Source organism: Parabacteroides distasonis (assembly GCF_004793765.1).
In the GTDB taxonomy this organism is placed as follows: domain Bacteria; phylum Bacteroidota; class Bacteroidia; order Bacteroidales; family Tannerellaceae; genus Parabacteroides; species Parabacteroides distasonis_A.
Map to the genome: position 1 here is coordinate 1 of NZ_SRYM01000010.1, position 57,671 is coordinate 57,671.

A 57,671-nucleotide genomic window follows, 5' to 3' on the forward strand; every position below is an offset into this window, starting at 1 on the left:
TGGGCCAAATTTATTTAATGTTTAACTAGTCCCTATTTTTTATGGGACACTAATGATCGGAAATAACAACACAGAATTATACGACAGATTCCCAGATAGAACCCAGAAAAGAACCGGTAGAGATCTATCGGACAGATGTGGCCATCATCGGTGCCGGTCCCGCAGGATTAGCTTGTAGGGAAATCTTAAAAGAACTAGGCTTGAACAGCATCGTAATCGATAGTAATGATAAGATCGGTGGTCAATTCTTGATGCAGACCCATGCCTTTTTCTTTTTCGAGAAAGAGCGGCGCTTTGGCGGTATGCGTGGTTTTGATATAGCGAAATCTTTAGCCGGAGACGATCACTCTGGTATTTTCTTACATTCCACGGTCTGGGATATCCTACAAAATAAGCGTATCGCCGTAAAAGACATGCTTAACCATAAAAATTTCTATGTAGAAGCCCAAGCTTTGGTAATCGCTACCGGTGCGGTTCCTTTTATGCCAACCTTCGAGAATGATGATGTGCCCGGAGTTTATACGGCGGCAGTCGTACAGAAAATGATGAACGCCGAATTCACGCTACTTGGCAAAAACATATTGACGGTAGGTGCCGGTAATATAGGTTACCTGACCTCCTACCAATTGATGCAAGCCGGAGCGAAAGTCAAGGCTATTTTAGAGGCGATGCCCTGTGAAGGAGGATTTCCAGTACAAGCGAATCGCATTCGTCGCCTTGGCATACCGATTTATACCTCTCATATGCTTTTGAAAGCCATTCCAAACAAGGATCGGACAGGTATCACCGGTGCGGTTATTTGCGAATGCGAGAATTTCAAGCCAATCCCGGGAACAGAGAAAGTGATCGATGGTATTGATGTCATTAATATATGTACAGGATTGATTCCCGACAACCAATTGCTAACCAAAGGCCAATATACATTTGGAAAGCGTTGTGCCGGCGTAGGCGATGCCGTACGGATCGGAGAAGGTACTACCGCCGTACTAAGAGGAAAGCAAGCCGCCTATGAGATAGCCCAAGAGTTAGGTATACGTATCCACTACAACGATTACTTACAAATATCTAAAGAATACATTGACTCCCAACAACATCCGATTCGCATCAAGGAAGAGGCCCCAAAGCCTACTCCCGAGCGTCAAACCCAACGCCCATTCGTTCGCTTGGATTGCCTATACGGTTTTGCTTGTAACCCTTGTTCTTTCGCCTGTCCTCAAAAGGCGATCACCAAAAGTTCCACCAGCGTAACGCCCGAGATCGATTACGAGAAATGTACCGGTTGCATGCAATGCGTGTCCCATTGCCCGGGACTGGCTATTTTCGGCTACGATATCCGGAAGCAAAACTTGTTCTTACCAGTGGAATACAAGGTAGAAGAAGGTGCCGAGGTATGGCTCGTGGATGATAACGGGAAGAAACAAGGCGAAGGCATCATTGAGAAAGTATTAAAGAAACCGACGAAAACAAACGTAGTCCGTGTGAAAGCGGCAGGAATGGAGAATAATGCCTTACTGAATATCACAGGGTTCATCGTAAAAGAAAACTATCCGGAGGAGATCGACTTCAAGCAAGAGCCTGTGTGTGATTCGGAAACCTATGTTTGCCATTGCGAGGACGTATCTTTGGAAGAACTACTTTCCGCCATTGGTGATCGTAAATATATTTCCATCGATGAGGTAAAACATATCACCCGCCTAGGAATGGGGCCGTGCCGGGGAAAACGTTGCATACCCCGCCTACGTATGAAACTAAGGGAAAAAGGTATCGAATTGGTAGGCGACGCTACCCCCCGTGCTCCCTTATCTACCCGCTTCGTCCTAGGAGAAATGTATCCACAGCGTCAAATAGCGGATACCTATAAGATTGATTCCGGAAAGCAGGTTCGTAAAACGGAAGTCTTGATCGCCGGCGGAGGTATCGGAGGTAGCGCATTGTTCCGTTATTTTGCGGAAGCCGGTAAAAAGACCGTACTTATTAATGCGGACCGAGGATCATCATGGCGTAACATCGGTGGTGGCCGTCCGGCGTTCTCGGTCCCTGAATTAGCGGAGATCGCCCGTAATAACCAAACGATATTTGAGGAGACGCAAAAAGAATATGATATCCATTACCGTGAGATACGCTATATCACGTTTGCCCACGACGAGGTTACCTACAATGATCTGGAACGTTCTTGCGGTTGGTCCAACGCTTATTTGATCGACAAGAAAGACTTCCAGAAAGAGGTATCCCCTTACTTCAATATGAACCAAAACACCTATTTCGCCGCACAAATCTCCCAGCATTGTTGGCAAGCCACCCCTGGACGTGTGATAGACTTTATACGAAACAAGGGCAAGGAACGGCAATGTGAGGTTTTGGAAGACACACGCCTAGTGGAAGTCCACAAAAACGGTGGAAAATATCACGTCTTATTATATACGCATGATAAGCGATACATCGAATACGAATGCGATCATTTCGTGAATGCCCTCGGTTATAGCGCCGAGCGTTTTGCCCGTATGCTGGGCCTTTACACTGGACTCTATCCGGTCAAGCACCAAGCGTTGATTACCCATCGCCTGCCGAATCTGGGAAAAGACGGGGATATCCTCGATATGTTGATAGACCGCCGGAGACGTAACGACTTCTCCGCTGTCTACGGTCAGCAATTCGCCGAGACCGGACAGATTATCGCTTGTGCCTCTCCCGCTGTCGATGCTAAAGCGGAGATCAGTAACTTTGACGAGTTAAAGTTTAATACCCGTCGTTTCATGGAGATCATCTCTGAGGTATTCTGCGATTGGATTCCATCGTTAGCCACTGTACCTGTACAGGCCACATGGTCCGGTTATTATGTAGAGCCTCGTTACATTATCGATCCGGATAACGGGCTATTCGTCGGTTTGCAAGGTCACGGCTTCATGCTCGCTCAATACTTGGCTAAACTATATGTGGACAAAGCGTTAGGTCGCACCGTTCCGGATTATATGGAGCGATTGAGACTCGGTGGAGACGGAATTAGTGAGAAAGCTTTCAAATAAACTGAACCGCATCCCAAATAGTGAAATCAAGAAAAGACAGTATGCCAGCTTCATCAACCAAGGGAGTTAACTTATTTGGTTAATGAAGCTAGCTTACTTTAAAAGAGTGGATTTAAATGGGAAAAACTCATAACTACGAATGAAGAAAAACATAGTTATGATTTTTCTGTATCAAAATAGGCAAGTAATTCTTCTATCGTTTGGGTGATATAGGTACCGCCGGAAGTCTCATGGATGATAAAGTGAATACAATAAGCAAAACGTGTAATTTTCGCGAAGTTCACTTTGCAAAAAGTTTAATTTCAAGCCAATCAACTATCACAATCAAACAAAATACTCGTCATACATGTGCAAAAACATAAAAACAACACAATCTTATTATTCTATAAAGAGGAAAAACCTTGTTCCATATCATTTTGTTATTATAATAAATTAGATTTACTTTGTTCAAACTATATAAATTTACATAAAGCACATGAAATCGGACATTGAGATAGCAAGAGAAACAGACTTGCGTAAAATTAAGGAAGTTGCGACAACATTAGGTATCCCTCGTGAGGAAGTACAAAATTATGGCAGGTATATTGCCAAAGTCCCTATCCATTTGATCGATAAGAAGCAAATGGACCAACATAATTTAATTTTAGTGACCGCTATCACTCCCACTAAAGCGGGAATCGGAAAGACTACGGTTTCGATCGGTCTGGCTTTAGGACTGAATAAAATCGGAAAGAAAGCGGTGGTCGCTTTACGTGAGCCGTCTCTTGGCCCATGTTTCGGTATGAAAGGTGGCGCCGCCGGAGGTGGATATGCCCAAGTACTTCCCATGGAAAACATCAACTTGCATTTTACAGGAGATTTTCATGCGGTTACTTCTGCTCACAATATGATTACCGCTTTATTGGATAACTATATTTATCAGACCCGCAATACCTGCGAAGGTTTGAAAGAGATCAAATGGAAACGAGTTCTTGACGTAAACGACCGTAGCTTACGTAACATCGTATCGGGTTTAGGCGGCTCAGCAAATGGTGTCCCTACCGAGACTGGATTTGACATCACTCCCGCTTCCGAGATCATGGCGATCCTTTGTTTGGCTACGGATATCGAGGATTTGAAACGACGTGTAGGAAATATCTTATTGGGTTATACGAATGAAGATAAGCCTTTCACGGTAAACGATCTTGGTATAGCCGGGGCTATCACCGTATTGCTAAAAGACGCATTACTGCCAAACCTAGTACAAACAACGGAGAATACTCCCGCATTTGTACATGGAGGTCCTTTCGCTAATATCGCCCATGGATGTAATTCTATATTGGCTACCCAAATGGCTCTTACTTATGGGGACTATGCAATCACGGAGGCTGGTTTCGGTGCTGATCTGGGCGCGGAGAAGTTCTTTAATATCAAATGTAGAAAAGCGGGGCTTTCACCTAAACTGACAGTCATCGTAGCGACCGCCCAAAGCTTGAAACTTCACGGTGGCGTTCCTGAGAAAGAAATCAAGGAACCGAATATCGAAGGATTAAAGAACGGATTCGCTAACTTAGACAAGCACATTGAGAATATGAAGAGCTTCGGCCAGCAAGTAATCGTTACTTTCAATCGTTTCGCTACCGATACGGACGAGGAAATCGCTTTAGTGGCTGAGCATTGCAAGGAGAAAGGGGTTGGATTCGCCATGAATAACGTTTTCGCCGAAGGAGGTGAAGGGGGTGCGGAACTTGCCCGCCTAGTGGTTGATACGATCGAGAATCATCCTTCCGCTCCTTTGCGATATACCTATGATCTGGAGGATCCGATCCGTACGAAAGTGCAAAAAGTGGCCCAGAAGATTTACGGAACCTCCTCAATCGTTTATACGACTTTGGCCGATAAAAAATTACGTCAGATCGAAAACTTGGGTATTTCCCATTATCCGATTTGTATCGCCAAGACTCAATATTCATTCTCTTCCGATCCGAAAGCTTATGGAGTAGCTAAAGATTTCGAACTAAAAGTACGAGATGTAATCATCAATAATGGGGCCGAGATGATTGTTGTTGTCATGGGCGAGATCATGCGTATGCCGGGGCTCCCTAAAGAACCGCAAGCCCGAAAGATCGATATCGTGGATGGCATGATCGAGGGATTGAGTTAATAGACAGTAAAACGATTTAAATAAAAAAGGTACGCCTCACACATTCAGTAAGGCGTACCTTTTTTTAACCACTATCGGCCCCGAAAACGGGTGGACATTAATAAGCTCTGGCGAACAGTACCCGGCAAGCCGACGGTTTACCTGTCACCATACACTTACCCGGAGTCTTATCACCCGCTAAAGGAATACAGCGGATCGTAGCTTTCGTCTCGTTCTTGATCAATTCCTCTGTCTCCGGGGTTCCATCCCAGTGAGCCATGATGAAGACGCCATCCTCGATCTTCTCCTTAAATTCCTCATACGTGTCTACGTTTATGGTATTAGCCTCACGATGATCATACGCTTTCTTGAAGATATTCGTTTGGATTTCCTCCAACAGATTCTTCACGTATTCCTCAATGCCATCACAAGTGATCGTCTCTTTCTCCAAAGTATCACGGCGCATCACCTCGATCGTATTATTTTCCAAATCACGACCACCCATAGCCAAACGCACGGGAACACCTTTCAGCTCGTACTCTGCGAACTTCCAGCCCGGCTTCTTATTATCTGCGTCGTCATATTTCACGGAGATACCCAACGCCTTCAACTTAGCCACGATACCAGCGACCTTCTCGCTGATCTGCGCCAATTGCTCTGCGCTACGATAAATCGGGACGATCACAACCTGAATCGGAGCCAAATGAGGAGGCAATACCAAACCGTTATCATCGGAATGAGACATAATCAACGCACCGATCAAACGTGTGGAAACTCCCCAAGAAGTAGCCCAAGCATAATCGCTCTTACCGTTCTTGTCGATGAAAGTAACGTCGAAAGCCTTACCGAAGTTCTGCCCCAAGAAATGGGAAGTTCCAGCCTGCAAGGCTTTTCCATCCTGCATCATCGCCTCGATTGTATAGGTATCCAAAGCGCCGGCGAAACGCTCGCTCTCAGACTTCACGCCCTTTATTACCGGCATTGCCATATAATTCTCGGCGAAGTTCGCGTAAACCTCTTGCATCTTCTTAGCTTCTATCTCCGCTTCCTCACGGGTAGCGTGAGCGGTATGGCCTTCCTGCCACAAGAACTCAGCCGTACGAAGGAATAAGCGAGTACGCATCTCCCAGCGCATCACGTTCGCCCATTGGTTGCACAAGATAGGCAGGTCACGGTAAGACTGAATCCAGTTACGGTATGTATTCCATATGATGGTCTCCGAGGTCGGGCGAATGATCAATTCCTCTTCCAGTTTAGCCGCCGGATCTACGACAACCCCCGTACCGTCATGATTTGTCTTCAAACGGTAGTGAGTAACCACGGCACACTCCTTCGCGAATCCTTCCACGTGCTCAGCCTCTTTGCTTAAGAAAGACTTCGGGATCAGCAAAGGGAAATAAGCGTTCACATGACCGGTCTCCTTGAACATATCGTCTAGGATACGTTGCATCTTCTCCCAGATAGCGTATCCGTAAGGCTTGATCACCATACAACCACGTACGGCGGAATTCTCCGCCAAATCTGCCTTAATTACCAAATCTTGGTACCACTGCGAATAGTTTACACTTCTCGGTGTAAGTTCTTTCAGCTCTTTTGCCATTTCTTTATATTTCTAAATTATACTGTTTTCCTTAATCTGAATAAGTAATGGGTTGCAAAGGTAAGAAATAATCGTATATCTTTGTAAAAACAATATATAGATAATATCATGAATATGCACAAGATCACACGCTACTTACTTATGTTATGTGCATTCGCGTTCTTAACTCTCACAGCGAAAGAGCAAGATCTATGCGGACCTTCCCATGAATCCATAAGGACAAAAGCCGAAACAAACCGAAACAAATGTTTCTCGAGCCCTATGGGAAATTCCTCGCTGTCTAATATATACTTCATTCAGCGACAGCGAACGTTCGTTCGGCGGCAGTGAATGATCGTTCAGTGGCGGCGAATGGTCGTTCGGCGCCGACGAACGAAGAAGGTATACTTATCTTTCAGAGAATAAAACGATTACAATGCAAGAATACAAACAGAAACTTCCTAATATACTCGCTCTCCATCTGATCAAGCTATCCAAATGGTTCTCGCTCGTAATGCCTATCATTGTCCTTTTCTATGAGGATCATAGGTTAGGATTGCAAGACGTATTCATTTTGAAGAGTGTCTACTCGGTCGCCGCTGTCGCTTTGGAGATTCCCTCGGGCTATCTGGCGGACGTATGGGGACGTAAGAAATGCTTGATTCTAGGTTGTATACTTTTCTTTGGAGGGTACCTATGTTATTCTTTCACCTCCACTTTCACGGCATTTCTCTTCGCCGAGATTCTGTTGGGAACCGGGCAAACCTTGGTAAACGGAGCGGATTCAGCGTTGCTCTACGATACAACCGTACGATATAAAAAAGAAGAACTTTATTTGCGGTACGAGGGACGTATCACGATGATCGGTAATTTCGGCGAGGCCATCGCCGGGATATTCGGAGGATTGCTGGCTGCCTATTCCTTGCGATTGCCGTTTTACGCCCAAGCGTTTGTCGCCTTTATCGGCATTCCAGCGGCGTTCGCCTTGCAGGAACTCAATACTAAGAGCAAGGTACAGAACCCGGTTTCCGAGATTGTCCGCATCTTGAAATATTCCTTGGTCACGAACCGTAGGCTATGCTATAACATCATGTTCTCCGGTATCATCGGGGCCGCTACGTTAACAATGGCATGGTTCGTGCAACCCGTATTGATGAAGTTGGAAACCCCGACCTCCTATTACGGTGTCATTTGGACCGTGCTCAATCTGACGGTGGGACTGTCCGCCCTCTATTCTGATCAGGTAGAGCGGTATTTCGGTATGCGTAAATCAAGCACGCTCATACTACTTATAATCATCGGTGGATATATATCGCTCGCTTATAACCTTACTTATCGGGGATTAACGATCTTGCTCATTTTCTATATCGTCCGAGGCTTCGCTACACCGATTTTGAAAGGTTACATTAATCAAATGACCTTCTCGGAGATGCGGGCTACGGTCTTGTCGATCCGTAACTTTGTGATCCGCTTGATGTTCGCCGCCATCGCCCCATTTATAGGTTGGCTAAATGATTTCTATTCTTTGCGCACCGCCCTGTTAGTTTCCGCCGGAATTATTGCCATACCCGGAATTTTATTCTTAGTTTTGCAGTTTCGTAAAGCAGATTAAAAATATAATAGCATGAAAAGACAACTTATGACCGGACTGTTTGCCGCTTTGACTTTCACAGCGGTAGCCCAGTCGAATGAGTGGCGAAACCCCGAGGTCAACGCCGTAAACCGTGCCCCGATGCACGCCAATTTCTTCGCCTACGAGAACGCCGAGATGGCAGCGAAGGACGTCAAAGAACAATCCCGGAACTTCATGACCTTGAATGGCCCTTGGAAATTCTTTTGGGTAAAGAACGCCGATGCTCGTCCTACCGATTTCTGGAAGACCGACTACAACGACAAAGGATGGAACAATATGCCCGTGCCCGGTGTATGGGAACTAAACGGATATGGAGATCCTCTCTACGTAAACGTTGGTTACGCTTGGCGTGAGCAATTCAAGAACAACCCGCCCGAGGTCCCTACCGTTAACAACCATGTGGGTTCCTACCGTCGTGAGATCATGGTTCCTGCCGACTGGAACGGAAAAGAAATCATCGCTCATTTCGGCTCCGTTACCTCCAATATGTATTTGTGGGTAAACGGGAAGTACGTAGGTTATAGCGAAGATAGCAAGCTGGAAGCAGAGTTTAACTTAACTCCTTACCTGAAACCGGGACAAAAGAACCTGATCGCTTTCCAAGTATTCCGCTGGTGTGATGGTACTTATCTGGAAGACCAGGATTTCTTCCGTTACAGCGGTGTCGGACGTGATTGTTATTTATACGCCCGTAACCAAAAGCAACAGATCGCCGATATACGTGTGACTCCGGATCTGGACGCTCAATACCAAAATGGCTCGTTGGCTGTCAACCTGACCATGAAGGGTAAAGGTACGGTAGAGCTTGAGTTATTGGATGCCCAAAACAAAGCCGTCGCTACCCAATCCTTGAACGCTTCCGGAAAGATCAGCACGACGATCGAAGTTGCCTCTCCCTACAAATGGACCGCGGAGACTCCGTATCTATATACTTTGCGGGCTACTTTAAAAGAGGGCGGCAAAACAATCGAGGTAATCCCCGTAAAAGTAGGTTTCCGTAAGATCGAATTAAAGAACGCCCAGATACTCGTGAACGGGCAACCGGTTCTTTTCAAGGGTGCCGACCGTCACGAGATGGATCCCGATGGCGGTTATGTCGTTTCGCGCGAACGCATGATACAGGACATACAGATCATGAAAAAATTCAATTTGAACGCCGTTCGTACCTGCCACTACCCGGATGATAACTTCTGGTACGAGCTTTGTGATAAATACGGTATCTATGTCGTAGCCGAAGCCAATATAGAGTCTCACGGAATGGGATACGGTGAGGAGACGTTAGCCAAGAACCCATCTTATAAGAAAGCGCATCTGGAACGTAACCAACGTAACGTCCAACGTGGCTTCAACCATCCGAGTATCATCTTCTGGTCCTTGGGTAACGAGGCTGGATACGGTCCTAACTTCGAGGCCGCTTACGACTGGATCAAGAACGAAGACCCCAGCCGTGCCGTACAATACGAGCAGGCCGGAAAGAACGGAAAGACCGATATCTTCTGCCCGATGTATTACAACTACGAGGATTGCGCTAAATACAGCGAGGATAACTCCATGCAAAAGCCTTTGATACAATGTGAATACGCTCATGCCATGGGTAACTCTCAAGGAGGTTTCAAGGAATATTGGGATTTGATCCGTAAATACCCGAAATATCAAGGGGGCTTCATCTGGGACTTCGTGGATCAATCCGTGCGCTGGACCGGCAAGAACGGGAAAATGATTTATGCTTACGGCGGCGATTTCAATAAGTTCGACGCTAGCGATAATAACTTCTGCGATAACGGCTTGATCAGCCCAGATCGTGTTCCGAACCCGCATATGTACGAGGTGGGGTATTACTACCAAAATATCTGGACAACCCCCGGCGATCTGGCGAAGGGCGAAATCAAGGTCTACAACGAGAATTTCTTCCGTGACCTCTCCGCTTATTATCTGGAATGGGAAATGCTGAAAGGCGGCAAGGTTGTTCGTAGCGGACGTGTCGATGACCTGAAAATAGCTCCCCAGCAAACATCAACGATCCGATTGGATCTAGGCAAGACTTGCGCATGTGCGGAATGGTTGCTGAACGTATCTTATAAACTGAAGAACCGTGAGGGTTTATTACCCGCCGGACATACCGTAGCCAAGGATCAGCTGACGTTGAATCCGTACAAGGCGCCATCTATGGAATTGAAAAACGTGGAGACAACCAATATCGAGACCAAGGCTCCAGTCGTACAAGATAACGACGCCAATTACCTGATCGTGGAAGGTTGTGGTTTCCGTACCGAATTCAACCGTGAGAATGGTTATCTGATCAAATACGAGGTAAACGGCCAAGACATGATCAAGGAAGGAGAGGCTTTGACTCCTAACTTCTGGCGTGCGCCGACAGACAATGATTTCGGAGCCGGCCTACAGAAGAAGTACGCCGCATGGAAGAATCCGGAAATGAAGCTGACTTCTCTTAACCAACGGATGGAGAACAAACAAGTGATCGTAGAGGCCGCTTACGATATGCCGACCGTATCCGCTAAGTTGAACTTGACGTACGTGATCAATAACAAGGGCGCGATCAAGATTACCCAGAAAATGACAGCGGACAAGAGCGCCAAGGTATCTCCCATGTTCCGCTTCGGTATGCAGATGCCGATGCCGAGATCATTCGAGAATATCGAATACTACGGCCGTGGTCCCGTGGAGAATTATATCGACCGCAAGGGTAACGCCGACCTGGCTATTTACCGCCAGACCGTAGACGAGCAATTCTATTCGTATATCCGTCCGCAAGAGAATGGAACGAAATCGGATATCCGCTGGTGGAAAATGCTGAACGAGGCTGGCAACGGTATCGAGGTCGTAGCCTCTGCCCCATTCTCCGCTTCCGCTTTGCATTACACGATCGAGTCTTTGGATGACGGCGCACGGAAGGATCAAAGACACTCTCCCGAAGTAGAGGAAGCCGACTTGACAAACCTTTGTCTCGATAAGGTACAGATGGGATTAGGCTGTGTAAATAGCTGGGGAACCATCGCGCTCCCGGAATACCAGATTCCTTACGGCGACTATGAGTTCACGTTCATTCTTACTCCGGTAAAACATAGCGTCGAGATCGAGTAAAACGAATCTTTCATCTAGTGAGAGATATATGAAAGAAGGGGAAAGCAATTGATGTTTTCCCCTTCTCACGTTTTCTATCATCACCAGCGAGGAACGTGGACGAATCTTATTTGAAGTTTTCTACAAAGAACCGTTCAATCTTATCGAAGGGAATGACACTCATCTGATCGTACAAATCGACATGATTCGCTCCGGGTATAATTAGCAATCCCTTATTGTCACCTTTCAGTTTCTTGAAGGCATCCTCACTAAAATAACGTGAATGCGCTTTCTCTCCATGAATAATCAATACGGCGCTACGAATCTCGTCACTATACGAGAGTATAGGCATATTGATGAACGATAAAGCCGAGGTCTTGTTCCATCCGCCATTCGAGTTGAGCGAACGCTTGTGGTAACCCCGCTTCGTCTTGTAATAAGCGTAGTAGTCTTTCAAGAATTGGGGCGCATCGTCGGGTAACGTATCGGGCAAACCTCCCGCAAGGGCGTATGAGCCGTTCTTTGTGTCAGCGGTACGCTGTGCATTGAGTTGCTTGCGCAATTCATAACGTGCGTCGACATCCATCGCATCGAAGTAACCATTAGCGTTCACACGGCTCATATCGTACATCGTAGAGGTTACGGTCGCTTTGATACGAGTATCGATAGCCGCCGCATTAAGCGCCATGCCTCCCCATCCGCAGATACCGAGAATACCGATATGTTCCGCATCCACATCATCACGTGCCGAAAGGAAATCGACGGCCGCACAGAAATCTTCCGTATTGATGTCGGGAGAAGCTACATAACGAGGCTCTCCGCCACTCTCGCCGGTGTACGACGGATCGAAAGCGATCGTCAGAAATCCACGTTCCGCCAATTCCTGCGCATACAAGCCCGAGGATTGTTCCTTCACGGCACCGAACGGACCGCTAATAGCGATAGCTGGCAATTTTCCATCCGCATGCTTGGGTTTGTACATATCGGCGGCAAGCGTAATACCATAGCGATTACGAAAAGTAACTTTACTATGGCTCACCTTGGCACTCTGTGGGAATACTTTATCCCACTCCTTTGTCAGATTCAAATTCTTGTCCATTATATGATCGGTATTAAATTGATTGTCTGTAACGAACAAGTTCCCCGTAGCGCAAAGGCATATAGCCATTGCCATACATAATTCTCTTAATGACTTCTTCATGTTATTCCTTGTTTATGTTGACGATGGCAAAGGTAGAGGCTCAAATAGTATCCCTTTGTAGACAAATTACGGATGTCATGACCTCAATTACAGGTTTTGCGGAATCAGCCAGAAAGCCTGTAAATACACCTAATCCGTAACAATGGTTATATAATCCGTAATTAGGGTTATAACTATATATGAATTATCCTCTATTTTTGCGTACAGAATTGTAGATTAAATACGTACGGCTATGGATAAGATACTTAATTTAGATAGTGTAGACCTATACAATAAACTATACGGCCTCGAAACCCTGAATCCGCTTGTCAGTGTCATAGATTTGAATAAAGCGACGAGTAGTGTAGATCTCATCCGCTTCAATTACGGCATCTACGCACTGTATCTAAAACTAGAGAAAGCCTGCGATATCAAATACGGGCGCCAGACATACGATTACCAAGAAGGCACGATCGTTTGCTTCGCCCCCGGGCAAACAGCGGAGACAAACCCGACAACCGATAAAGTCCAAGTAAACGTACATGGTATTCTTTTCCATCCCGATTTACTACGTGGAACGTCACTCGGAAAGAGTATCAAGAAATATACGTTCTTTTCTTACGAGGTAAACGAGGCGTTACATCTCTCGGAAGAAGAAAGATCTATCGTGATGGATTGCCTGAAGATTATCCGCATGGAGCTGGAACATGGCGTGGATAAGCATAGCAAGACCTTACTTGTAAACCATATCGAACTGCTGCTTAATTATTGTATGCGTTTTTATGAAAGGCAATTCATCACCCGTGGCAAGACAAACCGGGATGTACTGACACGTTTTGAAAACCTGTTGGATGAGTATTTCGAAAGTGCACTCGCCGAACAGGACGGATTGCCTACGGTGAAATACTTTGCCGACAAGCTTTGCCTCTCATCGAACTACTTCGGTGACATGTTCAAGAAGGAAACCGGCAAATCACCGCAGGAATACATCCAAGAGAAAGTAATCGAGCTAGCCAAGGAACGTATCTCCGACACGGCGGACACAGTCAGCCAAATCGCATATTCCCTAGGTTTCCAATATCCGCAGCATTTCTGCCGGCTATTCAAGAAACGGGTAGGATACACGCCGAGTGAATACCGTGCGCAGGTCGGTCTACCAACAAATCTATAGAAGACGTTCAAGAAGATGTTAGATATTAAGACCGTATATGAATGTAACCGATGCTTGGGATGCAAGACGCTACATCCGCAAGTAAGTCTCATCAATCTAGAGAACCCGAACCTAGAACAAGAGGCCGTAAAGTTCGAGTTCTATGCGATTCTCTTAATAGAAGGCTGCCCGGACAGTTGCTGTTATTGCGGACGTAAATATTACGATTATTCCAACGCCACGATGGTATTCCTTACCCCGGGTGAGATTTTCCGTATGAGCGAGAATAATACGTTACCCGACAAAGGGTACCTTTTAGCGTTCCATCCCGACCTATTGTTCCGCACGTCATTGGACAACCCTGTTAAGAACTATACCTTCTTCGCTTATCACAAAGAAGAGGCTCTGCATCTCTCTCAACGTGAGACAGCCAAAGTTACGTGTTGTCTGGAAAACATCGAGGACGAGCTTCACCATGCCATCGATACGCACAGTGGTACCATTCTATCCCGTCACATTGAATTATTATTGGATTATTGTACACGCTATTATGAGCGACAGTTCATTACCCGGGAGAATAAGAACAAGGCTATCTTGGAGAAATTGGAAAGGCTCCTCGACGAGTATATCATTTCCGGTAAATTAGAGAACGGCCAGCTACCCACCGCCGAATATTGTACGGCAGAACTGGACCTTTCTGTCGCTTACTTCAACGACCTGTTAAGATTCGAGACCGGCAAAACGCTGGAGGAATATTTTCAGTTCAAACGGTTGAGTGTGGCTAAGACAATGCTACTGAAAAACGGTAATACTCCCGCTCTGGTAGCACGACAATTAGGTTATCCGAACGTACAGTATTTCAGCCTTATATTTAAGAAGATTACAGGCATTGCCCCCTGTGAATATCCATATACGCAAAACTAAGAAACGGAAGGAATGACCTCCTTCCGCTTCTTAGAATAACATTATTTTCCTAACTTCTTTTCCAGCATCTTCATGAAATATCCTCCGACAACCGAACGGGCCTGAAAACCTCGTTGCGTACCATCAGAAGTAAAATGCCAATCGCTTAGAGGAACACGTGAAGTCGTCTCGTTGGCGTAGTTCCAGACCGGAACCATCAGCGCATTGAAATCCTCCATCGATCCGGTCAAACAAGCGGACCATAAAATCCAGTCGGACTTCGTATAATCCTCCCGGTTATCCAACGGCAAACCGTATTTATTTTGTCTCGTCTTGTAATAAGCCATTTCCGTAGCGGCAACCTCTTTCGGGAAGATATCCAAGCCCAGCAAGCGATCCCACACCAAGTTGTATTTCTGGCTCCAAGTACCCGGCTTATCGAAAGTCAAGCGGTAATGATCGCCATCATCTGCCATCTTCACCCACTTAGCGGCCATCTCACGGGCGGCTTCCGTATATTGTCTAGCGATATCGGCCTTACCTAACATCTCCGCCAATTTTCCGTAGCCGGCAACTCCCATAATTGCCTTGACAGACAAATTCGTATTATGAGCGAAATGTCCGGCGAAATCGTCCGTACAAAGTTGGTTCTTCGGATCAAGGCCTTCCTTCAACAAGTAATTCGCCCATGTAGTCAAGACCTCCCAATGTTGGGCGGCATAATCAGCATTGCCCTCCACTATCGCTATAGCGGTCGCTAGCACAAGCATGTTACCACTTTCTTCCACGGGCATATCGCCACCATAGGTTTGACCGTTCGCGACCGGATAGGTACCCACGTCATGAGCCGGGAAAGGTTTCTTCCATTGTCCGCTCTCGCTATAATAGAAAATGGGATTCATCATTCCCTTCAATAAATCCGTGTTGTATACTAAGAATAAGGGGGCGGAAGGATACGTAATATCCACCGTTCCGATAGAACCGTTACTGAAATTTTCTTTAGAAAAGAATAAGAGCGTCCCATCCTTATCAGTCACCAACTTATGGGCGGCGATCGCCTGCCGATATGCGATAGCGCATAACTCGGCGTACTTCTTCCCTCCTACGGCGCTCGTCTCGCTCATCAAAGAAGAATCAAAGGAACCGCAACGTCTCATCAGATCCTCGTAAGAAGCCTCCCCTTTCTCGAACGCCTGATGAATATCCACCTTTCCGTCGTGCTTCCAATAAGGCATCCGGTTGTCTTGGAAATACTGGATCGAATATAAATCATCGTAACCGATCATCAAATGTCCGGAGACGGTTTCCTTGGAGACCTTGCCGATCGGGTCCGTATAAGCGAGAACCGTCATTTGCTCGCGCATATCCGAAGAGAGACTTTGCGATCCAGCCGGTAAATCACCAGTAGCCATAAAAGCATTCTTCGTGGCATAATACTCGTCAATCGTAGCGGAGACTCCCGGTTTCTTTGGGATAGCCAAATAGAAATATCCCCAGTCAATCCGTACATCATCCCCGGTTTTCGCCAGAACCTCTTGATCGATTGTCCCTGTCTTCAGGTAAATTAAATCAGAGGTTTCCGTTTTCTCGAAAGTCACCTCTTGATCAATCGTATTCACGGCCCATTGCGGCGTGGCTTCCAGGTATAATTGCACGTCGTGGTCTTTGCCGTCGATGGAACGGACTTGATACGTTATATAATTAAACGGAGAAGTCATAGCCTCCAGATCATTCAGCAAGAAAGGAGCCGTGAAAATCAAGTCCAGACTTACACCACCGCACTCAAAAGTGTAAAATGTTTGCGTAGGCATCACGTTCACGGATTTCTGGATCGCTTTCTCATCGAACGTATCCCCCCGTTTCACCTTCCGCATAATTCCCATATCCACGTAAGCGCCTCCCCCGTTATTCCGGCAATGAGCGGCCAATACGTTGCCCGTAGGTTTCAAGCTCTCCGCCACCGCTTCCGGTATCTCTTTCAGTAAATCATAGTCCAGACCGTTCCCTGCCACGGCGATTTGCTTTCCATTTAGATACACCTCGATATTATCATCGTGCGAATATTGGAGGTAAAGAGCATCCTTGCGCACATCCGAGGGCCAGTCAAACGTACGGCGTACCCAGATATCGCCCGTAGACCAAGGCGTGGAACGATTCGGATTATCTTCCGTTCCGAAAGCGGCTTTTCCCCGCTTCCAACCTTTCGGATCATAAGCCTCGGCGAACCAATCTCCGGCAGGCTGAGACATCGTATAATCGGCCTCCCATAGGCCATCCGAGGCCGTACCGATCACCGAGGTCACCTGTATATCGTCCATTCCCATGAAACGGTATGATTTACCATCTACCCGTATACTGCCCAGAAGCGGATAATCACGGCCGGTCCAATGCCGTACCGACTCATCATTCAATTGATCGGCAAACGACCATGCGCTTGTATAGGGATCGATCGTGACCAAAGGAACGGCAGGAGCACGTAAAGAGTTCTCTGCCGCCGCCGTATATACCTCGGAAACTTTCACTTGCGTACAACAAGATAAAGCCGTACAACAAGATAAAGCCAATAAATAGTTTCTCATCTGCTTACTTTACAGTTTTATGAATGGCCTCCAATACGATCTTCTCCATGATCTTATAACCTTCCAAGGTCGGATGCACACCATCTTTCGACAGGTTAGCGGGCAATCCGTTTCGCTCATCTTTCATGGCGGAATGATAATCCACGTATGTCAAACCATTCTTATCCGCATACTCCTTGATCCATTTATTGAGCTGGATAACCTTATCGGCCGGTTGCATGCCCGGTCTCCAAGGAAAGTCATAAGCCGGCAATACGGAGCAGAAAATCACCTTGATATGATTCGCCTTCGCCAATTCCGCCATAGAGACCAAGTTCCCAAACACGTTTTCCAAGGCGATCACACCGTTATTGTGAGCGATATCATTGATTCCCGCCAAGATTACCACGGCTTTCGGCTTCAAATTAATAACGTCTTGGCGAAAACGCACTAACATCTCCGAGGTTGTCTGTCCGCTGATCCCACGGTCTACGAAATTATTCCGGATAAAGAAGGTCGAATCCGCCGGCCACCATCCGTCTGTAATGGAGTTTCCCATAAATACCACATTCGAAGGGACTTTCACGGTCTTGTTAGCCTCCGCATAACGACCAAACTGAGCCCAGTCCCCCTTCTCAGTCTGGGCAAATAATGTAGTGGTAGCCAATAAACAGCCCGCCACTAGTAAAGCTTGTTTCATGTTTTTCATATTACTTATTTATAAAATACGATTTTATTTTCATCAAACAAAAGTAATGAAAATTGTCCACCCACCCATTCACACAAGAAATTATCTTATATTTGCTGTCATTGAAAAATAAAAACATCCGAATATGCTAAAAAAGATTCTTTCCAACACGATCGTACGGTTGATACTGGCCGTCTTGATCGGACTTCTGGTTGGGCTTGTCGTAAACGAGCCTGTGTTAAAAGCGGTCATGATCGTAAAACAAATTACGGGACAGATCATTTTCTTCTTGGTTCCGTTGATCATTCTAGGATTCGTGGCACCATCCATCGCCCGCTTAAAAAGCAACGCATCCAAAGTCTTATTATTCGCTTTTAGTATCGCGTACCTATCATCGGTTGGCGCCGCCACCTTTGGCGCCGTTGTGGGTTACGAGTTAATACCGCATTTGCATATTCAAACCGCCTCGGAAGGCCTGAAAGACATCCCGCCCATGTTGTTTAATCTAGAGATCCCGCCGGTGATGAGCGTTATGTCGGCATTGGTATTGGCCGTGATGCTGGGACTTTCTACCGCATGGGTTAAATCCGGGGAGATGGAGAGGTTGCTGGAAGTATTCCAGAACATGGTGCTTAAATTGGTTGAACGGGTCTTGATGCCGGTGTTGCCGCTTTTCATCGCCGCGAATTTCTGTGTCCTCAGTTATGAGGGAGCGATTACGAAGCAGTTGCCTATCTTTTTATCCGTCCTGTTGATCGTCATCCTTTGCCATTACATCTGGCTGACCTTGCTGTATGTAGTCGCGTCGATTTACTCCCGGAAAAATAGCTGGGGCGTATTGAGATACTACGGACCCGCTTATTTGACAGCCTTAGGTACCATGTCGTCCGCCGCCACCTTAGGCACCGCCTTGACTTGCGCCAAGAAAAGCAAGATCTTGCGAGAGGAAGTAATCGACGTGACTGTCCCCCTGTTCGCGAACATCCATCTATGCGGCTCTATCTTGACGGAAGTGTTTTTCGTATTGACCGTCTCGCAAATATTATATGGCAGCATGCCGGACTTCACGACGATGCTCGTATTTATCATCTTGCTTGGTTTCTTCGCTATCGGCGCTCCCGGCGTACCGGGCGGTACGGTGCTCGCCTCATTGGGCCTGATCATCGCTATCCTAGGTTTCGACGAGGCGGGAACGGCATTATTGCTTACGATATTCGCTTTGCAAGATAGCTTCGGTACGGCTTGCAACGTGACGGGAGATGGTGCCCTTACCCTAATTACTGATACGTTCGATCAAAGGCAAACGGAAAAAGCTTCCACGGCTTTATAAGGACAAAACCTCATGGCTATTTTACTGCAACCCGCCTTGCAGTAACACCGCATGCCTGTTGCAGTGGCACTGCAAGGGCGTTGCAGTACTACTGCAAGGCGGGTTGCAGTAAGTAGCATCACTTTCTTTTCATTCGATACCCTATGGGGGATTCCCCCGTATGCTTCTTGAAATACCGTCCCAGATAGGATTGGCTGGGAAAGTTCAAGTGGTTCGTTATCTCCTGCACGGTCATTTCCGTGGTACGCAACAACACCTTCGTCTCCAATATGATATGCCGGTCTATAATGGTCTTCGCCGACTCGCCCGTCACTTGCCGGGTGATAGTGGAGAGATAACGGGGAGAGATACAAAGCTCGTTCGCATAGAAAGAGACCTCTTTCTGGTCGAGATAATGGGCATGGATGCAATTGATGAACTTATGGAATAACTCCTCCCCACGGTTGCACCCATTTTGCTGGTGACTCGAGAAGAAGTACCTTGTCTTATCATACATATTAAGGAAGAAGCATTGCAACTGGTTTTTCACGATCATATCACGGTACACGTTATTCCGATCCATGTAAATCAGCCAAAACAGCCGGATGATCACATTTATGGTCTCCTCCTGATCGGCGGGATGCGTATAGCAAGGGTTATCCTTTATGAAGCGGAAAAAGGGCGGATCCAGCCGGAATACGGCCTCGTCGAACAAGACCTTCGATAAGGATATATATTGTACCTTGAAATCCTCGCTACTCGCGTTCAACGTCAGGATCGTATCCGGTATCAATACGATCACCGTGTTGCGCCGGATATCCCATCGGCTCAAATCGACGGATATATTCGCCGTTCCCTTATAGCAAAATAAGATCATGCCATATCCGCTCTTGTAAGGACGATCCAATAACTCCCTCAAATCGGAATCGCCTATCATGAACGACTCTCCTCTCTCTATCTCAAATGGATTCATATGTCTACTATTTTGCCCGCAAATATAAGAGATCATTAGCATATAACGGATCATTCCATCTCAAAATGAACAATCATCGCCTCATTGTGGAAACAATGGTTCGCCGATAAGCGAGTAGCTTTTCAGCCGAAAATATAGGTATTAGTTAAGATGGAAAAGCAAAATCGATTGATGAAGACTGCGATCGCCTTATGGTGTATCGCAGCTGTCGGGTGTAAACAAAGCCCTGTAATCCAACAAAGTTCAGGGTATGCGACAATGACCGTATCCACTTCGGAGAAGACTTTATCCAATAATTACTCGGCGAGTATTCGAGGAAAACAGGATATCGATATTTATCCGCAAGTATCCGGCTTTATTACAAAGCTCTGCGTAACGGAAGGCGAGAGCGTAAAAAAAGGACAAGTCTTATTTATTATTGATCAAGTTCCTTATCAAGCGGCCTTAAACACCGCCATAGCTAACGTAGAGGCAGCGAAGGCATCCGTAGCGACAGCGCAATTGACCTACGACAGTAAACAAGAATTGTATAAAAACAAAGTAGTTTCCGAGTTCGACCTAAAGACCGCCTACAACACGCTACTCTCGGCAAAAGCCCAATTAGCCCAAGCGGAGGCACAAGAGATAAACGCCCGTAACAACCTTTCTTACACGGAAGTGAAAAGCCCCTCGAACGGCGTCATCGGAACCCTGCCTTATCGTGTGGGCGCATTGGTAAGCGCAAACCTGTCCAAACCGCTCACCACGGTATCGGACAATTCGGAGATGTATGTGTATTTCTCCATGACCGAGAACCAGCTATTGGCCTTGACCCGTCAATACGGCTCGAAAGACAAAGCCTTGGAGAATATGCCCGAGATCGAGCTTCAGTTGAACGATAAATCGCTTTATCCCCAAACGGGAAAGATCGAGACGATCAGCGGCGTTATCGATCAAAACACCGGAACGGTCAGCTTGCGAGCGGCGTTCCCGAACGAGGAGCAATTATTGAATAGCGGGGGCTCCGGGAATGTGATCATTCCGGTTACATACGATAACTGCGTCGTAATTCCCCAAGCCGCCACGTTCGAGATCCAAGACCGGGTATTTGTCTTCAAAGTAGTAGACGGCAAGACACAATCCGCCCCCGTAGAAGTTACCCGTGTGAACGGAGGACAAGAGTATATCGTAAACGCCGGATTGAATAGCGGCGACGTGATCGTAGCCGAAGGCGTAGGTTTATTACGTGAAGGAACACCGATTGAAGTAAAACAAAATTAAGCACAATGAAAGTTAGCACATTTATAGAACGCCCCGTACTGTCCGCCGTGATTTCCATCACGATTATGGTAGCGGGTATCATCGGGCTTTTCACCTTGCCCGTAGAACAGTATCCGGATATCGCCCCTCCTACCGTTATGGTCAGTACGACTTACTTCGGGGCGAATGCCGAGACCATGCAGAAGAGTGTCGTAGCCCCTTTGGAAGAGGCGATCAACGGCGTGGAAGATATGACCTACATGACCTCCACGGCTACCAACTCCGGTACCGCCACGATCACGATCTATTTCCAACAAGGAACCGATCCGGACATGGCCGCTGTAAACGTACAGAACCGTGTATCGAAAGCGACCGGACAGTTGCCGGCCGAGGTTACCCAAGTAGGTGTCACGACTTCCAAGCGCCAGACCAGTATGTTACAGATCTTCTCGCTCTATAGCCCGGACGGTTCTTATGACGAGAACTTCCTCAGTAATTACATCAGCATCAACCTGAAACCAGAGATCCTTCGTATCTCCGGAGTCGGCGAGTTGATGGTTATGGGTGGCGATTACAGTATGCGTATCTGGATGAAGCCCGACGTTATGGCCCAATACAAATTGATCCCCTCGGACGTGACCTCCGTGTTGGCCGAGCAAAATATTGAGTCCGCCACGGGTTCTTTAGGCGAGAACTCGGACGAGACGTATCAGTACACCATGAAATATAGCGGTCGCCTACTTACTCCGGAGGAATTCGGCGATATCGTGATCCGCTCCACCGAGGAGGGAGAGGTATTGAAGCTAAAAGAGATAGCGGACATTGAGTTAGGAAAGGAGAGTTATGCCTATATCGGACAAACAAACGGTAAGCCGGGTATCTCCTGTATGGTTTTCCAGACAGCCGGATCGAACGCCACGGAGGTGAATAATAAGATCGACGCTTTCCTAGAGGAGGCCTCGAAAGACTTCCCGAAAGGTATCGAAGCCGTGAAGTTGATGAGTACGAATGATTTCTTGTACGCCTCGATCCATGAGGTTGTAAAAACCTTGATAGAGGCCATTATCCTCGTTATCCTTGTGGTATATGTCTTCTTGCAGGATATCCGTTCCACACTGGTTCCGCTGGTGGCGATCGTAGTTTCCTTGATCGGAACGTTCGCCTTTATGACGGTCGCCGGATTTAGTATCAACTTGATCACTTTATTCGCTTTGGTATTGGTGATCGGTACGGTGGTGGACGACGCGATCGTTGTCGTCGAGGCAGTCCAAGCTCGGTTCGACGTTGGATATAAGTCCTCTTATATGGCTAGTATGGACGCGATGAAAGGATTGACATCCGCCATCGTCTCTACTTCATTGGTATTTATGGGCGTGTTTATCCCGGTATCGTTTATGAGCGGTACGTCCGGTACGTTTTATACGCAGTTCGGCTTGACGATGGCAGCGGCCGTAGGTATCTCTACCATTAACGCATTAACGTTAAGCCCGGCGCTTTGCGCTATCTTATTGAAGCCTTACATCAACGAGGACGGCACCCAAAAGAATAACTTCGCCGCCCGCTTCCGTAAGGCGTTCAACGCTGCGTTCGATTCGATGATCGCGAAATATAAGCATGGGGTATTGTTCTTTATCAAACGGAGATGGCTGGCTTGGTCGCTGTTGGCATGCTCCATCGTATTACTTATCGTCTTGATGAACACGACAAAATCCAGCTTGGTGCCCGATGAGGATCAAGGTACGGTCTTTGTCAACGTAAGTACGGCCTCCGGAAGCTCCTTGGCTACGACTAACAAGATCATGACGAATATCGAGCAACGGATCAACCAGATTCCGCAGCTTCAATCTTATTCCAAGGTTTCCGGTTATGGTTTGCTGGCCGGACAAGGTAGCTCTTTCGGTATGTTCATCTTGAAACTAAAACATTGGGATGAGCGCCCGGACAAGGAAGATAACGTACAAGCCGTGATCGGACAGGTATATGGCCGTACGGCAGATATCAAGGACGCTACGATTTTCGCCATCGCCCCGGCCATGATCCCCGGATATGGTATGGGTAACGCATTGGAAATGCATACGCAAGACAAGGCCGGTGGAGACTTAACGACCTTCTTTAACACGACCCAGCAATATCTCGCAGCCTTGCGTGAACGGCCCGAGATCGCTACGGCTTACTCTACCTTCGATATCAAGTACCCGCAATGGCGCGTGGATGTGGACGCGGCGAAATGCAAACGGGCCGGAATCACTCCGGATGCTGTTCTATCAACCCTTTCCGGTTATTACGGAGGGCAATATGTGTCGAATATCAACCGTTTCTCAAAGGTATATAAGGTGATGATACAGTCCGATCCTAAATATCGTCTGGATGAGGCCTCCTTGAATAATACGTTCGTACGCATGTCGAACGGCGAGATGGCACCGCTTAGTCAGTTTATCACCTTGACCAAGGTATACGGTGCCGAATCTTTAGCCCGTTTCAATATGTATAATTCGATCGCCGTCAATGCCGTACCGGCCAATGGATATAGCTCCGGGGATGCTATCAAGGCGGTAAAGGAGACAGCGGCCACCTCACTCCCGAAAGGATACGGGTATGACTTCGGTAGTATCACCCGTGAGGAGAACCAGCAGAGTAATACGACCATTATCATCTTCGGTATCTGTATCTTGATGATTTATTTGATCCTAAGTGCCTTGTACGAGAGTTTCCTTGTTCCTTTCGCCGTGATTCTTTCCGTACCGATGGGTTTGATGGGTAGTTTCTTGTTCGCTAAGTTCATGGGATTGGAGAATAACATTTATCTGCAAACCGGTTTGATCATGTTGATCGGATTGTTGGCGAAGACCGCCATCTTATTGACAGAGTACGCTACCCAACGCCGCTTGTCCGGTATGAGCCTGACTTCAGCCGCTCTTAGCGCGGCGAAGGTTCGTCTGCGCCCGATCTTGATGACCGCTCTTACGATGATATTCGGTTTGCTGCCATTGATCGTTTCCAACGGTGTAGGAGCTAATGGAAACCGCTCATTGGGAACCGGTGCCGTTGGCGGTATGTTGATCGGTACATTGGCTTTGTTATTTATCGTGCCTTGCTTATTCATCACGTTCCAATACTTGCAAGAGAAACTACGCCCGGTCCAATTCGAGCGTTCCCTTGATTGGCAGGTGCAAGAAGAGGTAAAAGAGGCCGCCAAGGAAAGAAAAGAATATTTAGATAGCAAGAAATAACCTATCCGGTTGTATATATATAATGTATATGAAGAATAACATCATACTCCTTGCCGTAGCGACGCTAGCGTTGAACAGCTGCGGCATTTACAAGAAATACGAGCCTGTCACCACCCTCCCGGAGAATCTATACCGGGAGGAGATAGCCCCGGCAGACACCTTCTCCATCGGGAATATCAGTTGGCGGGACCTGTTCACCGATCCGGCCTTGCAATCCTTGATCGAACGGGGATTAGCCAATAATACAGATCTGCGGATCGCCCATCTAAAGGTGCAAGAAACCGAGGCGGCGTTAATGACCTCCCGCCTCTCCTACCTCCCGTCGCTCTCCCTAGATCCGCAGGGCACGACAAGTAGCTTTGATAAGGCGAAAGTGTCGTGGACATACAACGTCCCGGTATCGGCCAGTTGGGAGATCGATATCTTCGGCCGGCTGACAAACGCCAAACGGCAAGCGAAAGCCGCCTTGTCGCAAAGCCAAGCGTACAGCCAAGCCGTACAAACACAACTGATCGCCAATATCGCCAACCTGTATTATACCTTATTGATGCTGGACCGGCAATACGAGATCACGACGGAAACCGCCGTGAAATGGCAAGAGAGCCTTCGTGCCACCCAAGCGTTAATGGCAGCCGGCATGACTACCGAGGCGGCCGTATCGCAAACCGAGGCTACTTGCTACTCCATCGAGACTTCGGTAAAGGATCTGGAACAGACCATCCGGGAGACCGAGAATACGCTTGCCGTCTTATTGGGAGAGACACCTCAAGATATCGAGCGAGGAAGATTGGAAGAGCAGTCCTTGACCTCGGATCTGGCGATCGGCATCCCGGTGCAGCTGCTATCGAACCGTCCGGATGTGCGCAGCGCCGAGTACGCATTAGCGCAAGCGTTCTACGGGACAGCCTCCGCCCGCTCCAATTTCTATCCTTCGCTACGTCTTAACGGCAGTGCGGGGTGGACAAATAGCGCAGGTAGTTACATCGTAAACCCGGGTAAACTATTACTATCGGCGGTCGGCTCCCTCACGCAACCGCTATTTAACAAAGGAGCGAATATCGCCCAATTGAAAATAGCGAAAGCGCAGCAAGAAGAGGCCAAGCTCACTTTCCAACAAACCGTGCTCAACGCCGGAAAAGAGGTGAACGACGCACTTACCCAAGCACAGACCGCAAAGGGAAAGATCGACTTACGTACACACCAAATCGAATCGCTTGAAGATGCCGTCCGTAGCACCCAATTGCTGATGACGCATGGAAACACCACTTACTTGGAAGTGCTCACGGCACAACAAACCCTGCTCAGCGCCCAGCTCTCCCAAGTAACGGATCGTTTCGACGAGCTTCAAGCCACCGTAAACCTCTACCAAGCACTAGGTGGAGGCAGACATTAAAGAGAGTCCTTTCAGACTTGTATATAATTATGATTTTAACCTCCTTTTGTGCGTGACGCATAGAAGGAGGTTAAAAAATACCCTGTTTATGGTAATGCCGTAAACAATCCATCCGCTATCTTTGTCATATAAATAAAAGAATCTAGAAACAACCAAATTCATTCATATATGGCACGAATAGCAAAACAGTTGACCGACCTTGTCGGCAATACCCCCTTGCTGGAGTTCTCTAATTTCAACAGAAGCAAGGGCATTAAAGCCCAAGTAATCGGCAAGCTGGAATATTTCAACCCGGCTGGCAGCGTAAAAGACCGCATCGCCTTGGCGATGATCGAGGACGCTGAAGCTAAAGGCCTGCTGAAACCCGGCGCTACCATTATCGAACCGACCAGCGGTAATACCGGAGTCGGACTTGCTTTTGTCTCCGCTTCGAAAGGCTACAAATTAATACTGACCATGCCGGATACCATGAGTGCCGAGCGTCATAACTTATTGAAAGCGTTAGGTGCCCGGCTCGTCCTCACCCCCGGGGCGGAAGGCATGAAAGGAGCCATCGCCAAAGCGGAAGAGCTGCGTGACGCGACTCCCGGTTCCATCATCCTACAACAATTCGAGAATCCCGCTAACCCGGCCATACATATCCGTACGACCGCCGAAGAGATCTGGCGTGATACGGACGGTAAAGTCGATCTGTTCGTAGCCGGCGTAGGAACCGGAGGCACGGTCAGCGGTGTCGGTGCCGGATTGAAAGCTCACAACCCGAACGTACAAATCGTAGCGGTAGAGCCTAGCGATTCGCCGGTACTTTCCGGGGGCAAGCCCGGACCGCACAAGATACAGGGCATCGGAGCCGGCTTTATCCCCAAGACCTATAACGGGGAGGTAGTCGACAAGATACTGCGAGTAACAAATGATGACGCCATCCGTACCAGCCGGGAACTGGCCGAAAAGGAAGGATTGCTGGTAGGTATATCTTCCGGCGCCGCTGTATACGCCGCTGCGGAACTAGCTAAACTTCCGGAGAATGAGGGGAAAACGATCGTAGCGTTGCTTCCGGATACAGGAGAAAGGTATCTCTCCACGGTTCTATATGCTTTCGAGGAATATCCTCTATAGGCTTTTATCGGTTTACCCGGCATCATAGAATCAGAGTCGAAAACACTATAGTGTTTGTGGATAAACACTATAGTATTCAGACTAAAACACTACTGTATTCGTGCACGAATACAGTAGTGTTTTTTACAGATCACAAGAGTCCTTTCGTACTTGGTAGCTCAAACCGATAAATATCCCGCCGGATCGCCATCTTGATCGAGCGGGCCAAAGCCTTGAAGATACCTTCTATCTTATGATGCTCGTTCGTACCCTCGGCACGGATATTCAAATTCATGCGGGCAGCGTCGCTCAAGCTCTTAAAGAAATGGAGGAACATCTCCGTAGACATATCCCCTACTTTCTCACGGTGGAACTCAGCGTCCCAAACCAACCAAGGACGGCCACCGAAATCCAGCGCCACGCTACACAAGCAATCGTCCATCGGAAGGCAATAACCATAACGCTCGATTCCTCGCTTATCACCCAACGCTTTCAGCATGGCCTCGCCAAGGGCGATCGCCGTGTCCTCTATCGTATGATGCTCGTCGACTTCCAGGTCGCCTTTTACCCGTACCGTCAGGTCCGTACCGGAATGCTTACCGATCTGGTCTAACATATGGTCGAAGAAACCAAGCCCGGTAGAGATCGATGTCTTTCCGGTTCCATCCAGATTCCAGTCCACATAAATATCCGTCTCCTTCGTGGCACGCCGTATGACCGCACGACGCTCGCCGGCAAACAGATACTCGGTGATTTTATCCCAATCATCCGTGATATAGGCGGGAGACAATGAGGTAGCGTAAGCCGCCAACTCACTCTCCGCTCCCTCCTCCGGGCGCAACCAGATACCTTTAGCGCCCAGATTATGGGCCAACTCCATATCCGTAAGGCGATCCCCGATCACGAAACTATTCTCCAGATCGTATTCACCGGTCATATATTTCGTGAGCATTCCCGTACGAGGCTTACGATTCGGGGAATTATCCTCGGGAAAAGAAGGATCGATCAAGATATCGTCGAATACGATCCCCTCGCCTTCCAGCGTTTTTAGCATCAAGTTATGGGCAGGCCAGAAAGTCTCTTCCGGGAAAGAGGGCGTTCCCAGCCCGTCTTGGTTGGAGACCATCACGAACTCAAAATCCAACCGCTCGCGAATGAAATAGAGGTTACGCATCACCTTCGGGACAAACTCTAGTTTCTCCAAGCTATCCAATTGATAATCTACGGGCGGCTCTTTTACAAGCGTGCCGTCCCGATCAATAAACAACGCTCTTTTCCTCGTGCTCATAATTTCATGTTTTTCATCGCGTTCAATAAGCTATCATTCTCTTTCGGCGTACCGATCGTAATACGAAGGCAACCCCGGCATTTCTGCACGTTGCTACGGTTACGCACTACGATCCCTTTCTTCACGAGCCCATTATACATGGCATCTGCCTTGCCTACATTCACCAACAAGAAATTAGCGTCCGAGAGATATACTTGATAGGAGAATGGAGGCTCGGACAGGATCTTCTCCAGCCGGTTACGCTCCGTGAGGATCTCGTTCACTTGGTGCTTCATGGTCGCCTCATCGTTCAAAAGCTCCAAGGCTTTCTCCTGCGTAAGTTGGTTGACGTTATACGGATATTTGATCTTATTCAAGACACCGATAATCTCCGGAGAGGCGAATGCCATACCCAAACGAATACCCGCCGCTCCCCACGCTTTCGACAAGGTTTGAAGAACGATCAGATTCGGGAACCCGGATAATTCCTTCAAGAAAGAGGGATAAGCGGAGAAGTCGATATAAGCCTCATCGATCACCACGATTCCTTCATAATTCTTCAAGATCTTATAGATCGATCCACGATCCAGACTGTTGCCACTGGGGTTATTCGGGGAACATAGGAAGATCACTTTAGTCCACTCGTCCGCCGATTTCAACACTCGGTCAGCGTCCAAGTCGAAGTTCTCATCCAAAGAGACCTTACGACATTCCACGTTATTTACATCCGCAGCCACCTCATACATACCATATGACGGCGAGATCGTCACTACACTATCCAACCCCGGCTCGCAAAAGGCACGGATCACCAAATCGATGGCCTCGTCGCTACCATTACCCAAGAAGATCGAGTTACGATCCACGCCTTTCAGTACGGCCAGACGATCCTTCAATTTCCACTGCAAGGGATCGGGATAACGGTTATACGGCACATTCCACGGATTCTCATTCGCATCCAGAAAAACGGAGGCATCCCCATGAAACTCATCACGTGCGGATGAATACGGTTTCAAATTCCAGACATTCGGTCTTACTAAATCTTTCAGGTCTTTCATATCGTGTTCAATCTAATTGTTACAGCGTTGCGGTGAGCATCCAGATGCTCGTTGGCCGCCATGGATTGGATCGTACTACCCAAAGCACGGATACCATCGGAAGAGATCTCTTGAAAAGTGATCTTCTTGATGAAACTATCCAAGTTTACGCCGCTATATGCCTTGGCATAACCATTGGTCGGCAAGGTATGATTCGTGCCGGAAGCATAATCGCCTGCGCTTTCCGGAGTATATGGACCCATAAAGACACTGCCGGCGTTCTCGATTCGCTCCGCGATAGCGGTGTAATCCGCTGTTTGGATAATCAAGTGCTCGGGAGCGTATTGGTTCGTGAAGTCCACGACTTCCTGCGAATCTTTCAATACGATGATACGGCTGTGCGCTAACGATTTCTCGGTAATCTCCTTTCGGGGCAAACGATCGAGTTGCTCTTGGATGGCACAAGCCACGGGTTCCACGATCGTTTCCGAAGCGGTTACGAGGATCGCTTGGCTATCCACTCCATGCTCGGCCTGCGAGAGGAAATCGGCGGCGATAAAATCGGGATTCGCCGTCTCGTCCGCGATCACCTCTACCTCGGATGGGCCGGCGGGCATATCGATGGCGACTTCTTTGAGGCTTACTAATTGCTTCGCCGCCGTCACGTATTGATTACCCGGGCCAAAGATCTTATACACCTTGGGGACCGATTCCGTCCCATAGGCCATCGCCGCTATCGCTTGGATTCCTCCGGCCTTGAATATCTTACTTACACCCGCGACCTCCGCGGCAAACAAGATAGCGGGATGTATTTTCCCTTCCCGGTTCGGTGGCGTACATAATACGATCTCCTCGCATCCGGCGATACGTGCGGGCACAGCCAACATCAATACCGTGGAAAACAAAGGTGCCGTTCCGCCCGGAATATATAAACCGACTTTCTCGATCGCTACCGCTTTCTGCCAACAAGTGACTCCCGGGGTAGTCTCCACTTTCTTTCCCTCGAAACGCTGTGAGGCATGGAACTTCTCGATATTCGCCTTTGCCGTACGGATCGCCTGTTTCAAGTCCTCAGCGACCAAGGCATCCGCTTCCCGCATCTCCTCTTCCGAGACTTGAAGGGAAGAAAGGAGCACTTTATCAAACTTTTCCTCATACGCTTTTACGGCAGTGTCACCCTGCTCGCGTACCTCATCCAATACCGTACGGACCGTATCGAACAAGGTGGTTACATCCAATGCGGGACGTTTGATTAGTGAGCTCCATTCCTCACGTCCGGGATATTTTATAATCTCCATATCATACAATCATTTTCTCGATTGGAAGCACCAAGATGCCCTCAGCTCCCAATGATTTTAATTTACCAATAATTTCCCAGAAATGCTTCTCGGCAATCACGGATTGAACAGAGACCCATTCATCGTTTGCCAAAGGCGTGATGGTCGGGCTCTTCATACCGGGAAGCACCTCGATAATCTCATCCAGCTTTTCTTTCGGGGCGTTCAGCAACACGTACTTCTTGCCCTCGGCAATTTGAATCGCCTCGAAGCGGAATAGAAGCTCATCCAAGATCTCCAGTTTCTCCTTGGATAGATTATTGTTAGCAATCAATAAAGCCTCACAAGGAAGAACCACCTCCACTTCTCTCAATTGATTGCTTACCAAAGTGCTACCGGAGCTTACGATATCAAAGATAGCGTCCGCCAAACCAATGCCCGGGGCGATTTCCACGGAGCCGCTGATTACATGAATATCCGCCTTCACGCCTCTCTCCTCTAAGAAAGACCGTAGGATCACGGGATAGGAAGTAGCGATCGTTTTTCCCTCAAACCACTCAGCCCCCTTATATTCCTCATCTTTTGGGATCGCTAAGGACAGACGGCACTTGCTAAAGCCCAGACGCTTGATCAATTTCGCCTCTTGCCCTTTCTCTACGTACTCGTTCTCTCCGACAATACCAATATCCGCCACACCGTTAGCTACAGACTGAGGAATATCATCATCACGAAGGAATAATACCTCTACCGGAAAACCTTTTGCCGATAATAACAGGATGCGTTTGCCCCTGTTTAGTTTAATACCCGCTTCTTCAAGCAACATCATGGTCTCGTCGTACAGACGGCCTTTCGATTGTACCGCGATTCTCAACATAACTGTATCTTAATTTTTATTATAAATATCAATAAAAAAGGCTTACCGTAAAACGGCAAGCCTTTATCTTTTTATCATGAGTACATACATACCATTCAGCCCACCGAACTATTGCCCGCTGTAATGATGATGGTGATGTAATGCAGTCGTTATTTTCATTTCTTTTGCTATTTACGTCGCAAAGTTACAATAATAATTGAAAGAACAAATATTCCTGACAAAATATTATCACAATATCTATATTACTTCAATCCGTTCTTACGGAGCAACTCTTCTATCTCTTTCAAGCTTATAGATTCACGTTCTGCTTTGTCGTAGATGTAGAGCAAGTTGATCTCTGTCTCATCGATGGCTACCACTACCGTAAAAGAGATAACCCTTGCCCCACCGCTTTTGCCTCGTCCTTTGGAGGAGATACGCATACGGATTTTACGAAGGCCGTTGCCGAGATCGGTCCCGATCTGGGGATTCGCATAGATCTCTTCCTGAAACTCTATCAAATCCGATTTCAATGAAGGATAACGTTTGCTCAAGCGTTTTACCTCTTTTTCAAACGACTTGTCAAATACTATGCTATAATTCATTGATAAGTTCTTCTAAGTGTTTCGCTCTCTTTCCACTACGCTTACGCTCTTGCATCTCTTTCAGCCCGGCATCAATCCCTGCCAAGATTTCTTCCTTGCTGATATATTCCGTTTCTTCCTCTTCGGCTTTTGTCCTAATTTTATTGTTCAGCTTTTTCAGATAGTTCTTCACACGGTTGAGCGTGTCTTTATCATCGATGCTTAACAATTCTTCGACCAAATCCATCTTTAGGCATTTTAGTTCCATTGCCGTCATACAAATACTCCTTTCTTATTAATTCGTTCTCAAGGACAAAGATAATGATTTACTTTAATACAAATGACTCGCTTGCTGCTTAATCTTATTGGAAAGCATCAAGGGGAAGTCCAGATGCGCGGTAAAAAACGCATCTACTTCTTTCCGAGCTTCCTTCGATGTATGAGCGGAAAGCAAGGAGCGAACCCAAGCGGTGGGGAAAAAGATATCGCCAGTCCGCTGTACTTCCGGCATCGCTTCCAAAGCCGGACGGATATAAGTGACCGACTCTTGTTCTCGCAGGCGATGGTTCAAATGAGCGAGAGCGGAAGAGGCCCATGGCTCCACCCTACGATTCCCGGCGATCAACAAGGAAGCGAAGACACTGTCACGTTCCGCCTTGCGGGGCGATACGGACGGGGAGATAAATTGATACTCCTTCTTCCGGTCCGGATTCTGTATGCGGGACAATTGCGTAGCGATAATCTTATCCGCTTTTTCCGGCAAATGTATCGCCAACATATAGGATAAGCCAATATAATCATTCTCACTCAACGTACAATCTTTCGGAGCTTTCCGTTCCTGCCATAACGTATACAGACGTTGTACCGCCTCCTCTGAATCCGCTATCGAACGATACAAACGAAACGCCTGCAAGCGATGTTGGGATACGGGATTCGTTGTCACGATCTTCCACAAGGCCTGTTCCAACGGACGAGAATCCGACGGGAATATCCGCTGGCAATCTCCTAAATAGCTTAAAGCCATCGAGAACAATAAAGAATTAGACTCATTCGGTAAATACGCTAACATCTCATCACGGAACCCTTGCGGAGAAATCGTTTTCCAACGAAGATTCTCATAAAGGGTAATCAGCAAAGATCCCTTCATCACCTCATCTTCCGATGAGCGAAGCACGGACCATAGACCGGAAGACTCCCCCTCTGTTATTTTGAAGAAGCCATAACCACGCCCATTTATATTCGGAAGAATGACACAATTTCCATTCGGAAGAAAACTTAATTTCATTCGGAAGGAATCAGAGTTTCCTTCGAGAGAAACCGGGATTTCTTCCGAATCCGTTCCGCAGATCACCCGATAGGTTAATTCTTGCGGCCATTTTAAACCCCGGCCCAACGGATCACGCTGCTCTACGATCAACTCTCCATCCTTAACCGAAGCCGTAATCTCCGGCATACCCTTCTGATTCACCCACACCTCGCTCCAAGCGACCAGATCCTCTTCCGTATATTTATTCAAGATACGGATCAAGCCCTCCCACGTAGCGTTCCCATACGCATAAGTAGTCAAGTACTCACGGATTCCCTGCTGGAAAGCGTCTTCTCCCAAAATACGTACCAACATCTCCATAATCACGGGAGATTTATCATAGATGATATTTCCATATACCAAGCCGGCGTTCCGCAAATTATCCAAATCTTGCTTGATCGGATTCGCACCTGCCGTACGGTCTTCCGAATAAGACGCGGGAATATAATCCCGAATAAAATTCAACCGATGATTCACGTCCGGATACAAGGGTTCTACGATACGGGAAGCGAAATAATTAGCGAAAACCTCTTTAGTCCAGACATCATCAAACCATTTCATCGTTACATAATCGCCAAACCACATATGAGAGGTTTCATGTGCGATCAAGGCGCTCCGACTCAATCGCTCATTTAAGGTAGGAGGCTCATCCAGAAACATCCGGCGATCCGTATATAAAGTAGCACCCGTATGTTCCATACCCCCATATTGGAAACCGGGTAAGATAATCACGTCATATTTAGCGAAAGGATAAGGAATACCGGTAAAGTCTTCCTGCCATTCCAACGCATCGAACACCTCATCGGCGATGGCTGGGCATTGAGCGATTTTCCTCGGATCTGTCTCCCGATGATAAATAGAGATATCCCGTCCGTTCCGGGAATAAACCTCACGTGTTAATTTACCGGCCACGAATGAGAACAGGTAGGTACTAAGCGGTTCCGTCTCCTTGAAAGAAATACGATTCCGACCGGAGACGCTCGTACTATCCGTATGTGTGATAGCGCCATTCGCCACGGCCTGCCAAGTGGAAGGAACTTCCAAAGTCAAGGTAAAAAGCGACTTCATATCCGGCTGGTCAAAACAAGGGAATACCGTACGTGCCCGGTCCGGAACCAATAACGTATACAGGAACTCATCCCGCCGATTCAAGGATTGATCCGCAGGAGTAAAAGCGATCGCTACCCGGTTCTCTCCCACCGCTACCCAATCAGAGGCAATCACGATATGCTCATCTTTCACCTCATAGGGAATATCGCCTCCGTTCAAGGTAACGGAGGCCACTTGCTCCGGTTCTCCGCGGAAATCGATAATAAGCGGCTGCTTCTCGTCTAATCGCAACGATAGCTCCACCTTTCCCCGGATCGCCTCGTCACGAGATTCTGGAATCGAGAAGAAAAGATTATAACGGACATTTGAGAAATGCTCCTTCCGGAATCGAGCTAACTCAAGGCTCACACCGGGCCGGGACAAACCGGCCTCATCTTGTTTAACAGAGCTACAAGCAACCAGGCCGGACAGTACGCAAGCTCCGATAAATACTTTTAGGTTCATATCTCGTAATTATTCTCTTAAGTATTCTGCTATACCCATAAAATTTCGTTCCAACAAATACATCTGGCTAGCCATAAACGTGAAAAACTCTCCCCAATGCGCTCGCCGATGCAAATCCAATCCTTCCTTTGCCACATAGATGCGGGCCACTTGTCGGCCATTCTCACGGACAAAGCAAATATCCCAGATCAGGCCCTCGGGGAAATCCTGTTCCAAGGTCTCTTTATACCAAGTCAAGCGCTCAAACATCTCCAGACGTAAGTCCTCGCTACGGTGGTTTACCTCAAGAATAACGTAAGCCCCTTGGCGGTTCGCGTCGAATTTCAACTCAACGCCCTTTACCTTCGTGTCATATAATGTCCAAATTTTCTTACGCCCCCGCAAATAGGGTTGCACCTCACAAAAAGCGGCGAAGCTTTCCCAAAACTCCAATTTGAGATTCTTCAGTTCCTCCTTACTATACATTATCTATAAATATCTTTCCTTGTTACTTTAACGATCTGTCCGAATTTAGAGAGTTTCTCCATATCCATTTTCTTTGAATCACCGACTATCGCATATATCATTAAATGATCTTGTATATTCTCCTTATAAAAACGAAGGATATCCTCCATAGTCATCCGATCGACAGCCTCCAAGTAGTCCCTGTTCGGATCGCTCTCGTATCCTTCACGCCGGAAACCGGCGATCTTCAAGGAAAGAGAGCGGCTGGTAGGATATTCATTATTCACCCAATTACGAATCGTCTGCTTCACCGACTCCACCCGTTCCGGACGTTCCGGCATATCATGCACCAGATTTTCCAGCACTTCCATCGCATCGATCATCTTATCCGTCTGTGTAGCCAATTTCATCACGAAACTAGCGGGCTTCTCCGAGTGGTTCAAGGGAGGATGTTTCAAACGGGCATTCACCTGATAAGCGAACGAGCGGAACTCACGGATCTCCTGAAACATCAAGGATGACATATCCCCTCCGAAATAAGCGCTAAACAACCGGGAAACAGGATGATCTTCCTTAGCCTTCAACGGATCGATATACATATAGGCATAGATTATACTTTGCGTGACATCCTCCATGTCCATGAAAAAGACAGTCGGCTTATCATACGTCATAAGATCACGGATATAGGGAGAGTTCGATGGAATACTTACCTCCTCCAATGGTAAATGCAACTTGATTTGCCGAGCGGCCTCCTCTATAGACAATGTACCACAATAATGCAGGTTACAAGCGACCGAACGTACCTTATCGAAGGTGTCCAGCAACATCTTCCCTTTTAGTTTCTTGATCTCGGCGAACGATAATTTGGTCAAATAACGGGATTGTTCTCCAAATTTGACTTTCTCCAGCAGCATATCGGCCACGTTCTCACTGGAATTGAACAACGATTTCTCCGTTACCTTCGCCTCGTCCACGATCTGGCGTAACTTCTTATCATCCGGCTTGGCGTACCGCAAGAAATCGCCGACCAAAGCCATTGTCTGGGTAAAATGCTCATCGAAACCATTCACTACCACCAAAAACTCAGCATCCGTGGAATCAAAAGTCAGTGTACTGCCAAGTTCCTGCAATTTACCCCGAAAGACATCAAAAGACATCGATTCCGTCGCTACAAAAGGTAGATAAGCGGATAGTTTATCAAGATCACGAAGTTCCAACTGTCCCACGCCATAAGATAATGTCAGCGAGAATATATCATTTACAAAATTATGAGTCTTATACAACGTAACAAGCGGACGCAAGGATACGACCTCGACGTCTTTCTCAAAATCGAGAAAATGCGGTTTCAATTCTTGTACGGGTATCTTTTCCAAACGTTCCACATAAGCGGAGGAAGCATCGGAGTTCTTCGGTATAATCGGTGAATAATCCGGCTTGGGTAAGATCGTTTTCGGATAGCGTCCGGTCTTCTTCGTGACGTACATATAATTCTCCGTAAAATATTTCTTGGCGACCTCAATCACGTCTTCTCTTGACAAGGCATCGATACGGGCGACCTCGTCCAAATAATCCTGCCAGCTTTTCCCTTGAGAGAAAATACGCATCATCACATCGGCCCTTGAGTTTATATCTTCCAGTTTGGAGGCATATTCACGTTTCTGTTCCAATTTCAGGCTTTGAAACATCTCATCGCTAAAATCACCCTCCTTAATACGGTTGATTTGTTTCCATACTAATTTCTCGGCTGCCGCATAGGTCTGGAAAAAGAACTTCGGGAATACCAACAAGCCTAATATCCCAGCCTCATTCATACTTTGGTTAACCGCCATCGCACCCATCACCTTATGATCTACCGTCAGCTTATCCAAAAATCCCGTACCATTGGAGTTATTCAATAAGGATACGGCGATATTGAGCGCAACTTGATCCGGATGATTCGCGGGAACTCCCCGGAATCCCAATGCCATAATTTTCACGAAAGGCATAGGAATACGTACGTTCACTTTCTCCCGCCCCTCGAATGGTGGAAGCGCAACGATATCCCGGTGGGGTGGTTTCCCTTTTCGTATCCGTGAAAAAGTAGATTCCAAGATGGGTAAGACCTCCTCCGTATCGAAATCCCCGCTTAAGATCAATCCCATATTGGAAGCGACATAGTATTTCTCGAAGAACCGGCGCATCTCCGAAAGACGGGGATTCTTCAAGTTCTCCGCACTTCCGATAATCGGATACGCATACGGATGCGGATAGAAATAACGCTCTGTCAATTTCTCGATGGCGACACTAGCCATCGTATCTCCATACATGTTCTTTTCTTCATAGACCGTCTCTAGCTCACTTTGGAAAAGACGAAATACGGGATTTACCAAACGCTCACTATTGATCTCGGCCCATTGGGAGATATATTGCGGAGAGAATGTGTTGAAATATAATGTATAGTCGTAAGAAGTCCCGGCATTTAACTTCGTACCACCGAAACGAGAGATCAACCGGTCGAACTCATTAGGTATTACATATTCAGCGGCACGTACGCTCAGATCGTTAATGATTCGCTGCAAATGGGCACGCATCTTGGGATCCTCGGTATCCGCCAAAGCGTCATATTTCTCAGCGATAATGTCCAGCAAGACTTTCTCGGACTCATAGTCGATCGTCCCGATCTTATCCGTTCCTTTAAACATCATATGCTCGAAATAATGTGCGATACCTGTGTTTGGGGAATCTTTAGCTCCGGCTTTTACGACTACGGCTCCGAATATCTTAGGTTGGCTATGGTCCTCATTCAACCATACCGTCAAATCATTACTTAATTTATGCTCTCGTACCTGTAGAAAATCTGAGGTTGACAACAGAGATCTCATGGAATCCATTTAAGTTTATATTATTTCACAAAGATACATTTTTCAATTGGATTAATACACTTACATTCACAAGCAATCTTAACAAAAGGGCAATTTTAACGTAGGATTGAACCTATTTTTAAGAGTAGTGTTATATCAAAAAACGATTATTATGATAAATTTAGGCAGTTGGATGAACCAAGTCCTCACCGGATGGGGCGTAGACGAGAAAATAGCAAACACATTTGATGAGGCGATCATCGCCGTTCTACTAGTGGCGGTCGCTATCGGATTGGATTATTTATGCCAAGCTATTTTTGTCGGAGGGGTACGTAGTATCGTTAAGCATACGCATTATCAATGGGATACGTTATTAATTAAACGTAAGGTCGTACATTATCTCGTACATACGATTCCCGGTATTTTAGTATATGCTTTGCTCCCGATGGCTTTTATCCGGGGAAAGGAATTATTATTCATTTCCCAGAAGATTTGCGTGGTCTATATCATATTTTCCCTGCTGTTAGCACTCAACGGTCTTCTCTTAATGATGCTGGATTTGTTTAACCAACAGGAGAAAATGAAAAACAGGCCTATGAAAGGTTTTATACAAGTATTACAAGTGCTTGTTTTCTTCGTTGGCGGTATTGTCATTATAGCGATTCTCGTCAATAAATCCCCGGCTACCCTTTTCGCCGGATTAGGCGCATCGGCAGCTATTCTTATGTTGGTCTTTAAAGATAGCATATTAGGCTTCGTGGCGGGTATACAGCTTTCGGCAAATGATATGTTGCGCCCCGGCGACTGGATTACGATGCCTTCTGCCAACGCAAACGGTATTGTTCAAGAAATAACCCTAAACACCGTGAAAGTTCAGAACTTCGATAATACGATCTCGACAATCCCGCCTTATAATCTAGTGAATAGTTCTTTCCAAAACTGGCGCGGGATGGTTGAGTCCGGAGGACGTAGGGTTATGAAGTCCATTTATCTCGATTTGAATACGATCAAGTTCTGTACACCGGAGATGCTAGATACCTTCCGCAAGGAAATTCCTTTATTAGCGGATTATCAACCGGATAAGGATGTAGTCCCTACAAACTCGCAAGTATTCCGTATATATGCAGAGCGTTACCTGACAAGTCTTCCTGTCGTAAATCAAGATTTGGATTTAATTATCAGCCAACTTCAATCCACGGAATATGGTGTTCCCATCCAGATTTATTTCTTCTCCCGAAATAAAGTATGGAAAGAATATGAACGGATCCAGTCGGATATATTCGATCATTTCTTCGCTATGATTCCTAAATTTGAATTGAAAGTATATCAATATTCAGACTAAAGTACGTGTTCGAATTATTTTTCCTATCTTCGTCCTCGGATTATCTACTTAAAGTTTAAAATCGTCTTTATGAAAAAAATACAAGAATGGGTATATAATTTATTAGTTCAAATGGGATTGATAAGCGAAACTTCCAGTTACCTAGACAATATAGTGATCTTATTACTTATTATAGCCGTCACCGTCGGGATCGATTATAGTTGCCGGTATATTTTCCTAGGTATGTTCAAACGATTAGCGAGGAAGACGAAAAATCAACTGGACGATTTAATCGTGGATCGTAAGATCATCAATAAGATGATGCATATGATCCCGGCCATATTGATTTATATATTGTTACCATTCGCCTTCTCAACCGAAGAGACACCGAAGATTTTAATATTGCTCCAAAAACTTTGTCAGATTTATATCATAGCGGTTTCTTTAAGGTTTATAAACGCTTCCTTAAATCTGATCCACGAGATCTATAATAAAAAAGATTCCTTTAAGAACAAGCCGTTAAAAGGCTTCATACAGATCTTGCAGGTTACGGTTTTCTTTATTGGAGTGATATTGATTATCAGTATTCTTATCAATAAATCCCCAGTTTCTTTACTGGCCGGATTGGGTGCGTCTGCCGCTATCTTGATGTTGGTCTTTAAGGATACGATCTTAGGTTTCGTTGCCGGCATCCAATTATCCGCCAATGATATGCTCCGGGCCGGGGACTGGATCACGATGAGTAAATATGGTGCGGACGGCACGGTTATCGAGGTGACATTGAACGCCGTGAAAGTAAGAAACTTTGACAATACCATCACGACCATCCCTCCTTACGCCTTAGTAAGCGACGCTTTCCAAAACTGGAGAGGTATGAGCGAATCCCCGGGCCGCCGTATCAAGCGCTCTATCAATATCGATATGAACAGCGTACATTTTTGTACCCCGGAAATGCTAGAGAAATTTCGTAAGATCTCTCTTATCACGGATTACATCGATGGAAAAGAACAGGAATTAGATGAATACAATGAAGAACATCATATCGATAGTTCCATTTGGGTGAACGGACGTAGACAGACAAATCTGGGAGTCTTCCGTGCTTATCTCGTACGTTACCTAAGAAGCCTCCCGGAAGTAAGTAAGGAATTAGTCTGCATGGTAAGGCATCTACAACCGACTGATACAGGTATTCCCATCGAACTTTATTGCTTCTCATCCAATAAGGTATGGGTCGAATATGAAGGGATCCAAGCGGATATATTCGACCATGTACTTGCGGTAATACCGGAGTTCGGACTAAGCGTATTCCAAAATGTATCCGGTGCGGATTTGAGGAATATTATCATTAAACAACCTTTGTAGATAAATTGAGGCAAAAAACAGCAGAGATGGAAAAGATTAGAAAAATATCGAAAGAACAAGTAGTAATGGCTTTTGTTGCCACCTGCATTGAAACAACAGCAAGGCAACTGAATACCAATTACAATGAGATATACCAAAGAATGGAACGGGTGGGGATGATAGAGAATTATATCTTACCCAACTATGAGCCGTTGCACAGCGAAAGCCGTGAAGTATTGGCTGAACGTTTGATTGAATGTTTAAAAAATTGGGAGAACAAAAAATGAATGAAATAACGGTATATCATGGAAGTACAGAGAAGGTAGAAAATCCAATTTGTAGATTTGGACGAAAACATTTGGATTTCGGACAGGGATTCTATGTGACTAATCTGCGTGAACAGGCAGTCGCTTGGGCAAACAACACGGCAAGAAACAGGAAGATACCCATTGAGATCGCATTGGAAGAACTGTCCAAACACCAACCCAACAATCAAATGTGTATTCTGAATCAAGATATAATCAACAAACATCTCCGATATGATAGAACAGAAAAGTTATAATAACCCAATGAAATCACCGATAATTCAAGAAATCATAATGAGTAATCGAATCGGTGCCATTGCCATCATTCTGGCAGAACGTTTGAATATAAGCAGTGTGAGAGCCTTGAAGTTGTTTTACGAGAGCGAAACCTGTAGCAAACTACACGACAAATCGACCGGCCTCTATCTGTACGGAGACTTGTATGTAGCGGATGAGTTTATGCGCGAAATGGAGAACAAGCAATAACAGCATGCGAAACCGTCAATAAGAGGCTCTCCAAGTGAATAACTAACCACTTCCCAACTCATAAGCTTACGGCTACCCCCAGCCGTTAGTTATTCACTTGATAAGTGGTTAGTTATTCACTTGATAAGGCTTTTTTTAATTATTCAACACATTGATTTTCAGTAGCCCCAAGACAGAAAGTGCATCTACCTTTTTGGGGTATTTAAGCATCAATTCACTCCTTGCCGTATAAGTTCAATAAATTTTCGCTTTTATCGATCAAGGCCTGTAAAGAAGATGCCTTTTCATAATCTTGCGTCTCTGAAAACTCTTTTATTCTGCACGACAAATCATCTATACATTCCTTCAATGTATGAGCCGTTTCATTTCGTCCATTGGAAAGAGAAGCACCAAACAACTCTATCGCCTTCCCAAGATCTTGCTCACCCCCCTCTCCCTTGTAGTACTTAATTGCCAACCGATATTGTGCTTCCGGATCATTTTGTTCCGACAAAGAGAGAAGTTCTGATAGGTCAAGATCCGGAACTTGTTCTTCGTCTCCGGCCGAAATGATTCGTATAAATTCGATAAAATAATCATCCAGCGTACTTACCAACGGATAAAACGCAAATCGAAACACTTCCTCGTCTATACGGAAATCCACCCTTACATTCAATGCCGATTGGGACATAAGTTGATTGCAGTTTTCATTAATAAACAGACTAACCGAATCAAAATTATCCATCTGTATCTTATTGATAAGACGAAGTACAGCCGAGTATTGGCTTTCTTGTATCTTGATTGGCACATACGCAAACATAAGTACCTGTTTATCCGTTTCCATACAATTTAATGCGTGCGAATGCGGTTGACCAATCATATATCAGCGGAATGACGAGTTCGCCTTTTTGATTAACGAATCCATACTTCCCCCTTTAATCACCTTAACCATGTCATGATGGAGAGTCCCAACAATATCGTATTGACTTTTCAGTTTACTAATCAGATTCTTTTCCTTGTTGGATATTATCTTTTTCATTGTCTTCCGTTTTTCTGTTTATTTTTATACGTTCATACTCTCCTTGTATCGGCATAAATACTTTACCACCCACTTGAATGAAAGAAGTCGGTTCCGTACTGCTAATCAGTCAAATCCTATCACTCAGCTTCTCCACGACGTATTCGATCCCTACGACCAACATAAACGCCAAACAAAAAAACAGGATGCGACTACCGAACACGTCTATCCCATTAGTGAGAAACGAATGAGATTGCAATAACACCTCTACCATCCCACGGTCATAGGCTCTTCCGGCATTTTCCAATGACATCAGCCGTAGAAGGGGAAACTCTACGCACATATTATAAGCGATACGAGCGATAGCGACAAAAAGGGATATTCCCAATATAACGCTTAGGGAATATCCCATATTTTGCAGATATTTCACCATTGGATAACGTCCTAAGAATATCGATCTCTTATTACGCATAAGGGCACATTCCAAAGAAGACTCTAACTTCAACAAATGATTCTCACGCAATTTAGACAACATCCAACAACTCTCTTTCCCGATTTCCTGGCGCGGAAAACTCGTCAAATGACCTATCAACGCCAGCTCCTCAAACAAGGTTGAGCCGTCCACCCCGAAGTCCATCTCTATACCTGTCTCCTGCATAAACAAATCAGTCAGCAAATCATAGCTATCAAGCAGCGACAAATTGAAAAAAGTTCGCTTCGTTTTCCGCTGCCACCAATAAGCCCCTAAAGTCTGCTTATAGTAAAACGTAGCCGCCAGCAAAGAGTCCAAGACCTCAGTGACTTTATAACCCGATTTATCTTTAGACAAATCCACACAAGCTTCCTCAAAAACTTTCCGATATTCTTTTAGAGGCATGAAACCTTGCAGATACTCCAACGTATTCAAGAAGAAATAGGATATAAGGCTCAAATACTCCGGGGTTTCCTCTAATTGGGTAATATCATATACCCGCTCTTTCATTTTTCGTATATTCATAACCTTTCTACTTATTGATTTCATATCTTAAACTACGTGTCAAACTAAACAAATGTCGATACTGAAAAGAATATCTCCAACGCTCCACCTCCAATGCTCGGACACACAGCTGCGGATGAGAATAAAAAGCCGTACGACACCCCTGTTGTAAACGGTTCCATAAAGAAGACTTGCGAAACTCCTCGTAAGCTTTTCCCTGCCGGATCAGATTGTCCCGTTTGTCGCTCTTCAATCCGGAAGCGAGTTTGACGAGGGCTGATTGAAACACCTCCTCTCCTACCAAGACCGAGGCACATCGGTCAGCGGACAACTCGCTTTTCCGGCTCCAATATTGCAACGCCCCATATATCGGCAAGAACAAACCTTTATGTATCAAACCGAATAAGTATCCGGCTTCTTCCAATGTAATCAGAATGGTTTTATATAGCACATGCTTACAAAGGATATGGCCACACTCATGCCCTATGACGGATTTGAGTTCTTCACGATCCAGATGCTCGATCAATCCGCTAGAAAGGGCAATAAACGTAGAGGTCTCGCCATACGTATAAGCATTCATATAGGGAGAGTTATAGATATACAATTCCGGTTCCCGAATGCCGAGCCTTTTAACCAGTTCTTGAAAATCATGATACAATAACGGATAATTCCAAGCATCGACCCGTATCATATTTCCCAAATTCTCCCCGCAGAATTGTTGTTCAAATCCGAACTTCATGAAACAGGTGATCGCCTTATCCAATCCGGGGATCATTCGGATTGCCTTAATCGCTTTCGCATCTTCCGGATGCGTAATATCTTTTGCGTCCATAATAGATCAAGCCGTTAGCACCTTCCAAGAAGATTGATTATACACCGAGCGCATATAAGCGATTTGGATCACACAAGGAATCGTCACCCGATAGGCCGGAGAAGACAAATCGTATGCCGTCCAACCGGCAGTCAGAACCCATCCAACCGGACCTGAGAAGACAGAAGCCACTTTCCCAAGCGTGTTTCTGCCGGCAAACCGCAGTCCATGTCCCAACATCATGCGGGAAACCATATTGGCAGTATACAACGCTATCTTAGATGCGAAAACTTCACCTCCTTTCCGTATAAGAAGTTGTACGGCTGCCAACGTACATTGTTTCCGTAAATCTTTTGCCGGAATCTCCAAAGCCGCAGCCAACTCACCCAACTCTTTCGTATCCATGCGTCCAACCGCATCCGCAAACATCTTCCGCAACAGACGTTCTTCCACAGCCTCAATGGCTTCATGCTCCGAATAATCCACCCGCATCTTTTTACATACATCCCGCACGATCTCCCGATACGGAACTCCATACCCCCGGCAACAGTTCACAATCGTGTTCCCTCCATACCGTTGAAGCTCGTTAGCAACCTCTCGCCACATATTCCGCATATTATCCGGATAGTTGCACAAATAAGCATCCGTATCCGTCAATTGTTCAGCCATGCGGATTTCCCCTTTCGCATCATGCGTCAAATAATCCGCCAATGTCTTTAAATCTTCATTCCGGCATTTCGCCAAGAATTGTAGGTCTTTGTCGTATCGCATTTCTTTCCTGTTTGATGATTATGTGGGCAAAGGAAAGAGGGGGGACGGACAAAAGGTGTCTAAGAAAAGATAAAAAAACGCTTCTTTATTACATATAAAGCCACTAGTAATTTAAAATTTCTAAATATTCATCTATCTCATCTATAATTTTATGGATTTTATACAAAGATGGTAATTCAGTATTGTTAGGATTATTGTATTCTAATTCTATTTTTAGAATAGCATTTTTCCCATTTTTAGTTGCATTTATAATTTCCTTTTCTAGTGCTTTCCAAATACCACCTGTATTTTGTTTTCTAAGTTGTGATAAAATGTTTATTAATTCTGTAGGGCCATTCATTTGTTGAGCAAAAATATGCCCTCCTTGATATAGTTTTGTATCAATATTCGATAATTTAGTATCTCGACCTATGGCCTGTAAGTCTGCATTTCTTCCTCTGTTTTCAACTAATAGTTCTGCTTCGGCCTTAAAAACTCGCCCTTGTTCATCGATTGTGTATTTAAATCGATCATCAACAATATATGTGCTATTAGGTAAGAAATTTTGATTTAGAAAATTATTGGCTTCTACAACTCCTTTTTCATTTTTCTCACCAGCTGTCGCATAAAAGGTGTTTTTATTTCTCTCTTCTGCTATGATTTTATCACCATCTCTGTAAATGCGTTTACCATTAACTTCTTCTATCTGTAAATCTTTTATTCTATATTTTGAATTTAATTTGTCTGCATTAGATTTTTTATTATTCCAACGTTGCATATTTTCTATCCATTCTAAGTGTTTGGGATCTTTCCTAATAGAGGTCTTTTGTAATTTTGAATAAGCATTTAAATATGGATGACTATTGATATATTTAAAAAAAACATCATCTTTAGTATCTGATAAAAAAGTGTTCAAAAGATTTGTATCATCTAAGTGATCTATTAGCTGTTTTGACAATTCACTTTTCAAAGGCAGTTCTTCTAATGCTTGTACAGATGTAATAGAAAGAATGTTTCTGTCTGACAATTTTTTTATTAGAGTTTCTTTTTGTATTAAATCATTATGAGTTAATTCTATTATTGTTTTTCTTTTATATGCAGATGTGCTTGTTCTTTTTAGTATCACCTCCGTTCTTTTTACATATTCTTCACTCCAGGATACAGTTCTCTTTGCAGTTTTCTTTGCAGCTTGCTTTACAAGAATATTATCTCCATATTTTTTTATATACTTCTCCGTTTTTTTTATGCTTTTCTTTATTACAGAAGATTGTGATATAGAAGTAAATACATTTATTGTTAGTAGTATAAGTAAAAAAAATATTCTCATATGCTTTCTTTTATTTTTTGAAATAATATTTGATCTTCATTCAATAGTATATCCTTTAAATAGGAACTTTGTTTTGTGATTTCTACTTTTAAGTCAGCCAAAGCATATTGCGTAAGAAGTATACAAAGCAACTCTTCCGGAGTTTTTTTGTTCCAATCTTTGATAACATCATTTAGTATTATACCTCCATTAATCAACATTCCTGTACCACCAGTCAATATATTAGTCGTAAGATCTCTCATTAGTATAACTCTTTCTTTAGAGGTATAGTCTTTTATTAATTCGATTTGATCACTTTTTAAAGGATACAGATAGGTTAGATGCGTTTTATCAATTTTGAAATCACAGCAATATGATGGTATCCATTCTTGATAATAATTATTTCTGCTTTTTGTTAACTGTTTGATATATATATCTAAGTATTTTTGGATAATTTCAGAATTTATAAATGTGTCTTTTTTGATTTGATCATACCATTTTTTTTCAAAATAGGAACTTCCACTTCCAATTAAAAATGCAAATTTTTGAAAATCTAAAAAACCTCCAGAATATTCATTTTGTATATTCTCTATCCTTTTAATTATCAAGGAATCTAATTCAAACTGTAAAATAGTAGATAATGTATCAGATAAAAGTGATATTTGCAAATCTCTATTAATGTCTATCTCTTTTTTTATATTTCCAAGAAAAATGTCTTTCTTTGAGTTGGATATACTATCTAATTCTTTTTCGACAGGTGTACCTCTTAGGATTTTATTGACATCTCGCAATTGATAGTAATTCATGTTTTTATATAAGGGTATAATTTTTTCATAAAACAAATCACTCAAAAGTGAATTATTCTTATAATTGTCTTTGTATAACAGAGCTGATTCTATTGGGGTTAGATTCAATATTGAATCCAACTTTATAAAATCAGAGTTTATTAATTTAGATTTTCTAAAGGAAGACTTGTTGTTTTCTAATAGAATATTATTATCAAATGAACTATCACAATATATCCATGCTTGTGATGGTAATATTTTCTCTTTCTCAAAATGCCCACTAATAGAAACAAGAAGTAGTATTCCAATGCATGGTATTAATTCTATTAAAAACGCTTGACGTATTCCTTTAATGAACTCTTTACTGTCATGGTCGTCAGAATATTTACAAATACCCCACATAATAGGAAACAATAGAAAAGTTATGAGAAAACTAATCCACCAAAGAATTGAATTGTAATATATATATGAAAAAATCATACAAAGAATGAATATAGGAAGAAAAATGACTGAAACTATTATAATAAATGCAATTAAACACTCTACTATAATCCATTTAAAAAGTCGTTTAATCCAATTAGTCATTTTTTAGTATAAATATTTATTTTGTTTGATTTCATTTTTACAATAATACAAGTAAAGCATTATTATATAAATATAAACATTTATTTTTTATTTCCCCGATAGTAAAATTTTGCCGATTTCCTAAGTCGGGAATAATATCGTAAACACTTTCTTGCTTCTTTTATGTCTTCCGCTTGACTTTCCTCGCTTGGGAGCCGTCACGGATTGCCGCAAATTTAGTAATCTTATTTGATTCATAACCTTTTTCTCCTATATTTTTGCGATGTTCTCTTATTCTATATTCTGATAGCGCAAAAGAACTGGGGAGATGAGACAAAAACTGTCCGAGGCAGAAACAATTTTGATTGTATTCTCTTTCAGAAGTTTGTTTTTTGCAGGATTCATAGGTAAGGCATCCGTCTTGCCAAGGAAAGTCAATGGAATACGAAGGGTTTCTTGATGGATTTTCAAGCCTTGGATAAGCGGTTATAAGCCGGTAGTGGGGCGATTGTACATTATTCGATCTATATCCCGACCCTATCCCCGCAAAACCTTTTTCTTTTGCAGGTCTTGCAAGGGGTACCCATCCACATGCCATCAAATTGCTCCACGGCTTCGGACACCAAGTCTGCCTCCGAAGTCAAGATACCGGCCTCGAAGTTTCGATGATCCTTTCCTTTCATACCGAAAGCGGCCCCTGTCAAATTAGCGGAGCCGATATAGGCCAGCTCCAAATCAAATATCAAGATCTTAAAATGTACCCGAGGACATAAAACCCGCTCCATCCTGCTCTATAACAACGGATACTTATCGAAATCATCCCGAAAGTTCTTTCCCAGTTCTTTCGCATGGATCAAGCGGATCTCTATACCCTCTTTCACTTTCCGCTCCAAAAGCTTCAGCAAAGGTACCGCCTCTTTTCCCTCTTTGATATAAAGATCCTTCAGATCTGCCGTCCCGATCCAAAGCGTACGTCTTACTTGTCGAATCGCCTCTACAAGAAGGTCGTAGTGTTGTTCGTTTTTTATGTATTTGAGCATAGGTGACATTTCAAAATTGATTTCTTCCGCAAATTTAGCTATTCAGTAGCGACATAATAAAGTCTTTTTGCAATCTTCGATCTCTTTCGATTCCCAGATAACATCATAATCCATAGGGTTACCGCACTCATCCAAATGTGAAGCTGAATAAAAAGATTAGAGAAGACAAAAACTGTCCGAGAACGGATAAAAAGATAAGCCAATGAATGAAGAGACAGACGATTCCGCTTCGCAAATTTATCCATTATAAAAATTCTGCAATTCAAAATTTTCACTACCTTTGCTTCCAAATAAAGCAAGATGAGAATAGTATCACATAAGAAATTGAAGGAGTTTTATGAGATGAGCGGAAACGAGGATTCTCGTGTGGCTCTTGAACGTTGGTACGATGTGGTAGATAAAGCTTCTTGGAGAAACTTTTCGGAGATAAAGGTTGATTTCCCCGCTACTGATTATGTAGGCAACCAGCATTATGTGTTCAATATAAAAGGTAATAATTATCGTCTTGTTGTCGTTGTAAAATTTACAATAGGGTATGTATTCATACGCTGGGTTGGCACCCATAGGGAATACGATAAGATAGATTGTTCAACCATTTAAATATAACAATTATGGATTCAATAAGCAAGGAACAATATGAATTCGCTCAAGCAAGGATAGAGGAATTGTTGCCGTTGGTAAATGATAACACGCCGGCGAACGACAGAAATGCGGTTGAACTTACGATGATGTCTGATATAGTGATCGCTTACGAAAAAAAGCACTATCCCATAGGTAAGCCGACGGTCGCTGAACTGATAGGGTTGTCCATCGAGGAAAAGGGGATTACCCAGAAACAATTGGCTAGTGAGTTAGGGGTTAGCCCGTCACGGGTGAATGACTATATCTCCGGTCGTTCAGAGCCTACACTGAAAATAGCCCGCCTGCTTTGTCGGGTTTTGAATATATCCCCGGCCGCGATGTTGGGATATTAAAAACCTTTTAGGGATAGACACACATATACCCGATTTTCAGAGAAGATATACTTCAAGTGCCAATACATATATACTTCTCTGGCACTTGAAGTATATCTTCTCTGAAAAGCAAGTGAATCGTTTCTCCTAGGAACCTATATACGGTTCGGATTCAATCCCCGGCGGGTATCTCCTCCATCCGTACCAGCTCGTGCCCGCGGAACTGCATCACGATACGGTGTAGCTCCGTGCCTTGTATCAATTGCTGGACACGGGGAGCGGCGGCATACCGATGAATCTGCTCGACCGCTTCTTGCCATTGTTGGCCGGCCTTCGCTTCGCTATCTTTGGAGGATAGGTATTTCATTTCGACAATGTAGCTATGAGCCACCTCATAGTGGCGCAAGTCCGGCATCAGGAACAGGTCGCAAAAGCCGTGGTTCAGCTCCAATTCCGGAGCCAGCAAGTAGTAAGAGTTGATGCTTAGGTAGGCGGTAAAGAAACCTTGGAGGTTGCGCTCGCCCTCGATGGCACTGCGGACGGAGGAGTTCTCCTTATACGATTGGGCGATAAACGACAAGGCCTCTTGCCATTGCCCGTCGAAAGCCATGGCATCATAAAAATCCCTTAGGTACTCCAGGTTGATATGACGATCCGTCTGATACTCGTCCAACGCGAACTCGTAATACTGCTTGCGCACGTTATTGTTAGGAATACCCAACACGAGACGATCTCCACGGGTGGCCGTAATCGTCAACATACCATAGTAGAACAACAAGCTGGTGAAGATCTCCGGCTTGGTGATCTCTGCCGCGGGGAAGGTGGTAAACAAGGAGGTGACGATCTGCCCCTCGTCGGTAATCTTTCGCAGAACGCCTTTCCGGTTACCGTCCAGCTTGTCCAAGCGGATGAACTTCTTCATCTTGTTGTAGTCCGTGCGGGTGTTCGGGTCGATCATCTGTTTCGGAGCCTTGCCGGAACTTATGTAATGCCGCAGGTAATAAAGCACCATGTCGCAGTTGAACATCTTTGGGTCACGTTCCAAACTCTCTTCGGCGAAACAATAATTATCGTACCAAGGCTTCATATCCTCGATCATCGCCTCTATGTCCGTATCTGCCGGCAACTCCCCGGCTGTCTTATAATACGCGAGCATCTCGCGCACGTCCTCCTCGCTGAAGCCCAACATCATATTGAACTGATGGTCGGTGCTGATATTCCAGCCGATGTTGAAACCGCTGGTCAAGTCGTCCAAAGTCACCGGGCTGACACCCATCATGAAGATACGGTCGAACATACCCTTATACAGCTTGAAATGATCCCGGTAAAAACCGCTGGCATGGGTCAAGGCATGATAAACCTCGTTGCCTTGCTCATTCAAGACTACATTCGTGAAGTTATCATACTCGTCGATAATAAGGTAAAGCAAATAGCCATTCTGTTTCGCCTCCACATCTATCTTCGACAACTTATCGGCGGACGAGTCGCTTTTGAAAAACGCCTCTCTCAAATCCGCGGAATAGAAATCCGCATAGGTACGCATGAAACCGTCCAGCACCGTGCAGCAATACCGGTTGAAATTATCCTCCAACGTCCCGCTCCCGGCGCTCGCCCTCGAGAAGTCGAAGAACAGCACCTGATACTTCCCCCGCGTCGGCGTAGGATGGCTGCCGATCCAAAGACCGCCGAAGCGTTTCTCGAACTTATCCTTTTGCGACAGGTCGTAATACGCACGCAGCATACTCAAGAATATGCTCTTCCCGAAACGGCGCGGACGGATGAAAAACAGGCTGTCCGGTTGATCCTCCAACAAGGGCAGGTACATCGTCTTATCTACATAATACTGGTTCCGCTCCACCACGTCCACGAAGTTGGAAACTCCATACGGTATTCTTTTTGCCTTTTCCATCGCGTTGCCCTTTTATAGAATGATTATACAGATTACAAATATACGTTTATTCAACGGATTTCGCCTTATCATTGTTTTGGGAAAATGATTTTGTGGGAACATTTAAGTTCTCATCCCCTTTGTCTGTATATCTGATGCCAACAGTTTATTCTCAAATGTCGGCTCTTCCGATAAAGTCCGTGGCAGGCACACAGTCCGAAGTATCTTAGGTGCATCGGCCAACGAACCTAAGATACTTCACCCATGAACCTAAGATGCTACGACGGATCGCCAATATGAGTGATCGGCCTTTCGCAAACTGTCCAAGAATAGAGATCGACGTAAAAGTTGTTTTCTTACAGGAGAAAGACAAAGAAAAACGCAATTACTCCTTATTGATATTGGGGAAATGCGTATATTCGCACAAATCATGTTGGTAAAATGTGATAAATGGACGAAATACCATATCGACTTATGAATAAAAACGAGCGTTGCCTCTGGATCGTGGGGACTTTCATCGATTACGGGGATATGTCATTGAGGGAGCTTAACGCACGCTTCCTGGATTATACGTTGAATTATGAGGGGGAGGAGATACAGCCGCGGACATTCGACCGCGACCGGAGATACATCGCTTCTACCTTTCAGATTGATATAGACTTTGATCCTCGCCTCAAGAAATATCATTTGGTGAATCCAGAGGAGATACAAGACAACCCGATCTTCAAATACCTGCTGGGAAGCATCCATGTGAACAATCTTTCCACATTGGCGTTAAGGCATAAAGACAAGATCATGTTGCAAGAGATACCGACCGGTGTCGAGCTGCTACAGGTCGTGCTAAACGCTATCGACTTAGGGCGAACGGTTTGCTTCGATTATACTTCCTACTACGCGAAAGGAAAGATATTCACCTACGAGGTAATCCCTTGCTTCGTCCGAATGTTCGAGCACAGATGGTATTTGGTTTGCGAATACTTGGATCATAGCCAGACACGGGTATTGGCCTTGGAACGGATGCGGCGATTGAGCATCGGTGAAAAACAGGCGACCTCTTCTCCTCATATAACCCTGCGGCAATTCTACCAGGATTGCTTCGGCATCATCCGGGATGATAAGCGACCGGAAGAGATCCTGCTGAAGGTCTATCAGAACCAAGTGGACTACGTGCGCTCCGTCCCCATCCACCCCTCGCAGGAAGAGGTGGAAACTGGTGCGGATTACGCTGTCTTCCGGTATTACCTGCGCCCCTCTTACGATTTCATACAACATCTGCTATGGCATCGGGAGCATATGGAGGTGCTGCGTCCTGTCGCTCTCAGGGAAGAGGTACGTACCCTTCTCCTAAAGATGCTGGAACACTACGGCATGAATGACTCATCCTCCTGAACGGGAGGTCTTGCCATCCCACGTGGCAGGGTTTTGCCATGCTCATGGCAATCTTTTGACATGTATATGGCAAGACTTTGACACGTAGATGGCAATCTTTTGACATGTATATGGCAAGACTTTGACACGTAGATGGCAAAACTTTGACACCGGCATGGCAAGGCCTTGTCAATACAACTAATTGTATATCTTACCCTTAGAATTGAAAATAAATAAATGGCTGTACCCCTGCGCTCTTAAACTGAACAACAACGAAAATCGCTATCGCCAATATAGCGGCCTGTATCAATAACGGGGAACGGGTCACGACTCCTCGCAAGGCATCCTCAGAGCGTTTAGGCATAAAATGCAGCACATAACCGATCACCATCAACGCAAACACCCCTTTATATCCTGAGACGAATTGCGTGAACACCTCCGGATGAAAATTCGTGAAGATCTGGCGAAGCATCTCTCCCACTGCTTTCATCGAAGTAGCCCGGAACAAGATCCATCCGAAACAAACCACATGAAAAGTAATCAAAACACCCAATACCCGTCGCCAAGGCTTCATCTCGCATCCTAAAGATTTAAAGCTACTGAAACGCGCCATAACGAACTTATGCACGGCCAAAGCCATGCCGTGCAAGGCTCCCCATAAGATGAAACTAATGGAAGCCCCATGCCATAGCCCGCCTAGCAACATCGTTATTAGCAGATTCATATAGGTACGAATCTTTCCCTTCCGGTTTCCGCCCAAGGATATATACAGATAATCTTTCAGCCAAGAGGAAAGGGAGATATGCCAACGACGCCAGAACTCCGTAATCGTAGCCGATTGATAAGGAGAGTCGAAGTTAATATTGAAGCGGAATCCCAACCACAAGGCGATACCGATCGCCATATCCGAATAACCCGAGAAGTCACAATAAATCTGTAGCGCATACCCATAGACACCCAATAAATTCTCCACACCCGTATAAAGCAACGGAGCGTCAAAAATTCGATCCACGAAATTCATACTGATATAATCCGAGATAACCGTTTTCTTGAAAAGACCACATAAGATAAGGAATAATCCCTCACCAAACTCAGATCGCGTCACCGTAGGATTCTTATACATCTGGGGGATAAAATCCCGGGCACGAACGATCGGCCCGGCAACCAATTGAGGAAAGAACGATACATAGAAAACATAATCGATCCAACGGCCGAGAGGTTGGATTCGTCCCCGATAAACATCTATCACATAGCTTATACTCTGGAAGGTAAAGAAAGAGATTCCTACCGGAAGGAAGATGTTCATCTTAAGCCATTCTCCCCCGGCGGCCATAACAAACAACTCGCCTAAGAAGTTGAAATACTTGAAATACCCCAACATTCCTAGGTTTATGCAGAGACTAAGCGTAACGAATAGCTTACGTCTTGCTACCGATGTCGTACGCGAGATACATCGCGCTATCAGGAAATCGGAAGTAGCCGTAAATACCAGCAGCCCGAACCAAAGCCCGCTGCTTTTATAATAAAAATAAAGGGAAAACAACGTCACGTAAATAATACGGGCCAACGTATGTTTCCTTAGCGACATATAAATCATCAGGAAACCAATGAACAGGAAGAAAAATAACCCGCTGCTAAACAAGATCGGGGCATTATGATGATACGTCAGGATATCTCCCAGTTTCTCCCACGTGAATTGATGATTATTACTAAGCCAATCTCTAAGTATATTATATTCCATACAAGATTCTTATCGGTTATTATATGATTCCATGAACGCCCTGAACAAAAGCGTTCCTTGTTCTTGATACCCTTCTTTCGTAAAATGAACCCGATCCCGTCCCATCAAACGGGAACTATGCCATTTACGGCACGAGTTTTTCCCTCCCGTCACAGTGAATAAATCCCAGCAAGCGGTCTCTTCTTTCTTCGCTACGTTCCGGATAACACGGGCAGCCCGCTCGGTATTATCATTGCGCACATACGTTCGTTGCTTGTTGACTCGCACCCTTTTGTAACATTCCGGAGGAGTCGTCAGTAAGATCGCCGTATTCGGTAGCTCTTTCTTGACGATCGCCAAGAAAGCCTCGATCTGGCCGGAAAACTCATCGGTGTTAAAACGTCTGCCAAACGTCTCGTTGGTTCCCATAGAGATGATTAATAAGGACGGTTTTAATAAAGCCAACTGACGTACATAAGCCTCGTCCGTATAACTCGCGTACATGGCCCCATTTACTCCGATGGAATGATATAAGATACCGCTGCCTCCATTCTTCAATGTCAAGCCATAATACAAATTCGTAAAGAATGAGGCCGGCCGCAATGTATTCGTGCCCTCTTTCCGTCTCGTACTCTGTAATTGTAAAGTATCGGTCAAGCAGGAGATCCGGAAAGTATCGGCCAATACACCGGGGACACATACAGTATCCGCACGGAATGTTCGGACCGAGTCTTTCAAAGCCCCGGCGGGAAGCATGAGCATCGACTTCTCCCCCCTATATAAGATCGCCTCGTTAAACTCGTATCCGGCACCATTCTTCGGGGCTATCACGACATCCAGATTAATCGAGGGGGAAACAGACTTAACCCCGATCCCACCGATCCCTATCGGGGTTTTCCGGACATGCTGAATACAACGTCCGGCGATCCAATCCTTAGCGACGGATTTGATAAAGTAATCATCCGGCTCATTGCTCTTGCTCAACTTAAAAGGAGCGATCCAGCCTCGTCCTGCATTCCCGAACGCCTGTTGGAAAAGGCGCATGACACGACCGCTTAAATGTCCGGCTTGGATATGCGAGTCCCCCAATTGAACGATCGTGATAACCGTATCTTTCCCCGCACGCAACGAATCCAGCTCATTGAAGAAATCGTTCCACGCCTTACTTGAATCGGGTAAGATCAACGTATCTTTTCCCGCTTTCATCGAATAAGATAAAGGTGGCAACGCTACAGTATCCCGAACCGCCAAACTATCAAGAGATACATCCCCGTTTATTCCGGCTTTAGGTTTCGGAACAGAGAAGCCCATGATCACTCCTAAAACAACCAGACTAATTAACCACTTTCTCCGCTTCATCATAAAAATCTTTTTCTGATAATAACGCTTTCAGCAAGGCATCGGCAATCTCCCGTCCACCCCTGAAACTTAAATGCGTATAATCCTTACTAGCCCAATTTAATTCTACGAAACGGACCATACTGTTCTCTCCTCCCATAGCACCGAATACATTCCAGAAAGGAACCCCTGCCTTTTTAGCGGCTTGCCTTTGCGCATGCAGCAAGGCTAACACGGCCGGCATCGTCTCGAATTCCCCATCGTCTTGACGGCTTCTGTCCGACACCCCCAACATCAATATATCGGCTTCCGGAAAACAAAGTCGTATATGGTTAATGACCTTTATCATCCGGCTACTATACCATCCATAATTCATCACGTTGTCGCTCACGACATTCAATCCATACTGCAAAACGATCAAATCATACGGACGGATCTTATTCAACGCTTGGCAACGGGAAACATCCAATCGCTCCAATATCATACCTGAGTTTCCCCGGAGAGAGAAGTTATCTACCACGATACCTGAATGATCCTCCATAGCGACCCCTAATGCCCGGAACTCCGGTGTATTCTCAAAAGTGAAATCCGCTTCGGTGAACGTCCCTTCCAACTCGTATTGGGTTACGATTGATGTGGCGGGAAGCATTTCTTGCAGGGTATCAGCGGAAGCGTTGCAAACCAAGCGCATCTCCGTATTCTTATTTTGCTCATAAATCAGTTTCAAGGAAGAGAACGTATGAAGCTCCGGATAACGCTTAGTCGTCTTCACATGGATAGAGGCGTTTGCCTCGTTTGCCTCGAACATCATCCCGGATAAGGTATATCCATGCTCACGATCTGTCAACATAGACCAAGTAGTCCATCCGGAAGAACGTTGCTCCACGGTTGGACGGAACTGTGCCGCTACGGAGGTAACAGGCACAAAACCAACTCCCCGCCCCCCAAATTCCTTCTGCATCCCGGAACGGAAATCGGCCACCATAATATCTCCTTCGATAAAAGAATCTCCAAGGAAGGCCACACGTACCGGACGATTCAATTCCCGCCTGTTTTTTAAGGCGGCGAAGAATCGTTTCAAACCGATATGTCCAAGAGAATAGTCCTCAATATGAGCCCCTAGCGAATCCGCCCCTTGGACAGCATAGACCGCTTTGTATAATGAATCACGAAGAACCAAAGCCACAGAATCTATTCCTGCGGAACGCTGGATAGAATCCCTTAATACCACCGAATCTACTTGAAGGGTATCCGCTTGTTCCAATTCTTGTTTCAAAGAATCCAAGGAAAGCTTTTCCTCTTTCACCTTGAAATCCGATAAAAGATCTACTCTTTTGATCTTATACCCGAATAACGTATCCGGAAGGCTATATAAACCAAAGCTCATCAACAACGTCAGCGACAGTA

General features: G+C 45.4%; 46 protein-coding genes and 1 pseudogene (1 of these 47 running past the window's edge). 19 read left to right on the top strand and 28 right to left on the bottom strand.

Annotated features, from left to right (window positions below; translation table 11 throughout):
- The first annotated feature begins 62 nt into the window (after positions 1-62).
- Together E5342_RS05160 and E5342_RS05165 are read left to right on the top strand one after the other, a co-directional pair.
- Positions 63-3,023: an FAD-dependent oxidoreductase gene (locus E5342_RS05160; protein ID WP_349237378.1), complete on the top strand. Its 2,961-nt coding sequence runs from the start codon at positions 63-65 to the stop codon at positions 3,021-3,023.
- Between the two features lie 475 nt (positions 3,024-3,498).
- Entirely contained in the window at positions 3,499-5,166 is a 1,668-nt protein-coding gene (locus E5342_RS05165) for a formate--tetrahydrofolate ligase (protein ID WP_121734516.1), read from the top strand.
- A gap of 97 nt (positions 5,167-5,263) precedes the next feature.
- On the opposite strand, the gene proS is transcribed toward E5342_RS05165, so the two are convergent.
- Entirely contained in the window at positions 5,264-6,745 is a 1,482-nt protein-coding gene (gene proS / locus E5342_RS05170; protein ID WP_121734517.1) for a proline--tRNA ligase, read from the bottom strand.
- A gap of 415 nt (positions 6,746-7,160) precedes the next feature.
- On the opposite strand from proS, the gene E5342_RS05180 reads away from it, so the two are divergent.
- Together E5342_RS05180 and E5342_RS05185 are read left to right on the top strand one after the other, a co-directional pair.
- Positions 7,161-8,336, top strand: a complete 1,176-nt coding sequence (locus tag E5342_RS05180; RefSeq protein WP_135958965.1) for an MFS transporter — start codon at positions 7,161-7,163, stop codon at positions 8,334-8,336.
- Between the two features lie 12 nt (positions 8,337-8,348).
- Positions 8,349-11,459, top strand: a complete 3,111-nt coding sequence (locus E5342_RS05185; RefSeq protein ID WP_121734520.1) for a glycoside hydrolase family 2 TIM barrel-domain containing protein — start codon at positions 8,349-8,351, stop codon at positions 11,457-11,459.
- Positions 11,460-11,565: 106 nt separating this feature from the next.
- Here the strand turns inward: E5342_RS05185 and E5342_RS05190 are convergent, their stop codons facing one another.
- Positions 11,566-12,639, bottom strand: a complete 1,074-nt coding sequence (locus E5342_RS05190) for an alpha/beta hydrolase (RefSeq protein ID WP_121734521.1) — start codon at positions 12,637-12,639, stop codon at positions 11,566-11,568.
- Positions 12,640-12,871: 232 nt separating this feature from the next.
- Between E5342_RS05190 and E5342_RS05195 the strand changes: the two genes are divergently transcribed.
- Both E5342_RS05195 and E5342_RS05200 read left to right on the top strand, forming a co-directional pair.
- Entirely contained in the window at positions 12,872-13,789 is a 918-nt protein-coding gene (locus E5342_RS05195) for a helix-turn-helix domain-containing protein (RefSeq protein ID WP_121734522.1), read from the top strand.
- Positions 13,790-13,804: 15 nt separating this feature from the next.
- Positions 13,805-14,692, top strand: a complete 888-nt coding sequence (locus E5342_RS05200) for a helix-turn-helix domain-containing protein (RefSeq protein WP_135958966.1) — start codon at positions 13,805-13,807, stop codon at positions 14,690-14,692.
- 41 nt (positions 14,693-14,733) lie between these two features.
- Here E5342_RS05200 and E5342_RS05205 read toward each other — a convergent pair whose 3' ends face one another.
- Both E5342_RS05205 and E5342_RS05210 read right to left on the bottom strand, forming a co-directional pair.
- On the bottom strand, positions 14,734-17,250 hold the full coding sequence (locus E5342_RS05205; protein ID WP_135958967.1) for a glutaminase domain-containing protein: 2,517 nt from the start codon (positions 17,248-17,250) through the stop codon (positions 14,734-14,736).
- Positions 17,251-17,254: 4 nt separating this feature from the next.
- Entirely contained in the window at positions 17,255-17,938 is a 684-nt protein-coding gene (locus E5342_RS05210; RefSeq protein WP_005857175.1) for an SGNH/GDSL hydrolase family protein, read from the bottom strand.
- A gap of 124 nt (positions 17,939-18,062) precedes the next feature.
- On the opposite strand from E5342_RS05210, the gene E5342_RS05215 reads away from it, so the two are divergent.
- Positions 18,063-19,247, top strand: coding sequence for a dicarboxylate/amino acid:cation symporter (locus E5342_RS05215; protein ID WP_135958968.1), 1,185 nt, complete (start codon positions 18,063-18,065; stop codon positions 19,245-19,247).
- Positions 19,248-19,365: 118 nt separating this feature from the next.
- Here E5342_RS05215 and E5342_RS05220 read toward each other — a convergent pair whose 3' ends face one another.
- Positions 19,366-20,199: a helix-turn-helix domain-containing protein gene (locus E5342_RS05220; RefSeq protein ID WP_121734786.1), complete on the bottom strand. Its 834-nt coding sequence runs from the start codon at positions 20,197-20,199 to the stop codon at positions 19,366-19,368.
- 150 nt (positions 20,200-20,349) lie between these two features.
- Here E5342_RS05220 and E5342_RS05225 point away from each other — a divergent pair, with 150 nt between their 5' ends.
- The 4 genes from E5342_RS05225 (at position 20,350) to cysK (ending at position 27,177) form a co-directional block, all read left to right on the top strand.
- The gene (locus tag E5342_RS05225; protein WP_135958969.1) at positions 20,350-21,459 is read left to right on the top strand and encodes an efflux RND transporter periplasmic adaptor subunit; all 1,110 of its coding nucleotides are present in this window, start codon (positions 20,350-20,352) and stop codon (positions 21,457-21,459) included.
- Positions 21,460-21,464: 5 nt separating this feature from the next.
- On the top strand, positions 21,465-24,668 hold the full coding sequence (locus E5342_RS05230) for an efflux RND transporter permease subunit (RefSeq protein ID WP_135958970.1): 3,204 nt from the start codon (positions 21,465-21,467) through the stop codon (positions 24,666-24,668).
- Between the two features lie 28 nt (positions 24,669-24,696).
- Positions 24,697-26,061, top strand: coding sequence for an efflux transporter outer membrane subunit (locus E5342_RS05235; protein WP_121734787.1), 1,365 nt, complete (start codon positions 24,697-24,699; stop codon positions 26,059-26,061).
- Positions 26,062-26,229: 168 nt separating this feature from the next.
- Positions 26,230-27,177: a cysteine synthase A gene (gene cysK / locus E5342_RS05240; RefSeq protein WP_135958971.1), complete on the top strand. Its 948-nt coding sequence runs from the start codon at positions 26,230-26,232 to the stop codon at positions 27,175-27,177.
- Positions 27,178-27,307: 130 nt separating this feature from the next.
- Here the strand turns inward: cysK and hisB are convergent, their stop codons facing one another.
- From hisB to E5342_RS05285, 9 genes are all read right to left on the bottom strand, one after another.
- Positions 27,308-28,444: a bifunctional histidinol-phosphatase/imidazoleglycerol-phosphate dehydratase HisB gene (gene hisB / locus E5342_RS05245; RefSeq protein ID WP_121734529.1), complete on the bottom strand. Its 1,137-nt coding sequence runs from the start codon at positions 28,442-28,444 to the stop codon at positions 27,308-27,310.
- A complete protein-coding gene (gene hisC, locus E5342_RS05250) occupies positions 28,441-29,478 on the bottom strand; it encodes a histidinol-phosphate transaminase (RefSeq protein ID WP_121734530.1) in 1,038 nt (345 codons plus the stop codon). Before hisC ends, hisB begins: the two co-directional genes overlap by 4 nt.
- Positions 29,475-30,755, bottom strand: coding sequence for a histidinol dehydrogenase (gene hisD / locus E5342_RS05255; RefSeq protein ID WP_135958972.1), 1,281 nt, complete (start codon positions 30,753-30,755; stop codon positions 29,475-29,477). Before hisD ends, hisC begins: the two co-directional genes overlap by 4 nt.
- A 1-nt stretch (position 30,756) precedes the next feature.
- The gene (hisG, locus tag E5342_RS05260) at positions 30,757-31,608 is read right to left on the bottom strand and encodes an ATP phosphoribosyltransferase (RefSeq protein ID WP_135958973.1); all 852 of its coding nucleotides are present in this window, start codon (positions 31,606-31,608) and stop codon (positions 30,757-30,759) included.
- 242 nt (positions 31,609-31,850) lie between these two features.
- Positions 31,851-32,192, bottom strand: a complete 342-nt coding sequence (locus tag E5342_RS05265) for a type II toxin-antitoxin system RelE/ParE family toxin (protein WP_044544649.1) — start codon at positions 32,190-32,192, stop codon at positions 31,851-31,853.
- Positions 32,182-32,448 carry a hypothetical protein gene (locus tag E5342_RS05270; RefSeq protein WP_036615828.1) on the bottom strand — a complete coding sequence of 89 codons (267 nt, stop codon included), beginning with the start codon at positions 32,446-32,448 and terminating at the stop codon, positions 32,182-32,184. The genes E5342_RS05265 and E5342_RS05270 overlap by 11 nt, the downstream gene beginning before the upstream one ends.
- A gap of 54 nt (positions 32,449-32,502) precedes the next feature.
- Positions 32,503-35,031: a M1 family aminopeptidase gene (locus E5342_RS05275; RefSeq protein WP_135958974.1), complete on the bottom strand. Its 2,529-nt coding sequence runs from the start codon at positions 35,029-35,031 to the stop codon at positions 32,503-32,505.
- Positions 35,032-35,040: 9 nt separating this feature from the next.
- Positions 35,041-35,496, bottom strand: coding sequence for a DUF4268 domain-containing protein (locus E5342_RS05280; RefSeq protein ID WP_121734534.1), 456 nt, complete (start codon positions 35,494-35,496; stop codon positions 35,041-35,043).
- Complete coding sequence (locus E5342_RS05285; RefSeq protein WP_135958975.1) at positions 35,496-38,345, bottom strand: M16 family metallopeptidase; 2,850 nt, start codon at positions 38,343-38,345, stop codon at positions 35,496-35,498. Before E5342_RS05285 ends, E5342_RS05280 begins: the two co-directional genes overlap by 1 nt.
- A gap of 142 nt (positions 38,346-38,487) precedes the next feature.
- Here E5342_RS05285 and E5342_RS05290 point away from each other — a divergent pair, with 142 nt between their 5' ends.
- From E5342_RS05290 to E5342_RS05310, 5 genes are all read left to right on the top strand, one after another.
- Positions 38,488-39,657 (top strand): mechanosensitive ion channel family protein, encoded by a 1,170-nt coding sequence (locus tag E5342_RS05290; protein WP_135958976.1) that lies wholly within the window; start codon positions 38,488-38,490, stop codon positions 39,655-39,657.
- 69 nt (positions 39,658-39,726) lie between these two features.
- On the top strand, positions 39,727-40,998 hold the full coding sequence (locus tag E5342_RS05295; protein ID WP_121734537.1) for a mechanosensitive ion channel family protein: 1,272 nt from the start codon (positions 39,727-39,729) through the stop codon (positions 40,996-40,998).
- Positions 40,999-41,024: 26 nt separating this feature from the next.
- Positions 41,025-41,264, top strand: a complete 240-nt coding sequence (locus tag E5342_RS05300) for a DUF3791 domain-containing protein (protein ID WP_008772246.1) — start codon at positions 41,025-41,027, stop codon at positions 41,262-41,264.
- Positions 41,261-41,539 (top strand): DUF3990 domain-containing protein, encoded by a 279-nt coding sequence (locus tag E5342_RS05305; protein WP_310794152.1) that lies wholly within the window; start codon positions 41,261-41,263, stop codon positions 41,537-41,539. Before E5342_RS05300 ends, E5342_RS05305 begins: the two co-directional genes overlap by 4 nt.
- Positions 41,517-41,768, top strand: a complete 252-nt coding sequence (locus tag E5342_RS05310) for a hypothetical protein (RefSeq protein WP_121734539.1) — start codon at positions 41,517-41,519, stop codon at positions 41,766-41,768. Before E5342_RS05305 ends, E5342_RS05310 begins: the two co-directional genes overlap by 23 nt.
- A 214-nt stretch (positions 41,769-41,982) precedes the next feature.
- Here E5342_RS05310 and E5342_RS05315 read toward each other — a convergent pair whose 3' ends face one another.
- The 10 genes and pseudogenes from E5342_RS05315 to E5342_RS19610 all read right to left on the bottom strand — a co-directional run bounded on the left by E5342_RS05315 (position 41,983) and on the right by E5342_RS19610 (position 48,997).
- Positions 41,983-42,591 (bottom strand): SEL1-like repeat protein, encoded by a 609-nt coding sequence (locus E5342_RS05315; protein ID WP_135958977.1) that lies wholly within the window; start codon positions 42,589-42,591, stop codon positions 41,983-41,985.
- A pseudogene (locus E5342_RS20285) lies at positions 42,578-42,643 on the bottom strand (hypothetical protein); the annotation flags it as partial. The gene E5342_RS05315 and the pseudogene E5342_RS20285, both read right to left, overlap by 14 nt.
- Positions 42,631-42,786 carry a hypothetical protein gene (locus E5342_RS19305; RefSeq protein WP_168354455.1) on the bottom strand — a complete coding sequence of 52 codons (156 nt, stop codon included), beginning with the start codon at positions 42,784-42,786 and terminating at the stop codon, positions 42,631-42,633. The pseudogene E5342_RS20285 and the gene E5342_RS19305, both read right to left, overlap by 13 nt.
- Before the next feature lie 109 nt (positions 42,787-42,895).
- The gene (locus E5342_RS05325) at positions 42,896-43,762 is read right to left on the bottom strand and encodes a hypothetical protein (RefSeq protein WP_121734541.1); all 867 of its coding nucleotides are present in this window, start codon (positions 43,760-43,762) and stop codon (positions 42,896-42,898) included.
- 7 nt (positions 43,763-43,769) lie between these two features.
- A complete protein-coding gene (locus tag E5342_RS05330) occupies positions 43,770-44,573 on the bottom strand; it encodes a M48 family metallopeptidase (protein WP_135958978.1) in 804 nt (267 codons plus the stop codon).
- Between the two features lie 6 nt (positions 44,574-44,579).
- Positions 44,580-45,323, bottom strand: coding sequence for a DUF3944 domain-containing protein (locus E5342_RS05335; RefSeq protein WP_135958979.1), 744 nt, complete (start codon positions 45,321-45,323; stop codon positions 44,580-44,582).
- A 103-nt stretch (positions 45,324-45,426) separates the two neighbouring features.
- Entirely contained in the window at positions 45,427-46,629 is a 1,203-nt protein-coding gene (locus tag E5342_RS05340; protein WP_135958980.1) for a DNA/RNA non-specific endonuclease, read from the bottom strand.
- Positions 46,626-47,795 carry a hypothetical protein gene (locus tag E5342_RS05345; protein WP_135958981.1) on the bottom strand — a complete coding sequence of 390 codons (1,170 nt, stop codon included), beginning with the start codon at positions 47,793-47,795 and terminating at the stop codon, positions 46,626-46,628. Before E5342_RS05345 ends, E5342_RS05340 begins: the two co-directional genes overlap by 4 nt.
- A gap of 686 nt (positions 47,796-48,481) precedes the next feature.
- Positions 48,482-48,742, bottom strand: a complete 261-nt coding sequence (locus tag E5342_RS19605) for a phospholipase D-like domain-containing protein (RefSeq protein WP_282593904.1) — start codon at positions 48,740-48,742, stop codon at positions 48,482-48,484.
- A 6-nt stretch (positions 48,743-48,748) separates the two neighbouring features.
- Positions 48,749-48,997, bottom strand: coding sequence for a hypothetical protein (locus tag E5342_RS19610; RefSeq protein WP_246867065.1), 249 nt, complete (start codon positions 48,995-48,997; stop codon positions 48,749-48,751).
- A 300-nt stretch (positions 48,998-49,297) separates the two neighbouring features.
- On the opposite strand from E5342_RS19610, the gene E5342_RS05355 reads away from it, so the two are divergent.
- On the top strand, positions 49,298-49,597 hold the full coding sequence (locus tag E5342_RS05355) for a type II toxin-antitoxin system HigB family toxin (RefSeq protein ID WP_008772256.1): 300 nt from the start codon (positions 49,298-49,300) through the stop codon (positions 49,595-49,597).
- A gap of 11 nt (positions 49,598-49,608) precedes the next feature.
- Positions 49,609-49,971, top strand: coding sequence for a helix-turn-helix domain-containing protein (locus E5342_RS05360; RefSeq protein WP_034531284.1), 363 nt, complete (start codon positions 49,609-49,611; stop codon positions 49,969-49,971).
- Between the two features lie 151 nt (positions 49,972-50,122).
- On the opposite strand, the gene E5342_RS05365 is transcribed toward E5342_RS05360, so the two are convergent.
- A complete protein-coding gene (locus E5342_RS05365; RefSeq protein WP_121734550.1) occupies positions 50,123-51,859 on the bottom strand; it encodes an ATP-binding protein in 1,737 nt (578 codons plus the stop codon).
- Positions 51,860-52,312: 453 nt separating this feature from the next.
- Between E5342_RS05365 and E5342_RS05370 the strand changes: the two genes are divergently transcribed.
- On the top strand, positions 52,313-53,227 hold the full coding sequence (locus E5342_RS05370; protein WP_168354456.1) for a helix-turn-helix transcriptional regulator: 915 nt from the start codon (positions 52,313-52,315) through the stop codon (positions 53,225-53,227).
- 196 nt (positions 53,228-53,423) lie between these two features.
- Here the strand turns inward: E5342_RS05370 and E5342_RS05375 are convergent, their stop codons facing one another.
- The 3 genes in view from E5342_RS05375 to E5342_RS05385 are tightly spaced (at most 9 nt apart) and all read right to left on the bottom strand, a layout consistent with a single transcriptional unit that may run on beyond the window.
- Complete coding sequence (locus tag E5342_RS05375) at positions 53,424-54,947, bottom strand: MBOAT family O-acyltransferase (protein WP_135958983.1); 1,524 nt, start codon at positions 54,945-54,947, stop codon at positions 53,424-53,426.
- A 9-nt stretch (positions 54,948-54,956) separates the two neighbouring features.
- The gene (locus E5342_RS05380) at positions 54,957-56,288 is read right to left on the bottom strand and encodes a GDSL-type esterase/lipase family protein (RefSeq protein ID WP_121734553.1); all 1,332 of its coding nucleotides are present in this window, start codon (positions 56,286-56,288) and stop codon (positions 54,957-54,959) included.
- Positions 56,260-57,671 carry the 3' portion of a hypothetical protein gene (locus tag E5342_RS05385; protein ID WP_121734554.1) on the bottom strand. 37 nt of this gene lie beyond the right edge of the window, so the window shows 1,412 of its 1,449 coding nt (coding positions 38-1,449); the start codon falls outside the window, past its right edge; it ends in the stop codon at positions 56,260-56,262. Before E5342_RS05385 ends, E5342_RS05380 begins: the two co-directional genes overlap by 29 nt.

Bases quoted from the DNA above. Each gene is read 5' to 3' on its own strand.
- E5342_RS05165 (WP_121734516.1), top strand. From the start codon at position 3,499: ATGAAATCGGACATTGAGATAGCAAGAGAAACAGACTTGCGTAAAATT.
- proS (WP_121734517.1), bottom strand. From the start codon at position 6,745: ATGGCAAAAGAGCTGAAAGAACTTACACCGAGAAGTGTAAACTATTCG.
- E5342_RS05180 (WP_135958965.1), top strand. From the start codon at position 7,161: ATGCAAGAATACAAACAGAAACTTCCTAATATACTCGCTCTCCATCTG.
- E5342_RS05185 (WP_121734520.1), top strand. From the start codon at position 8,349: ATGAAAAGACAACTTATGACCGGACTGTTTGCCGCTTTGACTTTCACA.
- E5342_RS05190 (WP_121734521.1), bottom strand. From the start codon at position 12,639: ATGAAGAAGTCATTAAGAGAATTATGTATGGCAATGGCTATATGCCTT.
- E5342_RS05195 (WP_121734522.1), top strand. From the start codon at position 12,872: ATGGATAAGATACTTAATTTAGATAGTGTAGACCTATACAATAAACTA.
- E5342_RS05200 (WP_135958966.1), top strand. From the start codon at position 13,805: ATGTTAGATATTAAGACCGTATATGAATGTAACCGATGCTTGGGATGC.
- E5342_RS05205 (WP_135958967.1), bottom strand. From the start codon at position 17,250: ATGAGAAACTATTTATTGGCTTTATCTTGTTGTACGGCTTTATCTTGT.
- E5342_RS05210 (WP_005857175.1), bottom strand. From the start codon at position 17,938: ATGAAAAACATGAAACAAGCTTTACTAGTGGCGGGCTGTTTATTGGCT.
- E5342_RS05215 (WP_135958968.1), top strand. From the start codon at position 18,063: ATGCTAAAAAAGATTCTTTCCAACACGATCGTACGGTTGATACTGGCC.
- E5342_RS05220 (WP_121734786.1), bottom strand. From the start codon at position 20,199: ATGAATCCATTTGAGATAGAGAGAGGAGAGTCGTTCATGATAGGCGAT.
- E5342_RS05225 (WP_135958969.1), top strand. From the start codon at position 20,350: ATGGAAAAGCAAAATCGATTGATGAAGACTGCGATCGCCTTATGGTGT.
- E5342_RS05230 (WP_135958970.1), top strand. From the start codon at position 21,465: ATGAAAGTTAGCACATTTATAGAACGCCCCGTACTGTCCGCCGTGATT.
- E5342_RS05235 (WP_121734787.1), top strand. From the start codon at position 24,697: ATGAAGAATAACATCATACTCCTTGCCGTAGCGACGCTAGCGTTGAAC.
- cysK (WP_135958971.1), top strand. From the start codon at position 26,230: ATGGCACGAATAGCAAAACAGTTGACCGACCTTGTCGGCAATACCCCC.
- hisB (WP_121734529.1), bottom strand. From the start codon at position 28,444: ATGAGCACGAGGAAAAGAGCGTTGTTTATTGATCGGGACGGCACGCTT.
- hisC (WP_121734530.1), bottom strand. From the start codon at position 29,478: ATGAAAGACCTGAAAGATTTAGTAAGACCGAATGTCTGGAATTTGAAA.
- hisD (WP_135958972.1), bottom strand. From the start codon at position 30,755: ATGGAGATTATAAAATATCCCGGACGTGAGGAATGGAGCTCACTAATC.
- hisG (WP_135958973.1), bottom strand. From the start codon at position 31,608: ATGTTGAGAATCGCGGTACAATCGAAAGGCCGTCTGTACGACGAGACC.
- E5342_RS05265 (WP_044544649.1), bottom strand. From the start codon at position 32,192: ATGAATTATAGCATAGTATTTGACAAGTCGTTTGAAAAAGAGGTAAAA.
- E5342_RS05270 (WP_036615828.1), bottom strand. From the start codon at position 32,448: ATGACGGCAATGGAACTAAAATGCCTAAAGATGGATTTGGTCGAAGAA.
- E5342_RS05275 (WP_135958974.1), bottom strand. From the start codon at position 35,031: ATGAACCTAAAAGTATTTATCGGAGCTTGCGTACTGTCCGGCCTGGTT.
- E5342_RS05280 (WP_121734534.1), bottom strand. From the start codon at position 35,496: ATGTATAGTAAGGAGGAACTGAAGAATCTCAAATTGGAGTTTTGGGAA.
- E5342_RS05285 (WP_135958975.1), bottom strand. From the start codon at position 38,345: ATGGATTCCATGAGATCTCTGTTGTCAACCTCAGATTTTCTACAGGTA.
- E5342_RS05290 (WP_135958976.1), top strand. From the start codon at position 38,488: ATGATAAATTTAGGCAGTTGGATGAACCAAGTCCTCACCGGATGGGGC.
- E5342_RS05295 (WP_121734537.1), top strand. From the start codon at position 39,727: ATGAAAAAAATACAAGAATGGGTATATAATTTATTAGTTCAAATGGGA.
- E5342_RS05300 (WP_008772246.1), top strand. From the start codon at position 41,025: ATGGAAAAGATTAGAAAAATATCGAAAGAACAAGTAGTAATGGCTTTT.
- E5342_RS05305 (WP_310794152.1), top strand. From the start codon at position 41,261: ATGAATGAAATAACGGTATATCATGGAAGTACAGAGAAGGTAGAAAAT.
- E5342_RS05310 (WP_121734539.1), top strand. From the start codon at position 41,517: ATGATAGAACAGAAAAGTTATAATAACCCAATGAAATCACCGATAATT.
- E5342_RS05315 (WP_135958977.1), bottom strand. From the start codon at position 42,591: ATGGAAACGGATAAACAGGTACTTATGTTTGCGTATGTGCCAATCAAG.
- E5342_RS19305 (WP_168354455.1), bottom strand. From the start codon at position 42,786: ATGAAAAAGATAATATCCAACAAGGAAAAGAATCTGATTAGTAAACTG.
- E5342_RS05325 (WP_121734541.1), bottom strand. From the start codon at position 43,762: ATGAATATACGAAAAATGAAAGAGCGGGTATATGATATTACCCAATTA.
- E5342_RS05330 (WP_135958978.1), bottom strand. From the start codon at position 44,573: ATGGACGCAAAAGATATTACGCATCCGGAAGATGCGAAAGCGATTAAG.
- E5342_RS05335 (WP_135958979.1), bottom strand. From the start codon at position 45,323: ATGCGATACGACAAAGACCTACAATTCTTGGCGAAATGCCGGAATGAA.
- E5342_RS05340 (WP_135958980.1), bottom strand. From the start codon at position 46,629: ATGAGAATATTTTTTTTACTTATACTACTAACAATAAATGTATTTACT.
- E5342_RS05345 (WP_135958981.1), bottom strand. From the start codon at position 47,795: ATGTGGGGTATTTGTAAATATTCTGACGACCATGACAGTAAAGAGTTC.
- E5342_RS19605 (WP_282593904.1), bottom strand. From the start codon at position 48,742: ATGGAGCGGGTTTTATGTCCTCGGGTACATTTTAAGATCTTGATATTT.
- E5342_RS19610 (WP_246867065.1), bottom strand. From the start codon at position 48,997: ATGCTCAAATACATAAAAAACGAACAACACTACGACCTTCTTGTAGAG.
- E5342_RS05355 (WP_008772256.1), top strand. From the start codon at position 49,298: ATGAGAATAGTATCACATAAGAAATTGAAGGAGTTTTATGAGATGAGC.
- E5342_RS05360 (WP_034531284.1), top strand. From the start codon at position 49,609: ATGGATTCAATAAGCAAGGAACAATATGAATTCGCTCAAGCAAGGATA.
- E5342_RS05365 (WP_121734550.1), bottom strand. From the start codon at position 51,859: ATGGAAAAGGCAAAAAGAATACCGTATGGAGTTTCCAACTTCGTGGAC.
- E5342_RS05370 (WP_168354456.1), top strand. From the start codon at position 52,313: ATGAATAAAAACGAGCGTTGCCTCTGGATCGTGGGGACTTTCATCGAT.
- E5342_RS05375 (WP_135958983.1), bottom strand. From the start codon at position 54,947: ATGGAATATAATATACTTAGAGATTGGCTTAGTAATAATCATCAATTC.
- E5342_RS05380 (WP_121734553.1), bottom strand. From the start codon at position 56,288: ATGATGAAGCGGAGAAAGTGGTTAATTAGTCTGGTTGTTTTAGGAGTG.